Origin of the sequence: Pseudomonas agarici, from assembly GCF_900109755.1 — a bacterium.
In the GTDB taxonomy this organism is placed as follows: Bacteria; Pseudomonadota; Gammaproteobacteria; order Pseudomonadales; family Pseudomonadaceae; genus Aquipseudomonas; species Aquipseudomonas agarici.
Window position 1 is genome coordinate 55,718 of the sequence record NZ_FOAR01000003.1, and the last position, 40,876, is coordinate 96,593.

The 40,876-nt window shown below is 60.0% G+C and carries 34 protein-coding genes and 3 pseudogenes (1 of these 37 only partly in view); 15 read left to right on the forward strand and 22 right to left on the reverse strand.

The window, feature by feature from the left end; genetic code table 11:
* Positions 1–37, reverse strand: the beginning of a protein-coding gene (gene secA / locus BMX68_RS03550; protein ID WP_017131972.1) for a preprotein translocase subunit SecA. 2,699 nt of this gene lie to the left of the window's left edge; 37 of the gene's 2,736 nt are visible here — the first part of the coding sequence; its start codon is at positions 35–37; its stop codon lies beyond the left edge, outside the window.
* A gap of 307 nt (positions 38–344) precedes the next feature.
* On the opposite strand from secA, the gene BMX68_RS03555 reads away from it, so the two are divergent.
* Positions 345–800 carry a DUF721 domain-containing protein gene (locus tag BMX68_RS03555; RefSeq protein ID WP_017131971.1) on the forward strand — a complete coding sequence of 152 codons (456 nt, stop codon included), beginning with the start codon at positions 345–347 and terminating at the stop codon, positions 798–800.
* 4 nt (positions 801–804) lie between these two features.
* Here the strand turns inward: BMX68_RS03555 and BMX68_RS03560 are convergent, their stop codons facing one another.
* From BMX68_RS03560 to purU, 3 genes are read right to left on the reverse strand one after another with little or no spacing between them, the layout of a single operon-like run.
* Positions 805–2,292, reverse strand: a complete 1,488-nt coding sequence (locus BMX68_RS03560) for a helicase HerA-like domain-containing protein (protein ID WP_017131970.1) — start codon at positions 2,290–2,292, stop codon at positions 805–807.
* A 34-nt stretch (positions 2,293–2,326) separates the two neighbouring features.
* Positions 2,327–2,524, reverse strand: a complete 198-nt coding sequence (locus tag BMX68_RS03565) for a hypothetical protein (protein WP_017131969.1) — start codon at positions 2,522–2,524, stop codon at positions 2,327–2,329.
* Positions 2,525–2,554: 30 nt separating this feature from the next.
* A complete protein-coding gene (purU, locus tag BMX68_RS03570) occupies positions 2,555–3,403 on the reverse strand; it encodes a formyltetrahydrofolate deformylase (RefSeq protein WP_026013178.1) in 849 nt (282 codons plus the stop codon).
* A gap of 347 nt (positions 3,404–3,750) precedes the next feature.
* On the opposite strand from purU, the gene mvaT reads away from it, so the two are divergent.
* Positions 3,751–4,128: a histone-like nucleoid-structuring protein MvaT gene (gene mvaT / locus BMX68_RS03575; RefSeq protein WP_017131967.1), complete on the forward strand. Its 378-nt coding sequence runs from the start codon at positions 3,751–3,753 to the stop codon at positions 4,126–4,128.
* 89 nt (positions 4,129–4,217) lie between these two features.
* Here the strand turns inward: mvaT and sbcB are convergent, their stop codons facing one another.
* Positions 4,218–5,654, reverse strand: coding sequence for an exodeoxyribonuclease I (gene sbcB, locus BMX68_RS03580; protein ID WP_017131966.1), 1,437 nt, complete (start codon positions 5,652–5,654; stop codon positions 4,218–4,220).
* A 273-nt stretch (positions 5,655–5,927) separates the two neighbouring features.
* On the opposite strand from sbcB, the pseudogene BMX68_RS26225 reads away from it, so the two are divergent.
* Positions 5,928–6,094 (forward strand): annotated as a pseudogene (locus BMX68_RS26225) (DUF58 domain-containing protein); the annotation flags it as partial.
* Between the two features lie 36 nt (positions 6,095–6,130).
* Here BMX68_RS26225 and BMX68_RS03585 read toward each other — a convergent pair.
* Both BMX68_RS03585 and BMX68_RS03590 read right to left on the reverse strand, forming a co-directional pair.
* Positions 6,131–6,490: a PilZ domain-containing protein gene (locus BMX68_RS03585; RefSeq protein ID WP_017131965.1), complete on the reverse strand. Its 360-nt coding sequence runs from the start codon at positions 6,488–6,490 to the stop codon at positions 6,131–6,133.
* A gap of 227 nt (positions 6,491–6,717) precedes the next feature.
* The gene (locus BMX68_RS03590) at positions 6,718–7,092 is read right to left on the reverse strand and encodes a tetratricopeptide repeat protein (RefSeq protein WP_017131964.1); all 375 of its coding nucleotides are present in this window, start codon (positions 7,090–7,092) and stop codon (positions 6,718–6,720) included.
* Positions 7,093–7,261: 169 nt separating this feature from the next.
* On the opposite strand from BMX68_RS03590, the gene pyk reads away from it, so the two are divergent.
* The gene (pyk, locus tag BMX68_RS03595; protein ID WP_017131963.1) at positions 7,262–8,713 is read left to right on the forward strand and encodes a pyruvate kinase; all 1,452 of its coding nucleotides are present in this window, start codon (positions 7,262–7,264) and stop codon (positions 8,711–8,713) included.
* A 107-nt stretch (positions 8,714–8,820) separates the two neighbouring features.
* Here pyk and BMX68_RS03600 read toward each other — a convergent pair whose 3' ends face one another.
* Both BMX68_RS03600 and BMX68_RS03605 read right to left on the reverse strand, forming a co-directional pair.
* The gene (locus tag BMX68_RS03600; RefSeq protein WP_017131962.1) at positions 8,821–9,759 is read right to left on the reverse strand and encodes an iron-sulfur-binding ferredoxin reductase; all 939 of its coding nucleotides are present in this window, start codon (positions 9,757–9,759) and stop codon (positions 8,821–8,823) included.
* On the reverse strand, positions 9,752–10,858 hold the full coding sequence (locus BMX68_RS03605; protein ID WP_017131961.1) for a GGDEF domain-containing protein: 1,107 nt from the start codon (positions 10,856–10,858) through the stop codon (positions 9,752–9,754). Before BMX68_RS03605 ends, BMX68_RS03600 begins: the two co-directional genes overlap by 8 nt.
* A 356-nt stretch (positions 10,859–11,214) precedes the next feature.
* Between BMX68_RS03605 and BMX68_RS03610 the strand changes: the two genes are divergently transcribed.
* On the forward strand, positions 11,215–12,738 hold the full coding sequence (locus tag BMX68_RS03610) for a fumarate hydratase (protein ID WP_017131960.1): 1,524 nt from the start codon (positions 11,215–11,217) through the stop codon (positions 12,736–12,738).
* 67 nt (positions 12,739–12,805) lie between these two features.
* On the opposite strand, the gene BMX68_RS03615 is transcribed toward BMX68_RS03610, so the two are convergent.
* From BMX68_RS03615 to BMX68_RS03630, 4 genes are all read right to left on the reverse strand, one after another.
* Positions 12,806–14,146 carry an MFS transporter gene (locus BMX68_RS03615; protein ID WP_060782888.1) on the reverse strand — a complete coding sequence of 447 codons (1,341 nt, stop codon included), beginning with the start codon at positions 14,144–14,146 and terminating at the stop codon, positions 12,806–12,808.
* A 78-nt stretch (positions 14,147–14,224) separates the two neighbouring features.
* Positions 14,225–15,166, reverse strand: a complete 942-nt coding sequence (locus BMX68_RS03620) for a hydroxymethylglutaryl-CoA lyase (RefSeq protein ID WP_017131958.1) — start codon at positions 15,164–15,166, stop codon at positions 14,225–14,227.
* Entirely contained in the window at positions 15,163–16,356 is a 1,194-nt protein-coding gene (locus tag BMX68_RS03625) for a CaiB/BaiF CoA transferase family protein (protein ID WP_017131957.1), read from the reverse strand. The genes BMX68_RS03620 and BMX68_RS03625 overlap by 4 nt, the downstream gene beginning before the upstream one ends.
* A 103-nt stretch (positions 16,357–16,459) precedes the next feature.
* Complete coding sequence (locus BMX68_RS03630; protein ID WP_017131956.1) at positions 16,460–17,368, reverse strand: LysR family transcriptional regulator; 909 nt, start codon at positions 17,366–17,368, stop codon at positions 16,460–16,462.
* 176 nt (positions 17,369–17,544) lie between these two features.
* Between BMX68_RS03630 and BMX68_RS03635 the strand changes: the two genes are divergently transcribed.
* The 5 genes and pseudogenes from BMX68_RS03635 (at position 17,545) to BMX68_RS03655 (ending at position 24,073) form a co-directional block, all read left to right on the forward strand.
* Positions 17,545–18,549 (forward strand): DUF4917 family protein, encoded by a 1,005-nt coding sequence (locus BMX68_RS03635; protein WP_017131955.1) that lies wholly within the window; start codon positions 17,545–17,547, stop codon positions 18,547–18,549.
* A gap of 180 nt (positions 18,550–18,729) precedes the next feature.
* Positions 18,730–19,269 carry an RNA polymerase sigma factor gene (locus BMX68_RS03640; RefSeq protein ID WP_017131954.1) on the forward strand — a complete coding sequence of 180 codons (540 nt, stop codon included), beginning with the start codon at positions 18,730–18,732 and terminating at the stop codon, positions 19,267–19,269.
* A complete protein-coding gene (locus BMX68_RS03645) occupies positions 19,266–20,225 on the forward strand; it encodes a FecR family protein (RefSeq protein WP_017131953.1) in 960 nt (319 codons plus the stop codon). The genes BMX68_RS03640 and BMX68_RS03645 overlap by 4 nt, the downstream gene beginning before the upstream one ends.
* Positions 20,226–20,345: 120 nt before the next feature.
* Positions 20,346–22,922, forward strand: a pseudogene (locus BMX68_RS03650) (TonB-dependent receptor).
* A gap of 239 nt (positions 22,923–23,161) precedes the next feature.
* On the forward strand, positions 23,162–24,073 hold the full coding sequence (locus BMX68_RS03655; protein WP_017131950.1) for a DMT family transporter: 912 nt from the start codon (positions 23,162–23,164) through the stop codon (positions 24,071–24,073).
* Here BMX68_RS03655 and BMX68_RS03660 read toward each other — a convergent pair.
* Positions 24,061–25,278: a class I SAM-dependent methyltransferase gene (locus BMX68_RS03660; RefSeq protein WP_017131949.1), complete on the reverse strand. Its 1,218-nt coding sequence runs from the start codon at positions 25,276–25,278 to the stop codon at positions 24,061–24,063. The genes BMX68_RS03655 and BMX68_RS03660 overlap by 13 nt on opposite strands.
* A gap of 323 nt (positions 25,279–25,601) precedes the next feature.
* Between BMX68_RS03660 and BMX68_RS03665 the strand changes: the two genes are divergently transcribed.
* Together BMX68_RS03665 and BMX68_RS03670 are read left to right on the forward strand one after the other, a co-directional pair.
* A complete protein-coding gene (locus tag BMX68_RS03665) occupies positions 25,602–26,549 on the forward strand; it encodes a family 2B encapsulin nanocompartment shell protein (RefSeq protein WP_017131948.1) in 948 nt (315 codons plus the stop codon).
* Between the two features lie 39 nt (positions 26,550–26,588).
* The gene (locus BMX68_RS03670) at positions 26,589–28,823 is read left to right on the forward strand and encodes a terpene synthase family protein (RefSeq protein WP_017131947.1); all 2,235 of its coding nucleotides are present in this window, start codon (positions 26,589–26,591) and stop codon (positions 28,821–28,823) included.
* Here the strand turns inward: BMX68_RS03670 and BMX68_RS03675 are convergent.
* The 3 genes from BMX68_RS03675 to BMX68_RS03685 all read right to left on the reverse strand — a co-directional run bounded on the left by BMX68_RS03675 (position 28,798) and on the right by BMX68_RS03685 (position 30,834).
* The gene (locus tag BMX68_RS03675; RefSeq protein ID WP_017131946.1) at positions 28,798–29,415 is read right to left on the reverse strand and encodes a TPM domain-containing protein; all 618 of its coding nucleotides are present in this window, start codon (positions 29,413–29,415) and stop codon (positions 28,798–28,800) included. The two genes, BMX68_RS03670 and BMX68_RS03675, sit on opposite strands and share 26 nt — an antisense overlap.
* Before the next feature lie 29 nt (positions 29,416–29,444).
* Positions 29,445–30,155, reverse strand: coding sequence for a TPM domain-containing protein (locus tag BMX68_RS26585; RefSeq protein WP_017131945.1), 711 nt, complete (start codon positions 30,153–30,155; stop codon positions 29,445–29,447).
* Between the two features lie 70 nt (positions 30,156–30,225).
* Positions 30,226–30,834, reverse strand: a complete 609-nt coding sequence (locus BMX68_RS03685; protein ID WP_017131944.1) for a LemA family protein — start codon at positions 30,832–30,834, stop codon at positions 30,226–30,228.
* 245 nt (positions 30,835–31,079) lie between these two features.
* Here BMX68_RS03685 and bglX point away from each other — a divergent pair, with 245 nt between their 5' ends.
* The 3 genes from bglX to mifR all read left to right on the forward strand — a co-directional run bounded on the left by bglX (position 31,080) and on the right by mifR (position 36,614).
* Positions 31,080–33,368: a beta-glucosidase BglX gene (gene bglX, locus BMX68_RS03690; protein WP_017131943.1), complete on the forward strand. Its 2,289-nt coding sequence runs from the start codon at positions 31,080–31,082 to the stop codon at positions 33,366–33,368.
* Between the two features lie 151 nt (positions 33,369–33,519).
* Positions 33,520–35,286, forward strand: coding sequence for a sensor histidine kinase (locus BMX68_RS03695; protein WP_074861867.1), 1,767 nt, complete (start codon positions 33,520–33,522; stop codon positions 35,284–35,286).
* Positions 35,280–36,614, forward strand: a complete 1,335-nt coding sequence (gene mifR / locus BMX68_RS03700; RefSeq protein ID WP_060782876.1) for a sigma-54-dependent transcriptional regulator — start codon at positions 35,280–35,282, stop codon at positions 36,612–36,614. The genes BMX68_RS03695 and mifR overlap by 7 nt, the downstream gene beginning before the upstream one ends.
* A 295-nt stretch (positions 36,615–36,909) precedes the next feature.
* Here mifR and BMX68_RS03710 read toward each other — a convergent pair whose 3' ends face one another.
* The 5 genes and pseudogenes from BMX68_RS03710 to tli1a (BMX68_RS03725) all read right to left on the reverse strand — a co-directional run bounded on the left by BMX68_RS03710 (position 36,910) and on the right by tli1a (BMX68_RS03725) (position 40,870).
* A complete protein-coding gene (locus tag BMX68_RS03710) occupies positions 36,910–37,173 on the reverse strand; it encodes a PAAR domain-containing protein (protein ID WP_060782875.1) in 264 nt (87 codons plus the stop codon).
* Complete coding sequence (locus BMX68_RS03715) at positions 37,170–39,518, reverse strand: T6SS phospholipase effector Tle1-like catalytic domain-containing protein (protein ID WP_074861870.1); 2,349 nt, start codon at positions 39,516–39,518, stop codon at positions 37,170–37,172. Before BMX68_RS03715 ends, BMX68_RS03710 begins: the two co-directional genes overlap by 4 nt.
* Positions 39,506–40,027: a Tli1a family immunity protein gene (gene tli1a, locus BMX68_RS03720; protein WP_074861873.1), complete on the reverse strand. Its 522-nt coding sequence runs from the start codon at positions 40,025–40,027 to the stop codon at positions 39,506–39,508. Before tli1a (BMX68_RS03720) ends, BMX68_RS03715 begins: the two co-directional genes overlap by 13 nt.
* Before the next feature lie 2 nt (positions 40,028–40,029).
* On the reverse strand, positions 40,030–40,359 hold the full coding sequence (locus BMX68_RS25305; RefSeq protein ID WP_143063232.1) for a hypothetical protein: 330 nt from the start codon (positions 40,357–40,359) through the stop codon (positions 40,030–40,032).
* A pseudogene (tli1a, locus tag BMX68_RS03725) lies at positions 40,347–40,870 on the reverse strand (Tli1a family immunity protein). The gene BMX68_RS25305 and the pseudogene tli1a (BMX68_RS03725) overlap by 13 nt, the downstream one beginning before the upstream one ends.
* Positions 40,871–40,876 lie beyond the last annotated feature (6 nt).

Consider the following 40,876-nt stretch of genomic DNA (forward strand, 5'->3'; position numbering starts at 1 on the left):
TGCTTCCAAAAAGTTTCTTTAACAAAGGCGCAAACATATCGGCAGGTTCTTCCACACATAGGGATGGAGGGCGGCCCCGTGAGTCGCCCGAGCAGCCCTCATGGCCGCATGCGAACGAGCATTCTACCCGGAAACGATGGTGAGGAAAGTGGCGTTATTCCACGATGCTGGCACAGCGCTTTGACGGGGCCACTCTAAAATAAGGTCTTTTTCCCGAACTTCAAGCTATCAAGCCCGGAAACTGGTTGCAGACTGTAGGAGCAAAGCCGGTCTGCATCAATGGGCGCGGCTGGCCTGGTCGTTTCTGCTACCATGACGGCTCTGTTACTTCAGGTGTCTGAATCATGGCATTTCGCCCTCTTCCCGCCCGGGCACCCGCCGTCCTGCTTCGCGAGGCCAAACCGCTGAAAGCGATTTTCAGTCATGCCCAACGCCTGGCTCACCTGCAACGCCTGGTGGAAAGCCAACTGCAGCCAGCGGCACGCGAACACTGCCATGTGGCTTCCTGGCGCGAAGGCAGCCTGCTGCTGATCGTCACCGACGGGCACTGGGCGACCCGCCTGCGCTACCAGCAAAAACGCCTGCAACGACAATTGCAAGCGTTCGACGTGTTCATCGGCCTGACCCGCATCCTGTTCAAGGTACAACCACCGACCGTCCAGCAGGGCGCGGCGGGCCACACCATGGACCTGTCAATCAATGCCGCGCAAACCATCCAGGAAACGGCCGAGGGCATCAACGACCCCAACCTGCGCGCGGCCCTCGAACGCCTGGCCAGCCACGCCCGGCCCAAGGCCTGAACACTCAACGGCGCTTATTGCCGCCGAGCAACGAGCCCATCAAACCGCGTACCAACTGGCGTCCCAGCTGATTGGCGGCCTGGCGCATGGCGGACTTCAGCGCCTGCCCCGTCGCCGTGCCGAGGAACTCGCCGGCCTTGTCGGCCAAGCTCGGCTCCTGGCCCGCCACTTCGTCGGTAGGTGCCGGTGCTTCGCTAATCGGCGCCTTGCGCGCTATCAGGATTTCATAGGCCGACTCACGGTCGACAGGCTTGTCATAACGACCGAGCAGGGCCGACCCGGCAATCAGGGCCGCCCGCTCGGCTTCGCTCAACGGCCCGATACGCGATTGCGGCGGCGCGATCAGCACCCGCTGGACCCTTTGCGGCGTGCCCTTGTCCTGCAAGGTACCCACCAACGCCTCGCCGATCCCCAGTTCGGTCAATACCGCCAGGGCCTCGAACGCCGGATTGGGCCGAAAACCCTCGGCGACCGCCCGTAGCGATTTCTGTTCCCGAGCGGTAAAGGCCCGCAGCCCGTGCTGAATTCGCAACCCCAACTGCGCCAGGATCGCATCGGGAAGGTCACCTGGCGACTGCGTGACGAAGTACACCCCGACGCCTTTCGAGCGAATCAGCCGGACCACCTGCTCCAACCGATCCTGCAAGGCTTTCGGGGTACCGGCGAACAACAGGTGTGCTTCATCGAAGAACAGCGCCAACAGCGGCTTGTCGGCATCGCCACGCTCGGGCAATTGCTCGAACAGCTCAGCGAGTAGCCACAGCAGGAACGTTGCGTAGACCTTGGGCGCTTCGTGCACCAGGCGGCTGGCATCGAGCAGATGAATCTGTCCACGCCCGTCGCCCGTCGCCCGCAAGATATCCTCCAACTGCAAAGCCGGCTCGCCGAACAGCGCTTCGGCGCCCTGCTGCTCCAGGGTCGCCAGGCGCCGCAGCAGCGCCTGGCTGGAAGCCGCAGTCATCAGGGCGGCGTCCTCGCCCAACAACTGCGGATGGTCCTTGAGGTGATTGAGCAGCGCCTTGAGGTCCTTCAGGTCGAGCAACAACAGACCTTCGCGATCAGCCACCTTGAACGCGGCATATAAAGCCGACTGCTGGCTGTCCGTCAGTTCCAGCAACGCACCGATCAGTAGCGGCCCCATTTCGCTCAGGGTCGTGCGCAACGGATGGCCGGATTGTCCATGAATATCCCACAAGGTTACCGGATAGGCCCTGGCCTGGTAATTCAGCCAAGGCATGCCGGCGATCCGCTCGGCCACCTTGCCCTGGGGATCGCCCGGCGCGCCCAGGCCACACAGATCACCTTTGATATCCGCCGCGAACACCGCGACCCCGGCATCGCTGAAGGCTTCGGCCAGGCGTTGCAAGGTCACCGTCTTGCCGGTCCCGGTGGCCCCGGCGACCAAGCCGTGACGGTTGGCCAGGCGCATCGCCTGACCGATGGGTTGAGCCATCGGGTCGGCGCCGAAAACAAGTTGTGCAGGATCCGTCATGTCGTCACCCAAGGTGAGTCGCTGAGACAAGTCTCTAGCATTTTAGCGGACCGGGGGACACATCGATGAAAATCGTCTCGGACTCAGCTTGCAACTGCTGCCAGAGCTCGGCGGCACCGGGAAACGCGGTGCCGTGCTCACGACTCATGGCTTCGGGGTCATAGCGGCTCAGACAGCCTTCCCCCAGGGTCGGCGGTGCCCTGGAGGTGGCCTTGTCGAGTGGATCGCTCATCAATAAAGCTCCAGGACCGTCGACAGGCGGTCAGAACACCACTGTCTTGTTACCGTGCACCAGCACACGGTCTTCCAGGTGATAACGCAAGCCACGGGCCAGCACCATCTTCTCGACATCGCGACCGAAACGCACCATGTCCTCGATGCTATCACTGTGGCTCACACGCACCACATCCTGTTCGATGATCGGGCCGGCATCCAGTTCTTCGGTCACGTAATGACACGTCGCGCCGATCAGCTTCACCCCGCGCAGGGATGCTTGGTGGTAAGGCTTGGCGCCGACGAAGGAAGGCAGGAAGCTGTGGTGGATATTGATGACCTTGTGCGCGTACTCGCTGCACAGTGCCGGCGGCAAGATCTGCATGTAGCGCGCCAGCACCACCACATCGGCGTCATGATGCTTGACCAGGCGTGACACTTCGGCGAATGCCGGCGCCTTATCCTGCGGGTTCACCGGTACATAGTAATAGGGAATACCGTGCCACTCGACCATCCGGCGCAGGTCGTTGTGGTTGGAAATCACGCAGGCGATCTCGCAATCAAGTTCATCACTGTGCCAGCGGTGCAACAAGTCGGCCAGGCAATGGGATTCGCGGCTGGCCATCAAGACCACGCGCTTCTTCTGTTCGGTATCGGTGATGCGCCAAGTCATGGAGAACTCTTCGGCGATCGGTGCAAATGCCTCGCGAAAAGCCTCCAAACCAAACGGCAGACTGTCGGCACGGATCTCGTGACGCATAAAGAACCAGCCGCTGAGGTTGTCGGAGTGATGGCTCGCTTCGGTGATCCAACCGTTATAAAACGCCAGAAAGTTACTGACTTTGGCAACGATGCCAACGCGGTCGGGACAAGCGATCACCAGCCGGAAAGTGCGCATGAGGGGGGAACTCCAAAACTTCACAAAGGTCGCCATTCTAGCGACTACACGGCAAAACTGCAGTATTCCTTGCACTGTGCGCGGCAACAGGCAATTTGTGGGACCAACAGCATCACAACGCTCGCGGCGGCAACTGAAACAGCCAGCAGTTTGGATAGTTCAACGGACCGTTCGCGGGACTATTTTCGGGCGTCCCGAGCAGAATATCTAACAGGCGTCCATCGCGTCTCCGCAAAGTTCAAAAATTAAATGCAACAAACATTCGCTTAAATGTTTACTTGGGCAAACTGTCTGACTATTATTGCGCCACTGCAACCCTCATACACGACTCACATAAGGTAGTCCCCATGTCTCTGATCAACAAATACCGCGCCGTACAAGAAAACATCGAAGCACTGAAAGCAGAAATGGCAGCCATGGAAAAAGACGGCGCCCTGAAAAAAGAAATGGAATTCGAAAAAGAACTGCGCGCCCTGCTGGCTAAACATGCCAAGTCGCTGCGCGACTGCCAACTGATCCTGGACCCACAGGCCAAAGAAAAGGCCCCACGTGGCGGCGCGGTAAAAACCACCGGTGCCAAGCGCGCGCGCAAGGTCAAGCAGTACAAAAACCCACACAATGGTGAAGTCATCGAAACCAAAGGTGGCAACCACAAGACTCTGAAAGAGTGGAAAGCCAAGTGGGGCGGTGACGTGGTTGAAGGCTGGGCCACTCTGCTGGGCTAAGCAAAATACCCGTCGCCAAGCTTTTTGCGATGTAGAAAAAACGCCAGCTTGCTGGCGTTTTTTATTACTTCGATTTAATCCCTCGTCAGTCAATCCAACTGAATGTTAAAACGAGCGTACAAAGAGTGCGCATGGCGCTGCCACTCGCCGAGCACTTGCGCCTGCTCGGGCGTGGCATTGGCTAAACAGCTCGCAAGCGCGTCGCTAAACCCCGCCAGGGTATTAGGCGCGCCCCAGCTCGACTCACTCAGGCGTCGCCGACAGAATGTCTGCCAACGCTGTTGCTCTTCTTCGCTCAAGCTATCGGGAAAGTTACGTGCACGATAACGGAATAATAATTCCGGCAAGCGAGCATCATCGAAAGGCCAGTGCTCCCGCGCCAATTGCTCCGGCCCCGCGCCGCGCACTTGTTCACATAAGCGGCGGTCGCGATCGCCAAGAAAACCATCGTATAACTGCTGCTCCGGATCTTCGCTGGGGGTGAAGTCTTCTATCGCATAAACCGCCTGGACTTTATCCCGCCAAACTTGCTGTGTGTCATTAAGCCGCAGGCGACGGGTCTCATAGAGTGCCATGTCGAGTTGCAGACGCTGCTGATCTTCTGCCCGTAAAACCGCCATCGGCGCCACGACCGGACAGCGGTTGACGTAAATTAACTTGAGCGGCACCGGCAATTGTCCATCAATCATGTTCTCGCGACGGGTGTACAGATGCTGTCGCAGCGATTCTGTATCCAGGTCCAGCAGCGGCTGCGGGTCGTGATGTAAGTCACAGACGATCAGCGCATTGCGATTGCGCGGATGCCAGGCCAGTGGCAGGACTACGCCCAGATAGTTGCGAGCGGCGGAAAAACGCCCGGAGATATGCACCATAGGCTGCAACAGGCGAATCTGCTCCAGCACCCGCTGCTTGCTACGCAATTGAAAGAGCCAGTCATACAACTTCGGTTGCTTTTCACGAATCAGCCGCGCCAGAGCAATAGTCGCGCGAACATCGGACAAGGCTTCGTGGGCATGACCATGATCGATGCCATTGGCGGCGGTCAGTCGCTCCAGCCTTAACGTCACTCGCCCCTCTTCCTCCGGCCAGACAATACCCTGGGGTCGTAGTGCGTAGGCGGCACGTACCACGTCGATCAGGTCCCAACGACTATTGCCGCCCTGCCATTCCCGCGCATAGGGATCGAAGAAGTTCCGGTACAGGCTGTAGCGGGTCACTTCGTCATCAAAGCGCAGGGTGTTGTAGCCCGCCCCACAGGTTCCCGGTTGCGCCAGTTGGGCGTGCACGCGGGTCATGAAGTCGGCCTCTGCCAACCCCTGACCGGCAAGCTGCGAGGGTGTGATACCGGTAATCATACAGGCCGCCGGATGCGGCAGGATATCCTCGCCGGGCTGGCAGTAGAGATTGACCGGCGTGTCGATCTCATTGAGCTCGGCATCGGTACGGATGCCCGCCACCTGCAGCGCGCGGTCGCTGCGCGGATTAATCCCAGTGGTTTCGTAGTCGTACCAGAAGATAGAGGTCACGGCTGGTTCCTGAACAGAAGACCGAGCCAGTCTAGGCGCTTGACCGCCCTTGGGGCCAGTCGCCCGGTACAACTTATATTGACAATCGATTACAGAGTACGGTTGCTTAGGCCGGCGGCGTTGGCTAGAGGCGAAGCCCTGCGCTTGGCGGCAGTGGCCAGGGCCTGAAGTTCAACCTGTTGCGTGGATTTCGCGAAGGCGACAGCCTACGCCAGATCGACGGGAACACTACCGCCCGGCAGATTACCAAGCCGCCGCCAGCCAGGTCCTGGCCCGATACAGACGCTGCCCGAAACCCTCGCCGGCTGCCGCACGGTCGACTACCGAATGACCGGGCCAACCGCCATGGGCGCCTCAACGCCCAGGGCGCTCCCGTCCTCGATGGGCGCCCACGCGAACTCGGTGCCGAACCGGTCAGTCGCTACCTCAGTTGGAAAAAGCCGAGGCTCTCTGCAGCAGGCGGACTTCCCTACTATTTATGCCGAAGCTTCCAACGGGTAAAAGCTGAAGTAGTGTTGCAACGCACTCACCAGCTTGTGATACGCCTCGGGAGGCTCGGACAGGGCAAAGCCCGAGTCGTAATAACCCGGCGTCGCCTCTTCATGGGACCAGAGGCAGCGGCCATTCAGATCGATAAGCTGGACCGTGTCATCGGGACCGGGGAGTTTCAATTGCAGTTTGAAGTCCGCCTTCACCAATAACGGCAACTGGCTGATCAACATCAGCCCCTCGTCGGAAACATTACCCAAATAGCCAATGGGCTTGTCGGTGAAGCGATTGAACACTTGCAGAAAATACGGCAGCTGGTGCCGTTCGATACGACGGTCAGTAGGCATGTTGGTGATCGCTATACAAGGTCATTCAGCATGACCGCGCTAGTGCTTCGGAGCAGGACCGGCGGGTCCGCTCTCCCTTGGCCTCGGCGCGACGGCAGCGGATCGCCCTATCGCATTACATCTACCGAGCCATGGCTTTCAACTCAAATGAATTGATAAAACTTAAACCATACTCTCCGAACTGTAGCTGAAAGCTGGCAGAGAGCCAGCTCATATTGCAACCATCATCAAAAAGTCGCCGATGTCGGCTGGGCCGGGGTTGCACCATCGGCATGCCCAAGCTGACGCAGGGTCTCCAGGCGGGCCTGGGCACGGTAGGCATACTCGCTGGAGGGGAACTGACTAATGATGAAACGATAGGTCTGTGCCGCGTCGACGAACAGCTTCTGACGCTCCAGGCACTGACCGCGCAACATCGACACTTCCGGCTGAACATAGGAGCGGGAGCGACTCTCACGGTCGACCTGAGACAACTGTAGCATCACGTCTTCGCAATTACCGCGATCATAAGAACGGTAGGCATTGTTCAGGTGGCTGTTCATCGACCAGCGGGTGCAACCGACGACACTGGCGGCCAAGACTAAAACGAGCAAAATTCGCATGGGTATCTCCTGTTCTTGGCAGGGTATCGACCCGTCGACGAAAATCTTCAGAGTGTTCCTCAAGCGACCTATCCGAAAAATTCTTCGCTGAAAAGTAGTGCAAATGAACAATGACTACAGCACAGGACCATAGTAGCCTCTCGTTGCGCTTGAACTCAGGAGTCTCTGCATGTCCGTTCGTCGTACTAAAATCGTCGCCACACTGGGCCCGGCCAGCAATTCGCCGCAAGTTCTGGAACAGCTGATTCTAGCTGGCCTGGACGTCGCCCGCCTGAACTTCTCCCACGGTACCCCCGACGAGCACAAGGCTCGTGCCAGGCTGGTCCGCGACCTCGCCGCCAAACACGGGCGCTTCGTGGCGCTGCTGGGTGACCTGCAAGGCCCGAAGATCCGTATCGCCAAATTCGCCAACAAGCGCATCGAGTTGAAGATCGGTGATCCGTTCACCTTCTCCACCAGCCATCCGCTGACCGAAGGCAACCAGCAGGTCGTCGGTATCGACTACCCGGACCTGGTCAAGGACTGCGGCGTGGGCGACGAACTGCTGCTCGACGACGGTCGCGTGGTCATGCGGGTCGACACCGCTACCGCTACCGAATTGCGTTGCACCGTGACCATCGGCGGCCCGCTGTCGGACCATAAGGGGATCAACCGTCGCGGTGGCGGCCTGACCGCTCCGGCCCTGACCGAAAAGGACAAGGCCGACATCAAGCTCGCCGCTGAGATGGAAGTGGACTACCTTGCAGTCTCCTTCCCACGTGACGCCGCCGACATGGAATACGCCCGCAAACTGCGCGACGAAGCCGGCGGTACCGCCTGGCTGGTGGCGAAGATCGAGCGCGCCGAGGCCGTGGCCGACGACGAAACCCTCGACGGCCTGATCAAGGCCAGCGACGCCGTCATGGTTGCCCGTGGCGACCTCGGCGTGGAAATCGGCGACGCCGAGCTGGTGGGCATCCAGAAGAAAATCATTCTGCATGCGCGCCGCCACAATAAAGCCGTGATCGTTGCCACCCAGATGATGGAGTCGATGATCCAGAACCCGATGCCGACCCGTGCCGAAGTGTCCGACGTCGCCAACGCCGTACTGGATTACACCGACGCCGTCATGCTGTCGGCTGAAAGCGCCGCCGGTGCCTACCCGCTAGAAGCCGTGCAGGCCATGGCGCGCATCTGTGTCGGCGCGGAAAAGCATCCGACCAGCAAGACCTCCAGCCACCGTATCGGCAAGGTCTTCGAAAGCTGCGACCAGAGCATCGCCCTGGCAGCCATGTACACGGCCAATCACTTCCCGGGCGTCAAGGCGATCATCGCCCTGACCGAAAGCGGCTACACACCGTTGATCATGTCGCGGATCCGTTCGTCGGTGCCCATCTACGCGTTTTCCCCGCATCGTGAGACCCAGGCTCGCGCAGCGATGTTCCGCGGTGTCTATACCGTGCCGTTCGACCCAGCTTCGCTACCGCCCGAGAAAGTCAGCCAGGCTGCGGTGGACGAGTTGCTCAAGCGCGGCGTGGTCGAGCAAGGCGACTGGGTCATCCTGACCAAGGGCGACAGCTACCACACCATCGGTGGCACCAACGGGATGAAGATCCTGCATGTCGGCGACCCGATGGTCTGAGTGACCTGACGCTGTGCTCAAAGCCTCGCCGCAGTAGTGCCGCGAGGCTTTTTGCCTTATGTCACCCAGACACCAGGCATTGTGGATGCTCTGCTCTTGAGCGCCATTCAACCGCGTGACAGGAACACATCTGCAAGCAGTTGATTGCGCGGCAATCCGAGCAGGTACAGGCGCTTGGCAAAGACTTCGACACTGGCCGGGGCACCACAGAGTAGAGCCAAGGTTTGTCGTGAGGCAAGCCGTAGTTTGGCCAGAAACTCCGGCAGTTCAGCCCCTTCCAGATATTGGACCGTGACATTGCCATGGGCACCGGCCAGTTCGGCCAGCTCAGTGGCCAGGTAGTGTTCATGGCGACCATGAGCCAGGTGCACCAAACGAATCGGTCCTGCGTGCCCCTGGCGCAAGGCTTCGCGCAGCACGCCCCATAACGGCCCCAGCCCTGTGCCGGCCGCCAGCAGCCACAGTGGCCGGGCATGCCAGTCGGGATTGTAATGCAAGGCGCCGCCACGTAATTCCCCCAGGCGAATTATTTCGCCGATCCTGAAGCCTCGGGCCGCGTCGCTGAACTCGCCGGGCTGGCGGCAATCGAGGTGAAACTCCAGGTAGCGGTCCTCCTGGGGCAGGCTCGCCAATGAATAAGGGCGCGCAACACCCTGGGTTGTCCACAGCACCAAGTGCTGGCCGGCGCAATAACGCAGTGGCCGCTCCGGCAACAGCCGTAGACGCAATACCGTGGGGCTCAACCAGTCGAGTTCGCTGATATGGGCCAGCGCCCCATCGCGCAGCGGATCGAAGATTTCCAGGTACAAGTCTTCGCGCATCTGGCATTGGCAGGCCAGCCGCCAGCCGCGCTCACGCTGTTCAAGGGTCAGGGCATTCGGTTGATTGTCTTGCGGTTCGCCCTGCAGACAATGCACCAGGCAGGCATGGCAACTGCCCGCTCGACAACTGTAGGGCACCCTCACCCCAGCCTGGTTCAAGGCATCGAGCAGATTGCCGCCGCTGGCCACCGACCAGACTCGTTCACCGACCCGCAACTCAGGCATCGCTGTATTCCCAGGCGGCGCAACAGTGGTTACGCCCGTCGCGTTTGGCGCGGTACAGCGCCTGATCGGCACGCTGCAAGGCCTCATCCAGATCGTCGCCTGCGGCCATCAGTGTCATGCCCACCGACAGGCTCAAGTTGCTCACCGTCACCCCCACCAGTTCGACCTGGGTAAAGGCTAGACGCAGACGTTCGCAGCAGGCCGTCAGGCGCTCGGGATCGGCATTGGGCAAGAGCAGCACGAATTCTTCTCCTCCATAACGCGCCAATACATCACCTTCGCGCGCGCAGGCGCCGGCCACACCGGCGAACGCCTGCAATACCTGATCACCGGTCGCATGCCCATGGACATCATTGATGCGCTTGAAATGATCAAGATCGATCAGGGCCAGACCGTGCACCGTGTCCGGATCCATCAGTTCCAGCTCGCGGGAGGCCAGGCGCAGGAAGTGTCGACGATTATACAGGCCGGTCAGTTCGTCGGTGGCGACCAGGTCTTCCAGCTGGCGCATCATCCCCCGCAGGGTATCCTGATGGGCCTGCAAGGCAAACCGTCGTTGTCGCATGCGCTGGCGAGACGCTTGTACATAACTGGCATATAGGCACAGCCAAGCCAACACCACGAACAGCACACAGACCTGTAGCACCGCCAACCCAGGATCGGGCAGTCGGAACTGGTAACCTTCCTGGAGATTCAGGGCGGCAAAGCTGAAAAACACCAACGCCGCGCACCGCACAAATTTGCGCCGCGGCAGATGAAACAGGCCAAACAGCAGCACCAGTGGGTAAAACACCAGGAAAGTGCCGCGAGCATGCTCAAGGTTGGCCATCATGTAGGTTTGCCAGCCCAGCCCCAGCAATACCTGGAACTCGGTCAGACTCGGGTCGCGAAAGCGCAGGTTACGACCACTGAAAAACAGCCAGCCGAGCCCACACTGACTGGCGATCACCAGGCCGGTAATGACCAGTGCCGTGGTGACACTGGCCCGCTGCTGGTCGGTGAAAATCGCCGCCCAGACCAATGGCAGCACCAGCACATATGTACCGGCAGCCAGGGCAAAGCGTTTGCGTAACAGACTCTGTATGGCTTTATGGGTCAATCTATGACTCACCGTGCGCTGAGGGCTCAAAGGGTTTCCTTCCCGTACAGGCCACCCGTCACTCTAGTGATCTGGAGCAAAAATAACTATTCAATTTTTTACCACCCGTACAGCCCTTGCTGTACGAGTACCAAGGAGCAATGCTCGCCATCGGTCGGCCAAGGTTTGACCACTGACGGATGTACCCGACAACCGGGCGGGTTATACTGCCGCGCCTTTTTGGTGCCGGTCCTGCGTGCCCGGCCAGCCTTAAAAGATGTTTTCGACAGACCCTGGTGCCCCGCCTCAAGGCAGGGCACCTATTGATCGCAAACACCTTACTTGAATGTTCCCGTCTCTATAGAGGAGCGCGCCCCATGACCGTGATCAAGCAAGACGACCTGATACAGAGCGTCGCCGATGCACTTCAGTTTATTTCCTATTATCATCCCGTGGACTTCATCCAGGCTATGCACGAGGCCTATCTGCGGGAAGAGTCGCCGGCCGCCCGTGACTCCATGGCACAGATCCTGATTAACTCGCGCATGTGCGCCACCGGCCACCGGCCCATCTGCCAGGACACCGGGATCGTCACCGTATTCGTGCGCGTCGGCATGGACGTGCGCTGGGACGGCGCCACCATGGGCCTGGACGACATGATCAACGAAGGCGTGCGTCGCGCTTACAACCTGCCGGAAAACGTCCTGCGCGCCTCGATCCTGGCCGATCCGGCAGGTGCCCGCAAAAACACCAAGGACAACACTCCGGCGGTCATCCACTACTCCATCGTCCCGGGTAACACGGTGGAAGTGGATGTGGCGGCCAAGGGTGGCGGTTCCGAGAACAAGTCAAAGATGGCCATGCTCAACCCCTCCGACTCAATCGTCGACTGGGTCCTCAAGACCGTACCGACCATGGGCGCCGGCTGGTGTCCACCGGGCATGCTCGGCATCGGTATCGGCGGCACCGCCGAGAAAGCCGCGGTCATGGCCAAGGAAGTGTTGATGGAGTCTATCGACATCCACGAGCTGAAGAAGCGCGGTCCATCCAATCGCATCGAAGAAATGCGCCTGGAGCTATTCGAAAAGGTCAACCAACTGGGCATCGGTGCCCAGGGTCTTGGCGGCCTGACCACCGTGCTCGACGTGAAGATCATGGACTACCCGACCCACGCGGCTTCCCTGCCCGTGTGCATGATCCCCAACTGCGCCGCCACTCGCCACGCGCACTTCGTGCTCGACGGTTCCGGCCCGGCCTCGCTGGAGGCGCCATCGCTGGACGCCTATCCGGAAATTGTCTGGGAAGCCGGTCCATCAGCCCGGCGCGTCAACCTCGACACCCTGACCCCAGAAGACGTGCAGAGCTGGAAGCCGGGCGAAACCGTGCTGCTCAACGGTAAGATGCTCACCGGGCGCGATGCCGCGCACAAGCGTATGGTGGAAATGCTGAACAAGGGTGAAACCTTGCCGGTCGACCTCAAAGGCCGCTTCATCTATTACGTCGGCCCGGTGGATCCGGTGCGTGAAGAAGTCGTCGGCCCTGCGGGTCCGACCACCGCTACGCGCATGGATAAATTCACCCGGCAGATCCTCGACCAGACCGGCCTGTTGGGCATGATTGGCAAATCCGAGCGCGGCCCAACCGCCATCGAGGCGATCAAGGACCACAAGGCCGTGTACCTGATGGCCGTGGGTGGCGCTGCCTACCTGGTGGCCCAGGCCATCAAGAAATCCAAGGTCGTCGCCTTTGCCGAACTGGGCATGGAAGCGATCTACGAGTTCGAGGTCAAGGACATGCCAGTCACGGTCGCTGTCGATACCAAGGGCGAGTCGGTACACATCACCGGTCCAGCGATCTGGAGCAAGAAGATCAGCGACAGCCTGGCGGTAGAAGTGCAGTAAGCGCTCTCGTTGCAAAAAAAAGCGGCCCGGTTTATCCGGGCCGCTTTTTTTGGAGACGACTATTGGTTCATTCAGACTCAAGCTTGTCCAGGCTGCGCAGTTTCTGCGGCAGCCCCCACAACAGCAACGCGGCAGCGATCAGACTGGTGACACCGATGACGTAAAGCGCGGGCGTCGTGCTGCCACTGAGGTCCTTGATTCGCCCGACCATAACCGGGCTGATGATGCCACCAAACTGCCCCAGGGTATTGATTACCGCGATGCCACCTGCGGCTCCGGCACCCGCGCCGGCCAGCAGTTTCGGCGGTAGTGCCCAGAAGGCGGGGATCGACGCGATGATCCCGGCGCCTAGCAGACTCAGCGCCACGATCAGGAATACCGTGTGATCGGCAAAAATCCCCGCGCAGAAGAAACCGATTGCCCCCAGCACCACCAAGCCGCAGACAAACTTGCGGCGCTCGCCACTGGCATCGGACAAGCGGCCTACCACCACCATGCTAATGGCACCACAGATGTACGGGATCGCCGTGAGCAGCCCGATGATCACCGGGCTTTGAGTGCCCGCGCTACGAATCAACTGCGGCGCCCAGAAGTTCAGTCCATAAGAGGCAATCTGGATCAGGAAGTAAATCAGCCCCAGTGTCAGGAAACCGGGAATACGCAGTGCGGCCAATAGCGAACTGCCAGATTGGTGCGGCTCATGCCGGGCGATACGGCTCGACAACAAAGTCTTCTCCGTCGACGTCAACCAGTGGGCATCGTCGATACGGTCCTTGAGCAAACCCAGCACCAGCAGGCCAAGGCCAATGCAGGGCAGGCCGCCGAGCAGGAACAACCAGTGCCAGCCGCGCATCTGCAACACACCGTCAAGGTGTGCCAGCACCAGTCCGGAGAGCGGTGCGCCCACCAGCCCGGCGAACGCCGAGGCAAGAAACAGCATCGAGGTGATACGCCCGCGATAGTGCTGGGGAAACCACAAGGTCAGGTAATACAACACACCCGGTGCAAAACCGGCCTCCATCGCGCCAATGACAAACCGCAACGCATAGAACTGCCATTCGCTGTTGACAAAGACCATCGCCGCCGTCGCCGCGCCCCAGGACATCATGATCCGGGCGATCCAACGCCGCGCACCGACCTTGTACAGCATCATGTTGCTCGGCACCTCGAACAACACATACCCAACCACGAACAGCCCCGCACCCAATCCGTAGGCGGTGTCGCTGAGGCTCAGGTCGGTCTGTAACTGGAACTTGGCGAAACTGATATTGATCCGGTCGAAGAAGGCGAACAGGTAGCAGACCATGATCAGCGGCATGATTCGCCAGGCGACTTTGCTGATCAGGGCTTTTTCGGCATCGTGTATAACGGCGGGACTCTGGCCCGCCTCCAAGACATTGAGGCTCATGGTGTTTCTCCAGGCGGACTGTTCGTGAGTGTCCGATTGTTTTTGTTGTCTGGTAAAGGTTGTCTGAAACGGCTATCGCTACGAACCGACGCCGAACTTCAGTGCCGAATGCAAATCACAATTGCGTCCGGCCTTGGCTACCTGGCCGGGCAGCTCGTGCCCGAGCAACGCCGGCAGGCGACGAGAGATCGCCAACAGCGCCGGCAGATCGATACCGGTGTCGATGCCCATTTCGTCGCACAGATTGACCAGGTCCTCGGTGCAGATATTGCCCGAGGCCCCAGGCGCGAAAGGACAACCGCCCAGCCCGCCGACCGACGCGTCGAAACGCCGGGCACCGGCTTCATACGCCGCCAGCACGTTGCACAGGCCGAGGCCACGGGTGTTGTGAAAATGCAGGGTCAACGCCTGCGCCGGCAGGCGTTCGAGTACGCGCTTGACCAAGCGTTGCACCTGACGCGGATTGGCCATGCCGGTAGTGTCGGCCAGGGTGATACCCTGCATACCCATGTCCAGGTAGGTATCGACGATCTGCACCACGCGGTCTTCGTCAATTACACCTTCGAACGGGCAGCCGAAGGTCGTGGCGACGGTGGCGTTCAACAGCACCGCCTCGGTGCTGACCCGTTCGATGACCGTACCAAAGGCCGCCAGCGACGCCTCGCAACTCATGCGCATGTTGGCCTGGTTATGGGTCTGGCTGGCGGACATCACCAGGTTCAGTTCATCGGCACCAGCCGCCAGAGCCCGCTCGGCACCTTTCAGGTTCGGCACCAACGCCACGTAGATCACTCCCGCCTGGCGACGAATACCCTGAAAGACTTGTTCACCGTCACGCAGCGCCGGAACCGCCTTGGGCGAGACAAACGAACCGCCTTCGATCCGCGAGAAACCGGCGAGCGACAACTCGTCGATCAAGGCGATTTTGTCGGCGGTTTCCACCCAGCTCGGTTCGATCTGCAAACCATCGCGAGGAGACACTTCCTGGACGACCAGGCGTTCGGAAAAATCGCGAATCATTGCACCACCCCTTCGGATTTCAGGCGTTGGATATCGGCCTCGATCAGCCCCAGGCCTTGGAGAATGTCCTGGGTATGCTGGCCAAGAGCCGGACCTTGCCAGTTCACCCTGCCCGGAGTCTCGGACAGCTTGGGCACGATACCCGGCATCTTCACTTGGGCGCCGCCGGGCAATTGCGCATCGAGCAACATGTCGCGGGCCTGGTAATGGGGATCGGCGACAATATCGGCGACCGAGTAAATCCGCCCAGCCGGTACCTCGGCATCCTGCAAGGCAGCCAGTACATCGTCGATCGGCAGGCTGCTGGTCCAGTGGGTAATCGCCGCGTCCAGTACACCGCTTTGCGCCGCTCGGCCATCGTTGTGAGCGAACTGCGGCGCTTCGGCCAGATCCGGACGGCCAATCACGTTCATCAAGCGCCGGTAGATCGGGTCGCTGTTGCCGGCAATCACCACATAGGCACCCTCGGCAGTCAGGTAAGTATTGGACGGTGCGATACCGGGCAAGGCTCCGCCTGTGCGTTCACGGACATGGCCAAGCAGATCGTATTCCGGCACCAGGCTTTCCATGACGTTGAACACACTTTCGGCCAGGGAGACATCGACCACCTGCCCCTCGCCCTGTCCGCTCTTGACGCGCAGCAACGAAATCAACGCGCCGATGACGCCGTGCAACGAGGCCAGGGAATCGCCAAGGCTGACACCGACCCGTGCCGGCGGCGAACCAGGTGTGCCGGTGGTGTAGCGAATGCCGCCCATGGCCTCGCCGATAGCGCCGAATCCCGGACGGTCGCGATAAGGGCCGGTTTGACCGTAGCCGGAAATGCGCACCAACGTCAGCTTGGGATTGATGGCATGCAACACGTCCCAACCGAGACCGAGTTTTTCCAGGGCGCCGGGACGCAGGTTTTCGATCAATACATCGGCGTCGCTCGCCAGTTGCTTGATCAGCTCGATGCCTTGCGTCGACTTGAGATTCAACGCCAGGGATTTTTTGTTCCTCGATTGCAAGTACCACCAAAGCGAAGTGCCTTCGTGGAGCTTTCGCCACTTGCGAAGAGGATCGCCCTGGCCAATGGATTCGATCTTGATCACCTCAGCACCGAACTCGCCGAGTATACGAGCGGCAAAAGGCGCAGCAATCAACGTGCCGATCTCGATCACCTTGATTCCACTCAGGGGAGCAGTCATCACCGGTACCTCACACTCTTGGAATTTGTTCCCAAGGCTAGTGGAGCAACGGCTAATCGATCCAACCTTCACTCGGCAAGCTTCGTTCGCCAAACGCGAACGCTCAGCCCGGTGCGCTCAGGTGCTCGAACAGCAGACGACTCACTGGCGATAACGCCGCCTCTTCCCGGGCCACCAGGATCAGGCGGCGCGCAGACCATTCATCAATCAGTGGCACGGCGTGCAACCCCAAGGCTCGACCAAACAGTTCATAGGCCCTTAGCGGCAGGATGCCAATTCCCATGTTCGCCTGGACCATCCGACACATGGCATCGAAGCCCGGTACATGAATCCGCAGGCGCAACACCTTGCCCGCCGCTCGGGCCGCCACCTGGGTACGCATATTGATCGAACTGGCCGAGTGCAGGCCGACGTGATCACTGTCCAGGGTATCGGCGAAGGCCAGCTCCTGGCGCGCCGCCAGCGGATAATCGGGAAGCATCAGCACTACCAATCGATCGTGCCGATACAGCCTGCTGGGCAAGCCGCGCACATCGGTGTCGCTGGAACAGACCCCAAGGTCGGCCACACCGTCGAGCACGCCTCGCACCACGCCGTTGCTGGGCCGCTCCTCAAGATCAAGCTTCACTTGCGGATGGCGTGCGGAGAAGTCCCGCAGGTCTTCCGGCAGGAACTGGATAATCGCCGACAGATTGGCCAGCATCCGTACATAGCCGCGCACGCCCTGGGTATGTTCACCCAGCTCCAGGCCCATTTTCTCGACGTTGAACAACATCTGCCGAGCATGATGCAGCAGCGTTTCCCCGGCGGGCGTCAGTGCCATGCCCTTGGCCTGGCGCACGAACAGGCCAATACCCAGCGCCTCTTCCAATTCCATCAGGCGCTTACTCGCCGCCGACACGGCGATGGCCTCGCGGGCCGCCGCACGGGTCAGAGTGCCCTCCTCGTGCACAGCCACGAACAATTGCAGGGTGATCAGGTCCAGGCGGCGGATCAGGCTTTTTTGCAACATGGCGGGCTCGGCAGCGACTCAATCGAAGTGTCGAGGATATCGCCCTTTCAGTCTCTTGCTGAGCGTTGATTGATGATCTTGGCAGCGATCCTGATTGTGTTTGATCGGGCCTGACGCTGGCTCATGATAAAGTTACCGTCTGTCTACCTTCTGCTTCGAGACGACGAATAGCGATTATGGAACTCCAGGAATTTGCCACTGAACTTGAAGACTGGAACGCCGTGCGTGCCGATATTGCCTTTACCGGCCTGCTCGTCGGCAATGGCGCCAGCCGGGCGGTGTGGCCTGCATTCGCCTACGACTCGCTGTTCGACAAAGCGCAGAGCATTCGCAACCGCCCGCTGGGGCTGAGCGAGCTCGCCGTGTTCAAGGCCCTGGACACTTGCAATTTCGAACAGGTACTCAGTGCGCTGAAGCACACCATCAGGGTCAACGCTGCCCTGGCGCTCAACTCCTCGTCACCGCGCAATCGCTACTTTGCGATCAAGGAAGCGCTGATCCATGCCGTGCGCTCGGTGCATATTCCCTGGAAATTCGTCGAGCCCCGCAGCCTGGCACGAATCAACAGCGAACTGGCGTGTTACTCGACGCTCTACTCCACCAATTACGACCTGCTCAACTATTGGGCAATCATGCAGGCGCCGCAGCCGTTCACCGACCTGTTCTGCAACGACGAGGCGACCTTCGACCTAGGCCATACCGAAACCCAGGGCACGCGGATTCTCTACCTGCACGGCGGCCTGCATCTGGTGAAGAACGTCGACGGCGGTACCCGCAAGCTGCTGTCCTCGGAAAGCACCCTGCTCGGCAGCTTCGCCATCAACACCCTCGGCGATGTGCCGCTGTTCGTCAACGAAGGACGAGCCGAAGACAAGCTCAAGGCGATCCGCAATTCGGACTACCTGTCGTACTGCTACGGGCAGTTGAGCAAGCATCAGGGTGCCCTGTGCGTTTTTGGCCATGATCTCGGCGAGCAGGACCGGCATATCGTCCAGGCCTTGCACGACGCCCGTATCGACACCCTGGCGATTTCAATCCACCCGCGCAGCAAGGCGTTTATCCAGCACCAGAAACGACGCTTGGCCGAGCTGTTCGACGGTCGAGAAGTGACATTGCGCTTCTTCGATGCCAAGAGCCATCCACTGGGTGACCCGGAGCTGCGGGTCACGCCCGAAGAATAAAACGCCCCGCTCACTGGCGCGACTCGCGGGGTGAACGGCGCGCGCCGCCCTAAATGATCGTTGCCGCGTTGGCGCGGGAAAAATCTACTGGCAGGGATTTATTTCAAGAAAGACAAATAGCAATAATTATCGATATCATTCATGACTTCTCAGCCACTACCTGAAGTCATGAAGTATCCCATGTCCCGTCCCAAGCCCGATCCCTTGTCGGTTGAAACCTTTCGCGGGTTCTATGCGGACATTCTGCATTTCCTGCGTAAACGAACCGACAACGCCAACGACGCGGCGGACATGACCCAGGACGTCTTCACCCAATGGTTGGACTACGACCAGCAAGCCAGGGTCGAGCAACCACGGGCCTTTCTGTTCCAGATGGCACGCAACCTGTTGCGCGATCACTGGCGCAAGCAAAAGGTTCGGCAAGCAGTGCATAACCAACAGAGCGACCTGGAGCAGGAACCTGTGGCCGACGACCGCAACGAACCGCTGGCGGCCACTGAGCGCCTGAAGCGACTCGAACACCTCAAGCAGGTACTCACCGAACTCTCGCCTCGGCGCCGGGAAGCCCTTATGCTTGCTCGTTTCGAGGGCTTGAGCCAGGCCGAGGTCGCTGAACGCATGGGGATTTCCATCAGCATGGTGGAGAAACATATCGCCTCTGCCTTGCAGCACTGCAAGCAACGCCTGGATCAAGATCATGGCAAGGAGCAGCCAGAATGAAGCGCGTCACTGATATCGAGTTCGCTGAAAATAGCATCGACGCCCAGGCAGCCAGCTGGTTTGCACGCAATCGCAGCGAGCAGGACCAAGCCGCCGCCGAGGACTTCGAGGCATGGCGGGCAACCCCTGCCCACGCCCGTGCCTATGCCGAGCTCGAGACGTTGTGGGCCGATCTCGGCGAACTGCGCCGGTTGAACAGGCCAGTGCCACTGGCGCCGCGCCGAACCAGCCCTTGGCGCCAGGTTCCAGCCGTGGCAGCCGCGCTGATCTGTGCGCTATTGACCAGCAGCCTCGGTGCGCCGAACACGCCCTACCGGCATCAGGTCGCGGCCCATGCCGAAGGTACCCGTACCCTGAAGCTGCCAGATGGCAGCACCCTGTACGTGAATGCCAACACCCGTCTGCGCATCAACTTTCGTGCCTTGCAACGCGATATCTATCTGGACCAGGGCCAGCTCTACCTGGAAGTCGCCGCCGACAAGGAACGCCCGCTCTGGGTACATGCCGGCAACGCCCGCGTGCGAGTGGTCGGTACCGCGTTCGACGTGCGACGCGGTCAAAAGCAACTGGTGGTCAGCGTCGCCCACGGTCAAGTCGCCTTCGAGCCCGAAGGTGACCCGAATCACGCGACCTTGCTCGAAGCCCGCCAGCGCGGCACCTACGACTATGCCAAGGGCACCGTGCAACAGCAGGCGCTGAGCGCTGAAGAGGTAGCCGACTGGCGCGGCGGCCACCTGACCTTTCGTAACCGCGAACTGGCCAGCCTGATCGACGAGCTCAATCTTTACCGCAGCAAGCCTGTGCAACTGGCCGACGGCCCGCTGGCGCACTACAAGGTTTCCGGCAGCCTGGATGCCAAGGATCCCGATGCCCTGCTCAACGCTCTGCCCGCCCTGATCCCGGTGAAAACCGTGGGCCTGGACGGCGGCGAAGTACGGATCGAAAGCCGCAAATAAAACCACATATGCGAATATTTTGCATTCGCATATGTGGTTTTATTTCTGCGCCGCGTCTTCCTCCCCATTGCGTTCTGAACGAACGCCTTTTTGGTCTTTCTGGCCACATTGGGAGATTGAATGTTTCGCGCCGCTCATGAGCTATTTCACACCTGTTCCCGTCCAACGCTGATGGCCACCTGCCTGACCGTCAGCCTCAAGGCCATGGCAGCCGACTCAGTGATGCTGAATCTGCCGGCTCAGTCGCTGGCGACATCACTGAGCGAAGTCGCGCAGAAAACCCACATCCAGTTGCTGTTCGACGAGGAGCAGTTACGCAACACCCAGGCCCGTGCACTGGAGGGTCGGTTCACCGCGCAGCAAGCCGTTACCCTGCTGCTCGGCAACGGCGGGTTCAAATTGATTCGGGTCGGCAACACCTTCGTGGTCCGCAAGATCGAGATCGAGATCGAGCCCGAAGCCGCTCCCCGCAACAGTGCGATCCAGTTGGGCGCGGTGAGCATCCTCGGCGACGGTAAGGAGGTCAGCGCCAGCACCGTCGGTCGCTCGACCCTGACCCAGGACGATATCGAGCGCAACCAGCCTAGCAACATTCCCGCGCTGCTCGGCACCTTACCCGGCGTCAGCATGGGCGGCTCGATGAAGCCCGGTGGCCAAACTATCAATATCTGGGGTCTGGGCGATGCCGAAGATGTGCCATTGACCGTCGATGGCGCCACCAAAAGCAGCTTCGAACGCTATCAGCAAGGCACCATTTTCATCGAACCTGAGCTGATCAAAAGCATCGAAGTGGAAAAAGGCCCGCACTCGCCGCAGACCGGCAACGGAGGCTTCGGCGGCACGGTACACATGGAAACCAAGGATGCTCCCGACCTGCTGGAAAAGGGCCGCAACAGCGGCGCCATGGTCAAGTACGGCTACGCCAGCAACAACCATGAACAGACCTACAGCGCCACCGCCTACGGCCGGACCGATGACGGCCGGGCCGATGCCTTGGTGTTCCTGACTCAGCGTGACGGCGGCGACATGAAACTGGCCGCCACCCCACCCGATCCCGACAACCGCTATCCGATCAATCCCAAGCGCCTGCCCAACAGCGCCCAGGACCTGGACGCGATGCTGCTCAAGCTGAACCTGAACATCACTGACGAGCAGAGCCTCAAGCTCTCCTACTCGCGCTCCCACAGCGAGCGTTGGGCGCCGTTTTCGTCACAGAGCTATCCGACGCCCCCCAGCGCCTCGAACATCGCGCGATACGGTTACGAAGGTGCCCTCAAGCGCCTCCTCGCCGATCGCGATACCGTCGATACCACCTGGTCGGGTAAGTACCAATACAAGCCCTCGGACAACCCGTGGGTGGACCTGCAGGTGAAATATTCCGAGTCCAATACCGACCAGACCGACGAGCGCGACGCCACCGCGTACTACCAACTGTCCACCGGCGGACGCAAGATGGACACCGCCTACAAGGACCGCGAGCTGGAGATCAAGAACACCAGCCTGTTCGATACCGGCGTGCTGCAACACGCCCTGACCGCCGGCGTGCAGATCCGCAGGCATGCCCGCGAAACCGAGATGTGGATGCCTGGCACCGCCTACGAGACTCCGATGTACAACTATGGGCATTTCCAGCCAGCCTTCATGCCCCACGGCAAGGTCGACGCCAATGCCTTCTTTATCGAGGATGCCGTGACCCTGGGGGACTTCACGCTGACGCCGTCCCTGCGTTATGACCACGTGCGCAACCGAGGCGAGGCCAACGATGCACCTTACTACTCCAACCCCGACCCGGCCATCGGCCACGACTACAGCGACCGCACCTACGCCGGTTGGTCGCCACGCCTGGCAGCCTTTTGGCGAGTGACGCCGACCCAGGGCCTGTTCGCCAACTACAGCAAGACCTGGCGCGCCCCGGTCATCGATGAACAATACGAAGTCCAGGGACTGGGCAGCCGTACCGCCACCAGTGTCGACCTCGACCCCGAACGCATCACCGCGTTGCGTTTGGGCACCATCAGCCATTTCTCCAAACTGCTGTCGGGCAACGACGACCTGATGGTGCGCAGCACCTTCCTGCACAACCGGATCGAGGACGAGATCTTCAAAGCCACGGGTGTGGGCTGCGAGAACCAGGCGATCAATGGCGGCACCCTCGGCAACGCCTGTCCGTCGGGCGCGATGTCCAACTACCGCAACATCGGCGGCATGACCATCAAGGGCTTCGAGGTCGAAAGCTACTATGACTCCGATCATGTGTTCGGTCAGTTGTCCTACACCTATCTCACGGGCAAGCGCGACAACCCCTACACCAACCCGTGGGGATCATCGGTCTGGGCACGGGACATTCCACCGGCTAAATGGGTGGTGATGCTAGGCACCAAGATTCCGAGCCTGGATGCGCGAGTCGGCTGGCAGGGAATCTATGTGCGCAAGACCGATCGCCTGCCCAGCGACAAGTACAGCAGCGGCCCAGGTAGCAATTTCGGCGACACCTTCTACGACCAGTACGCGAACGACAGCTAGGTGGTACAAAGCCTGTTCGCCCAGTGGAAACCACGGCAACGCTACCTGAAGGGCACCGAGATCAACGTCATGGTGGATAACCTGATGAACCGCAACTACCGCCCAGAACTGAGCGGCGACCGCGCCTACAGCGAGGGGCGTAACCTCAAGGTCAGCCTGACGCGGTTCTTCTGAGCCATGCCCCTGAAACACCAGCAAATCCGTGGCGTTCGCCTGCACCACGAGCATGACGGCGATTGAATTGGATCGACGTTGACCTGGTGGTCGCGCCGACAAGCTGCTAGCTGTCAGCCAGCCCGGAGCGCCGGAACGAAAAACTGTACGGACCATTTATTGCCCAGCTGTAACAGCGCGTCGCCGCGTCTTTATGGCTAGATGAGGGTCCTGTATCCCTGATTTCCGGCCCAATACTTATGTCCTCCCGCGAAAACACCGGCATGCTGCTTGGCCTACTGGGTGTGGTGATCTTCAGCCTGACCCTGCCCTTCACCCGTATCGTGGTGCAGGAAATCAACCCGCTGCTCAATGGCCTCGGTCGCGCTCTGGTCGCGGCCGTTCCGGCAGCCGCCCTGCTGCTGTGGCGACAGGAAAAGTGGCCTAGCTGGAGCCAGTTCAAGGGCTTGTGGCGGGTGATCGCCGGAGTGATCCTGGGCTTTCCGGTGCTCTCGGCCTGGGCCATGCAGACCCTGCCGGCCTCCCATGGCGCCCTGGTCAATGGCCTGCAGCCCTTGTGCGTGGCGTTGTATGCGGCCTGGCTGTCCCACGAACGACCGTCACGGGCCTTCTGGGCCTGCGCCGCCGCGGGCAGTGCGCTGGTGCTGGGATATGCATTGATCAGCGGTGCCGGGAGTATCCAGGCCGGCGATCTGTTGATGCTTGGCGCGATTGTCGTCGGCGGCCTCGGTTATGCCGAGGGCGGGCGCCTGGCCCGGGAGATGGGTGGCTGGCAGGTGATCTGCTGGGCCTTGGTGTTGTCGACACCGGTGTTGATCGGCCCGGTACTGTACCTGGCCTGGCAACATCAGGGGGCTATTTCCGGCAAGACCTGGTGGGCCTTCGGCTACGTGGCGATGTTCTCGCAGTTCCTCGGCTTTTTTGCCTGGTACGCCGGACTCGCACTCGGTGGTATCGCCAGAGTCAGCCAGATCCAGCTACTGCAGATTTTCTTCACCATCGGCTTTTCGGCGCTGTTCTTCGGCGAACACGTCGAGCCGATCACCTGGCTGTTTGCTGGGGGCGTGATCAACACCGTGATTCTCGGGCGCAAGACCAGCGTCCGCCCGGCGCATCCGGGCAGCTTGCCGCCGGGGATTCAACTCAAGTAGCCATCGGCTCGCAGCAAGGTTTCCAGGCAGTGCTCCCGGATGGCGTAGAATGCCTTGAGCTCCTCGATTTTCGCCAGCAGCGGCGCCAGCTCCCGCGGTTCGGCCCGCTTGACCGCGAGGATCATCTTGTTCTTGTTGGTGTGCTCAAGGGAGATGAATTCGAAGACCTTGGTCTCGTAGCCGCAGGCCTCGAGGAACAGTGCCCGCAGGCTATCGGTGAGCATCTCCGCCTGCTGCCCCAGGTGCAGGCCGTATTGCAGCATCGGCTTGAGCAACGCCGGGCTTTGAATCTGCAGGCGAATCTGTTTGTGGCAGCAGGGTGAGCACATGATGATCGCCGCACCGGAACGGATGCCGGTATGGATCGCATAGTCGGTGGCAATATCACAGGCATGCAAGGCGATCATCACCTCCAGCTCGCTCGGTGCCACACTGCGCACATCGCCGCACTTAAATAGCAGGCCCGGATGATCCAGTCGTGCGGCAGCGGCATTACATAGCGACACCATCTCTTCGCGCAACTCGACACCGGTCACCTGCCCTTCGGCCTGCAAGGTGTCGCACAAGTAGTCATGGATGGCGAAGGTCAGGTAGCCTTTGCCCGAACCAAAATCCGCCACCCGTATCGGCTGGTCCAGCCTTATCGGTGAGCTGCCCAGGGCATGGGAAAAGACTTCGATGAACTTGTTGATCTGCTTCCATTTGCGCGACATGGTCGGGATCAACTCGTGCTGCCGGTTGGTCACGCCAAGGTCGGTGAGGAAGGGGCGGCTGAGCTCCAGATAGCGGTTCTTCTCACGGTTATGTTCGCCGCAAGGTATCTCCCGCGCTTGCTGGGCCTTGCCCTTGAACAAGCTGCTTTTGCCTTTCTTACTGTATTCGAGCTGCACTTCATCGGTCAGCGACAGCAGGTGGGCGTTCTTGAATGAAACCGCTAGCAGCCCGGCGACAACCGCCACACCGTCGGCCAGAGAAAGGTTCTTGGTGATATCGCGGGTCTTGTAGCGGTAGACAAAGGACAGGCACGGCTGGTCCTTGACCGTCAGTTGCTTGATGATCAACCGCTGCAGGTCCGCTTCGGCGCCCACGTATTTGGCCAGTACCAACTTGATAAACGCGTTCTGCGCCAGGCTGGTTTCGAGCAACTCGATAAACTGGGCGTGGTGGTTCGGCACGGACCGGCTGGGGCTTGCAGTAGCTGACATAAAAAAGCGCCTCGGGCGCGCGGAATCTGGACAGAAAGAATGCGCGATATGTTAGGCGGGATGCGACGCCGAGGCACGGGCTTATTTCGTCATTCATCGGGTTCCCCGGCCTTGATGCTCCGCAATGACTTGACGTTTCGCAGAACCGACTAGAATTAGGAGCTTCTGGTCATGGATGCCCGGCGCTTCATGACTTTCGCCCACCTAACCGATAGCGATCTCAGAAGCAGCAAGGGTTACGCAGGTTTCAGACGCGGCATTTCCCCTAGCAGAAAGTATGCTGACTGAGTGGTTTTTTTAAAAAAACTGATCAGGTGCCCGTCATGAGCAAAACAGTTCAAACCACTGCATCGTTGAGCAGCGCCGCCGCGCGCACTCTGTCGACCACTACCAAATCGATTCCGCAAAGCCAGGAGACCACCACCCGCTGGCTGTTGAACCGACTGCCCTGGGTCCAGGCGAGCGGGGGCGTCTATCGGGTCACCCGGCGTCGGATACTCGCCGACCACGAGGGCCCGACCAACCCATATGCCGAGGCACTGATCGACCTCGCCTCCGATCCAGCCGAAGGCAAGGCCCTGCCCCGGACCTTCGCCGACTACGACCCGCAACCACGGGAATACGCCCTCAGCTCGACCCAGACCATCCTGCAGATTCCGGTGCGGGTAGCCGACCTCTACAACGACCCGATGAACCAGACCGAACAACAACTGCGGCTGGTCATTGAGGCGCTCCGTGAGCGCCAGGAACGCGAACTGCTGCATAACCACGACTTCGGCCTGTTACACAATGTCGCCGAGTCTCAGCGCCTGACCACCCGCAGCGGACCGCCGACACCCGATGACCTGGATGAACTGCTGTGTCGACGTCGACAGACTCATTTCCTGTTGGCCTCGCCCCAGGCCATCGCCGCCTTCGGCCGCGAATGCAGTCGTCGTGGCTTGAGCCTGGACAGCCTCGAGCTCGAAGGGCACCGTGTCCCAGGCTGGCGCGGCGTACCGTTGCTGCCTTGCACCAAAATGTCGGACGGCGTGAAGACGACCACCTCGATCCTCGCGGTCCGCACCGGGGAAGACAACGGCGGTGTCATTGGTCTGCACCAGACCGGCTTGCCGGATGAATACCAGCCGAGCCTGTCGGTCCGTTTCATGGGTATCAACGACAGCGCACAGATCGCCTACCTGGTCACGGCGTACTACTCGGCGGCTGTGCTCCTGCCTGATGCGTTGGGTGTACTCGAAGGGGTCGAGGTCGGGCACTACGCCGACTGACTCAGGCCCTCTCGTCCTCTTCAGAGCAGGAATCCGCCGATGCAGCCCTTCGCACTGCCCGAGTTCTACATGCCCTACGGGGCCCGGTTCAACCCCCATGCCGCCAGCGCCCAACGGCATACGCGCGCCTGGGCCCGACAGATGGGCATGCTCGACAGCCCAGCCGTGGCCGACGGGCCGATCATCTGGGACCTGGCCGCCCTGGATGCCCATGACTACCCGGCGATGTGCGCCTATACCCATCCGGACTGCGACAGCCGCGAGTTGGAGCTGATCACCGACTGGTATGTCTGGGTGTTCTTCTTCGACGACTACTTCCTCGAAGCCTTCAAGCGCAACCGTGACAGCGTGGCCGCCCGCCGGCATCTCGACCGCCTGGCGCAATTCATGCCCGCCGAGGCCGACGGCACCCCGCCGTTGCCGGTCAATGGTGTCGAGCGCGGGCTCGCCGACCTCTGGCCGCGCACCCTGCCGGGCATGCCCGAGGACTGGATACGGCGTTTCCGCGAACATACCCACGACCTGCTGGAGGCTTCGATGTGGGAGCTGATGAATATCAGCGAAGGGCGGATCGCCAATCCCATCGAGTACCTGGAAATGCGCCGCAAGGTCGGCGGCGCGCCCTGGTCGGCCACCTTGGTGGAGCATGCCAACCGCACACCGGTGTCGCCACGGATCGCCGAAACCCGCACGATGCAAGTGCTGCGCGATACCTTCGCCGACGGCGTACACCTGCGCAACGATCTGTTCTCCTACCAGCGCGAAGTCCAGGAAGAAGGCGAACTGTCGAACTGCGTACTGGTGGCGGAGCGCTTCCTGGACATCGACACGCAAACGGCTGCGCAGATCACTAATGACTTGCTGACTTCGCGCCTGCGCCACTTCGAGAAGACCGCAGTGCTGGACCTGCCTCGACTGTTCGACGACCTCGGCCTGGGCCAGGCGGAGCGCGCGGATGCGCTGATCTATACCAAGGGTCTGGTCGATTGGCAGTCCGGTGGGCACGCCTGGCATATGCGCTCCAGCCGCTACATGAAGGCGCAGCGTTCGGGACTCAGCCCCGGCAAACCATCGGGCCTGGGCACCAGCGCGGCACGTCTGCCTGGGCATGCCAGGCGCGGAACTATGCCCAGGCGCAGCCTGGAGACGCTACGCAAGACCGTCAAGCCGTTTCAATTGCCGACGCTCTATATGCCATTCGAGATCCGCTGTAGCCCGCACCTGGAAAGCGCGCGCCGGAGTTCACGGGAATGGGCCAGGCAGGTCGGTATCATTTATACGCGTGCAGGGCTGGGCGTCTGGGACGAGCGCTGCTTCGACGCCGCCGACACTGTCCTGTGCGGCGCAATGATGTGTCCCGATGCCCCGTTTGCGGAAGTGGACATGGCCGGGCGCTGGCTCAACTGGGGCACCTACGCCGACGATTACTTTCCGGCGGTCTTCGGGCGCAATCGCGACCTGGCGGGCGCCACGGCCCAGGTCAAGCGTTTGTTCCGCTGCATGCCGCTTGCGGGTATGGAACCTTTGCAGGCCGGCAACCCGTTGGAGGCCGGCTTGCTCAGCCTCTGGTCGCTCAGCGCGCCGAGTATGTCGACCTACCTGACCGGAGAGCTGCGCCGCTACGTGGTGGAAATGCTCGAAAGCTGGTTATGGGAGCTGGATAATCAGTTCAACCTGCGCCTGCCCGACCCCATCGACTATATCGAGATGCGTCGACGCACCTTCGGCGGCGACCTGACCACCGGGCTGTCCTACTTGAGCCTGCTGGCCCAAGGACCCGACCTCGGCGAGGCGATCTTCCAGAGCAGCCCGCTACGCCAATTGATCCATTGCACCGTCGACAGCGTCACCCTGACCAATGACATCATCTCTTATCGCAAGGAAATCGAAGTCGAAGGCGAGCTGAACAATTTTGTGCTGATTCTCCAGCAGTTCCTCGACCTTGACCTGCAACCGGCGATGGATTGCGTGGGGCGGCTCAGAGATGCGCGCATCCGCCAGTTCGAACATATCGTCGCCGTGGAGCTGCCGGTGCTCTTCGAGGAGTTCGCATTGGATGCCGAGGGACGCCAGTTGATCCTCAGCTACGCGCAGCGCCTGCAGGACTATATCGCCGGTGTCGCACACTGGCACGAGGTGGTCATCCGCTACCGCGAGCCACGACCTTACAGCCTGCCGGTACCTCGCTGGATGAGTCCTTCGACCCTACTCCGACCCGGCTCCGCGCAACACACCACCCCCCAAGGAATCAACCCAGCACCACCAGGCGGTTAGGCAGCTCGTTGCGCACCTGGGTCACCGGTACATGGGTCTTGAGCAGTTCGCCGCAGGACTGGATGCAGTTGACAAAACCCACCAAGGTCTGGCCCTGCCTGACCTGCTCGGTGAAAGCCTTGACGATGGGCTCCCAGGTGCTATTGTCCAGCCGTCGGGAAATCCCCTCGTCCACCAGGATTTCCACATAACGCTCGGCCTCGCTGACAAAGATCAGCATGCCGGTACCGCCAACGGTATGGTGCAGGTTCTGTTCGAGAAACTGCCGTCGCGCCAGGCCCGATGCCCGCCAGTGCCGCACCGAGCGGGGGATCAACCGACTGGTGATCGACGGGACGCGAAACAGCAAGCACAGCAAGATAAAGCTGCTCCATTGCACCGCTAGCAGGGTATGACTGTTGAGCCAACCGAAGACAAAATTGACCATCCCCGGCACCAGCAACGCCAACAGGCTTGCCCATAGCAGCGGAATATAGGCGTAGTCGTCGGCGCGACTGGCCAGCACCGTCACCAGCTCCGCATCGGTCTGCCGCTCGACCCGCGCAATCGCCTCGGCAACCTGCCGCTGTTCGTATTCACTGAGTAAGGCCATGGTTGTGCATGCTCTCTGGTTATTAGGGATTACCAACCGCCCGATGCTCCACCGCCACCGAAACTGCCGCCACCACCGCTGAAACCACCACCGGGGCGTCCACCTCCCCCACCGCCGAGTCCTCCTGCACCGCCACTCCTGGGGCCATGCCCCATCAGTTGCATGATCACGCAGATCAGCACGACAAGAAGCATCAGCAAGCCGATCAACACCGGGTGTCGTGAACCGAACTCCTGCGCCGACTGGTTTTTCTCTTCGGGGGAACCGCCAAGGACATCAAGTATCGCGCCGACCCCGGCACTGATTCCGCTGGAAACATGGCCGCGCCTGAACTGCGGCACGATCAATTGGTTGATGATCAAAGCGGACTGGGCATCGGTCAGGCGATCCTCCAGGCCATAGCCTACTTCAATGCGCACTTTGCGCTCGTCCCGGGCCACGATCAGCAGTGCGCCGTTGTTGCGTTCCCGCTGACCGATCCGCCAATAACGCCCCAGCTGGTAGCCATAGTCTTCGATGGTGGTGCCTTGCAGGTTAGGCAACGTGACCACCACTACCTGCTCACCCGTGACCTGTTCATGGACCTGCAGTTGCCGGTCGAGAGTCTCGCGCACCGACGCCTCGATCATCTGGGCATTGTCCACCACCCGCCCGGTCAGTTCGGGAAACCGTAAATCGGCCCTGGCCGTCAGTGCCAGCGTGCAAAGCAACAGCCACAGGCCACCTCGGAAAATACGCATGCCTACCTCGTCCGTGACGATGCCGGGATAAGTCTTGCCACACACCCACGCGGCGCGGTGCGGCGAGTGATCAGAACTTCACCTGCGGCGCTTTATCGGCATCCTGGGCGCTCGCTTCGAAGCTTTGGCGTAGCGGCAAGTCGCTGTACATCAGGCCGTGCCAGAGACGACCGGGAAAGGTACGGATCTCAGTGTTGTACTTCTCCACGCTGAGGATAAAGTCACGTCGCGCCACGCTGATGCGGTTTTCCGTGCCTTCGAGTTGCGACTGCAGGGCGAGGAAGTTCTGGTTCGATTTCAGCTCAGGGTAACGCTCCGAGACCACCATCAGCCGGCTGAGAGCGCCGCTCAGTTGACCCTGGGCTTGCTGGTACTGCTTGAGCTTCTCGGGATTGTCCAACGTGCTGGCATCGACCTGGATCGACGTGGCCCTGGAACGCGCCTCGATCACCGCAGTCAGGGTTTCCTGTTCCTGTTTGGCATAGCCCTTGACCGTTTCCACCAGGTTCGGGATCAGGTCGGCCCGCCGCTGATACTGGTTCTGCACCTGGGCCCAGTTGGCCTTCACCTGTTCGTCGTAGGTGGGAATATTGTTGATGCCGCAACCGGCCAGCAACATGGCGAACAAGGCCAAGAGGGCAAATCTCCAGCTCGAACGCAAGCTCGGTTGTGCGTGCATGCTCAAAACGCTCCTTAAAACAATAAATAGAGAGAATTCCTAGGAATTTTCGCGCCCAGGATTCAGGCATAATCCGCCGCTGCCACTGAAATGTATGAAGCCAATCAGCTAAAAGCTGCCCGGCGCGAACAACCGTTCAAAAACGTGTGCGCAATGCATTGGCACGAAAACAGTCGCTCCTAATAACTAAATAACCCGAACGGTACCCGAACACCAAGCCGTATCGAGCCTTGAGATAATCATTCATGAAGAAATTGTGTTTGCTGGGCCTCGCTGTCGGCCTGGCCAGTCTCCAGGTTGTAGCTGACACAACGCCTCCCCCCATCGCACAAAAGGACGCCTTCATCGCCCACCTGATGAAGCAAATGACCCTTGAGGAAAAGATCGGCCAGTTGCGCTTGATCAGTATCGGTCCCGAGATGCCCCATGAAAAGATCAAGGAAGAAATTGCCGCTGGACGCATAGGCGCTACCTTCAACTCCGTGACACGTGCAGAGAATCGTCCCATGCAGGACGCCGCACAACGAAGCCGCTTGAAGATCCCCATATTCTTCGCCTTTGACGTGATTCACGGCCACCGGACAATTTTCCCTATCAGCCTGGCGCTCGCCTCCAGTTGGGATATGAACGCAATTGGCCTGAGTGCGCGCATCGCGGCAAAGGAAGCCAGCGCCGATGGCCTGGACATGACGTTCGCCCCAATGGTGGATGTCTCCCGCGATCCTCGCTGGGGACGCACTTCAGAGGGCTTTGGTGAAGACACCTATTTGGTATCACGCATTGCCAAAGTCATGGTCAATGGCCTGCAAGGCACAACCGTCAGCGCCCCGGACAGCATCATGGCCAGTGTCAAGCACTTTGCCCTCTATGGTGCTGTTGAAGGAGGCCGTGATTACAACATCGTCGATATGAGTCCGGTGCGCATGTATCAGGATTATTTGCCGCCTTATCGGGCTGCCGTGGATGCCGGTGCCGGGGGCATCATGGTCGCGCTCAACTCAATCAACGGCATACCCGCCACCGCCAATACCTGGTTGATGCAGGACTTACTGCGCAAGGACTGGGGCTTCAAGGGAGTTACCGTCAGCGATCATGGTGCGATCGTAGAGTTGGTCAAGCACGGCGTTGCCAGCGACAACCGCGAAGCCGCCAAGCTGGCCATCAAGGCCGGTATCGACATGAGCATGAACGACAGCGTGTATGGCAGCGAACTGCCAGGCCTGCTCAAGTCCGGGGACATTTCCCAACAGGACCTCGATAACGCTGTGCGTGAAGTATTGGCGACCAAGTACGATCTGGGTCTGTTCGCCGATCCTTATCGGCGCCTGGGAAAAGGACCGGACGACTCCGATTCTCGTGCCGAAAATCGCCTCCACCGCGCCGAGGCTCGCGATGTAGCGCGCAAAACCCTGGTGTTGCTGAAAAACCGGGGAGAAACGCTACCACTCAAAAAACAGGGCAACATTGCCATTGTCGGTCCTTTGGCCAAAAGCCAGATCGATATGATGGGTAGTTGGTCGGGCGCGGGTTTCCCCTCTCAGGCGGTCACCTTATACGAGGGTCTGCGCAACGCGCTGGGCGATCAAGCCACGCTGCCCTATGCCCGTGGCGCGAACCTGACCAATGACCCAAAAGTCGCGGGCTACCTGAACCACATTATTTTCGATCGACCGGAAGTCGAAATTGATCCGCGCCCGAGTGCGCAAATGATCGAGGAAGCGGTGAAAGTCGCACAGGCGGCAGATGTCGTCATCGCGGTGGTGGGGGAAGCCCGTGGCATGTCCCATGAGTCTTCCAGCCGGGTCAGCCTGGACCTTCCCGGGGATCAACGAGCGTTGATCAAAGCGTTGAAAGCGACCCAAAAGCCATTGGTTCTGGTCCTGATGAATGGGCGACCACTGTCCATCGCAGAAGAGCAAGAGCAAGCCGACGCCGTGCTGGAAACCTGGTACAGCGGGACCGAAGGTGGCAATGCCATCGCCGATGTGCTGTTTGGCGACTATAACCCTTCCGGCAAACTACCAGTCACCTTCCCTCGATCGGTAGGGCAAATTCCCTCTTACTACAATCACCTTCGCTTGGGCCGCCCATTTATGGCAGGCAAGCTGGCCAACTACACCTCGCAATACTTTGAGGAAAACAACGCCCCGCTGTACCCCTTCGGCTATGGTCTGAGCTACACCGACTTTAGCCTGAGCAACATGGCCTTGTCCTCGACCACGCTGAACAAGGGTGGCAAGCTCGATGCCAGCGTCATGCTCAAGAACATCGGCCAGCGTGACGGCGAGACGGTGGTACAGCTATATATCCAGGACGTCGCCGGTTCCATGATCCGGCCGGTCAAGGAGCTGAAGAACTTCCAGAAAGTGATGCTCAAGGCCGGCGAAGAGAAAGTCATTCGCTTCACCATCGAGGAGAACGACCTGAAGTTCTACAACACCGCGCTCAAGTACGCTGCGGAGCCGGGCAAGTTCAATGTGCAGATCGGCCTGGACTCCCAGGATGTGACGCAACAGAGCTTCGAGTTGTTGTAGGTTTGGTTCAGGCCCCCTTATGCCAGGGGGCTTGTCTTAGTGCCAATCCGTTAAGAATTTCGCTCGCCACAAGAGGCGCCGTTGCCCGTCAAGTCAACACGGCAACCGGCGTGTTATCGTTGCGACCCCTCCCTAACCCGTTGTTGCCCGCATGCCGTCGATCCCCCGTTCCCTGCGTCTGGCACTCCATACCCTGCTGATTCTTGCGGGTACCGCGCTGGCCGCCGGCTGGGCCGTGCACCGTGCCGGACAACAGGCCCTGGTGGACGATGCCACACGCGGGCATGCGCAACTGACGCTGTACGCCAATGCCCTGCACACCCTGATCGAACGCTACCGAGCCCTGCCTGCCGTACTGGCCCTGGACGCCAAGCTGCGCGAAGCCCTCGACGGTCCGATCAGCCCGCAGCGGCAAGACGCACTCAACCGCCAGTTGGAACGGATTAACGGCGCCGCAGGTTCCTCGACTCTGCAACTGCTCGATCGCAACGGCCTGTCGGTGGCCGCCAGCAACTGGCGCCTGCCCACCAGTTATGTCGGCCACTATTACGGCTTTCGCCCCTACTTCAATCAGACCCGTAGCGAAGGCAGCGGGCATTTCTACGCGGTCGGGGTGACCAGCGGGATTCCCGGCTATTTCCTCTCCAGCGCAGTGTTTAACGACAGCGGCGAATTTATCGGCGCCATGGTGGTGAAGCTGGAATTCCCCGAGATCGAGCGCGAGTGGAGCAAAGGCAACGACACCTTGCTGGTCAGCGATGCCCGCGACATCGTGTTTATCGCCAACCAGCCAGGCTGGCGTTATCGCCTGCTGCGACCGTTGTCGGACGGTGATCGCAGTGAAATCGGCCGTACCCGCCAATACGACAAGCAGGCCCTGAGCCCCATCGAACACCGGACCCTACGAGTCTTCGGCGACAACAGTTATCTGACCCGAGTCGATACCCCCAACGGCCCTGCCGAGCTGCTCTGGGAATCACTGCCACTGGACACCGAACACTGGACCCTGCACCTGTTGCGCCAACCGCAACTCGCTGTCGAGGAACGCCGTAACGCCGGCTTGGCCGGTGCCGGCCTATGGCTGGCCCTGGTGTTTCTCGGGCTGTTCCTCAACCAGCGCTGGCGCCTGGCTCGTTTGCGCCAACGCGGCCGCGAAGAGCTGGAGCGCCTGGTAGAAGAGCGCACCCGCGACCTGCGCACGGCCCAGGATGGCCTGGTGCAATCAGCTAAGCTGGCGGCGCTGGGGCAGATGTCCGCAGCCCTGGCCCATGAGATCAACCAACCATTGACCGCCCAGCGCATGCAATTGGCAACCTTGCGTCTGCTGCTGGATCACGGACGGATCGAGGCCGCCTATCAGGCCCTGGAACCCCTGGATCAACTGCTGGCCCGCATGGCAGCCTTGACCGGGCACCTGAAGACCTACGCCCGGCAAAGCCCCAGCGGCCTGCGCGAACCCTTGGACCTGGCGGGCGTGGTCGACCAGTCGCTGCAATTGCTCGATCCGCGCCTGCGCGAGGACAACGTCAGTACGCAGCTGCACCTGACCCGTCCGGCCTGGGTTCGCGGCGATGCGATTCGCCTGGAACAGGTGCTGATCAACCTGCTGCGCAACGCCCTCGACGCCATGCACGACAAACCCTTCAAGCGCCTGGCAATCCGTATCGAGGCCGACCAACTGTTATGGTTGCTGACCGTCAGCGACAGCGGCGGCGGGATTGCCGAGGAGCACCTGGCCAAGGTCTTCGACCCGTTCTTTACCACCAAGCCGGTAGGGGAAGGCCTGGGGCTGGGGCTCGCGGTATCTTATGCCATTGTCCATGAACTGGGCGGCCGCCTGAGCGTCGACAACCAAGCAGGCGGCGCCGTTTTCACCCTGGCCCTGCCGATCGCCCTGGAGGTACAAAACCCATGTTGAACGCGGTGATGGTGGTCGATGACGAAGCCAGCATTCGCAGTGCCGTGGAGCAATGGCTGAGCCTGTCGGGTTTTGCGGTCCAGGTCTTCAGCCGCGCCGAGGAGTGCCTGGCCCGGTTGCCGGCGGATTTCCCCGGCGTCATCATCAGCGACGTGCGCATGCCGGGCGTCGATGGCCTGGAACTGCTGGAGCGGGTGCGAATCCTCGATGCCGACCTGCCGGTGATCCTGTTGACCGGCCATGGCGATGTGAAGATGGCGGTCGAAGCCATGCGCGACGGTGCCTACGACTTCCTGGAAAAACCCTTTAGTCCCGAAGCGTTGCTTAGCAGCCTCGGACGGGCCCTGGAAAAGCGTCGGTTAGTCCTGGAAAACCGTCGCCTGCATGAACAGGCCGACAGCCGCTCGCGACTGGATGCCAGCCTGCTCGGGGTTTCTCGCAGCCTGCAAACCCTGCGGCGCCAAGTACTGGAGCTGGCGCCGTTGCCAGTCAATGTGCTGATCCGTGGCGAGACCGGCAGTGGCAAGGAACTGATTGCCCGCTGCTTGCATGATTTCGGCCCGCGCGCTGCCAAGCCTTTCGTAGCCCTCAACTGCGCGGCGATTCCCGAGCCGTTGTTCGAGACCGAGTTGTTCGGCCATGAAAGCGGGGCCTTTACCGGTGCTCAAGGCAGGCGTATCGGCAAGCTGGAATACGCCGACGGCGGTACGCTGTTTCTCGACGAGATCGAAAGCATGCCGCTGGCCCAGCAGGTGAAATTGCTACGGGTCCTGCAGGAGCAGAAGCTCGAACGCCTGGGCTCCAACCGGAGCATCCATGTCGACCTGCGCATCGTCGCCGCGACCAAGCCCGACCTGCTGGAGGAGGCCCGCGCCGGGCGCTTTCGCGAGGATCTGGCGTATCGATTGACGGTGGCCGAGTTGCGCCTGCCGCCGCTGCGCGAGCGGCGCGAGGACATTCCGTTGCTGTTCGAACACTTCGCCCGAGGCGCGGCCGAGCGCCTGGGACGCACAACGACGGCGCTGAGCGGGCCACAGTTGAGCCGGCTGCTGAGCCATGACTGGCCCGGCAACGTCCGGGAACTGGCCAATGCCGCCGAGCGCTCGGTGCTCGGCCTGGGTGAACCGGAACCGGAAGGCATCGACTCGGGCCAGTCCCTGGCCGCACAGCAAGAGGCCTTCGAAGCACAATGCCTGCGTTCGGCGCTGGCTCGCCACAAGGGCGATGTCAAGGCGGTGCTCGAAGAGCTGCAACTGCCACGCCGGACCTTCAATGAAAAGATGCAGCGCCACGGGCTGGCGCGGGAGATGTTTCTCAAGGGCGACTGACTGTCCCACCGACTCAACGACTTGCCGCGCCTGACGAAACGCCAGACGATCCCAGGCCAGCAAAATGACCGGGCAGAACCAGCAGAGCGCGAACCACACCGCCAGGCCCCACAGCAGCAATGGCTTGAGCGCCATGTTCGGCCAACCCATATAACTGCCGCCCAAGCTATACAACAGGCCACCGAGCAGCACCAACAGCGTGATGATCAGCAGATAGCCCAACCCCACGCGTATCAAAGATCCCTTGCCCACATCCTTAACTGTTGCCATGAGGCACCGCCACTCCAATTTCCAATCATGGCGCGACCATCATCGAAGTGGCCGCCAGGGTGCTGACCAACTGGCAACCACAGGCGCAACGATGGCCGTCCAGCGCCACCGGCTTGCCATCTATGGTTGATCCCGAGGCACCCTCGATAATGTGCGTCAGGCCATGTAGGTTGCAGCGCACCGGATCATCCACACAGGCCACCGGCTTACCGAAAGCTTCGTAGTGTCCCGCCAAAACCTCACCGCCAAAGGGCCGCAACGGATCACCGAGACGAACCAGGGGCATCATGGCAGCACCGCCTTGACCTGTTCGACCAAGGTGCCTTCCTTGCGTAACATGGCACTGGTCTGCTCGATGCGCTGTCTATAGTCGTCCAGCGCGATCTGGCGTTTCTGCTCGACCACCACCTGGCCGATATGGCCGGTGGGCTTAAGCAACTGCTCGGCGTCAGGCAGAAAGGGCACCACCTTGCCAGTGACCTTATCGATCACCTGATAGCCGATGGTCGCCGCGCCGATGCCCGCCGCCAGCCCGCCAATCCCTCCCAGCACTTTACCGCGCCTGATGCCATACGCCGTGGCCCCGGCAATCATCGCCACGCCCAATAGACGCCCGGCCACCACCACCGGCGACAGATCGCGGCTGTTTTCATTCCCGAAATAGATCATGCGGTAAAAGAAATAACCGGCCCACAACTCCCTCGACCTCAGTTTGTCGTGCATAAACCAGGCCCGCGAGTCGTGTATATGGTCGTCGAACAACGCCACCAGCAAGGCCATTTCGGCATCGGTACTGGGTGTCCCGTGGGCGTCGCGGAACAGTTGCTCACTGCGCCGCTTGCCCTCTGCTCTGAGGGTTTCGTGGTCTTTGCGCTCATCGTTCGCATTGAGCAGATAGGCCGTGTCGCGCAACACCACATCGAGTACCCCACCCTGCCAACTGGTCTGCTCGCGCTTTTGCCCGGTGTAATCGGATTTGAATTCAGCGGCGGCCTGGCTCAGTTGGGTCTGATCGATTTGTGCTTCATACACCGGCGGTCCGGGATGCTGAGGATTGGTCAGGCGCGCAGCCAGGACGGCGGCTCGTAAGTCCTCGTCATTCTTTTTCTCCTGACTGCTCCTCTCGGCGGTGAATTCAGTGGCCTCGATAAAGAACGGCTGGCGCTGGTAGCTGTCGTTATCGGTTTTGGCATCATTGGCATAGCGACCAATGCGCCAGCCGGTGATCCAGCCCAATTGATCGGCCATACCGTCTTCCACCGTGGTGCCCAGAAGCAGCGGGGTGTACTCACAAGCGGGATGATTGACGGGCTGGTCGGCGGTGATTACCGGTAGGGTTTTGCTTCGCCAGGCGTTGAAGCGTTCGACTACAAGCACATCGATATCGAAATCAGTGTTAGTTGCCTCAGACATGACACGCCATGACTTCTGAGAAAGCAGCGTCCGCGGTAACACTTCCTCGGGGACCTGCAACGGAGCGCCAGCAGCAAAGGCGGCGGCATACAGATCGTGCAGGACGATCTGCGACACCAGTTCATGGGTGCCGCCACGGGCCTTGCCTTGGTCATTTTTTGGGTAGCCACCGCCAACATCGGAGTGAACACCGGGGTACAGCACTTCATAGCTGTTGTCCGGGTATCGACCGTCCTCGTTACGGATCGATTCCAAGGGGAAGCAGGAGCGTTGTTCAAAGGCGGCGACAAAGTGCGAGCAGCGCTTGATAAATTTCGGGAAGCGCCGCGCATCCGGCAGCAACTGGGTGTCGTCGGCCCAATCCATATGCCCGGAGAAAAAAGGCGCCACATGGGCAATGCCCACCGAGGCCACGGTATCCAGTATCCCGAGAAACTCGACGCTGATCGGCAAGCCAATCAGCGTTTGAGCGGGTAGCTCCGCCCCGACAGGGGTGTCGAACAATTGGCTCAACCACGTGACAAAGGTGCGAGCTTCGGCTGCTCCTCGGGAGAAACCATACACAAACAGCTTGACCCCCAGTACGCGAGGCTGGGCCCATTCCGTTCGAACCTGCAAGGGTGCTAACAGCCCGTTCATCGTCCGCCGCCGATTACCCTGGCCCATGGCACTCATCAGCGGTGCCCTCCAGGTGCTCATGGCTTCGACTTTCGCCTTGGCAACGCTGTCATCAATTTCGGTTTCATTGTTCAGAGCATAAGATAACGCGCTGGCTACCTGCACCAACGCCCAGTTGATCCGATCCTCACCTCCGGTAGCAAATTGCAGCCCGCCATCGCTGTAATCCAGCTCGCCAATTTCAGGAAATGGCGTGCCGACACCGGGCATATAATATGAAAAATACCCATCGTCTTGCGCGCCCTTACCACGTAACGAAGCATGAAACAGCTTGGCGATATTAGTGGGGTGACCGTCCTTGGTATCTTGCTTTTCGTTATTATTGGTGCCATCGAAGAACAAGCTAATATGCAGGCTATGGCAGCACTCAGAATACCGTCTTTGCCCTCTGGAGTTAGTCCCTCGGCGAAAAAGGTCTTCCTCGTAGGTTTGCTTGTCGTAGTTATCGGTTACCATTGATATATTGGTAGGTAAACGACCACTCTCCGGAAAATGCGGTGCCCCCCACGCTTTAGCTTTTGAATTACTGTTCACTTCCGACATACGGCTGGCTCCTTCATTTGTGAGGGTTCTTTAATCGGGTAGTGCTCTGAATTAAATGCCCAGCACGAACTCGTAACCTTGACTTGGTTACAAACCAAAAAGTGCACCTTCAAACCACATCGCTTCGTTCCTGGCCACTCTGGTATCTCCACGGTGGTACTGTGATGCTGGTAGTTAGCTTTATGTTTAGCTTGTGCGACTCGATACCCATCGGTCCCTAATCGGGGCCATTTTGAATAAGCATATGGCTCTGGGTCGACCTCCCACTCGATATGGGCTTTCAAGCCAGGGCGCCACTTGGCAGGCATGATGATGCAGCACGAACTCCCTCCCCCTCCGTCGGCCCGATAACCATTGACCGACATCCAGTTAATAGCATGCACGGTATGATTGACGGCTTGCAGATTCCCCCCGGCCATTTCGTTATCGGCTGAAGAACATCCGAACAATGCTAATCCCAATAAGGTAAGCAAGCCTTGCCGTATGATTTTTCTTATTATCATTTGCATCACTAGCCATTTCCTTGCTGATTGCTCTGATCGCGCAAACCATTCGAAGCATGAAACATGCCTGGCGACATTAATAGGTCAACTGTTCTTGGCATCATGCTTCTCGTTATCATTGGCATCGTAGAAAACAAGCTGATATGCAGGCTATGGCAGCATTCAAAATATCGCTTTTGACCTCTGGAGTCGGTCACTCGACAAAAAAGGTCTTCCTCGTAAGTTTGCTTTCGGTGGTTGGCGGCTACCATTGATGTATTGGTAGGTAAGCGGCCACTCTCCGGAAAATGCGGTGCCCCCCATGCTTTAGTTTTTGAATTATTGCTCACTTTGGACATACGGCTGGCTCCTTCATATCAAGAGGTTCTTTAATTGGATTATTCGGTGAACCATAACCCCAGCAGGAAGAGTTGTGACTTTGATCTGATTACACACAAAAAAATGAACTTTCAAACCACAAGATTCAGTACCTGGCCACTCTGGAATCTCCACGGTGGTGCTGTGGTGTTGATAGTTAGCTTTATGTTTAGCTTGTGCGGCTCGATAGCCATCGGTCCCTAATCGGGGCCATTTTGAATAAGCATATGGCTCTGGGTCGACCTCCCACTCGATATGGGCTTTCAAGCCAGGGCGCCATTTGGTAGGCATGATGATGCAACAGACACTGCCGCCACCACCGTGAGCCCGATAACCGTTGAACGACATCCAGTTAATAGCATGCACGGTATGATTGACGGCTTGCAGGTTTCCCCCGGCCATTTCATTATCCGCAGAAGAACATCCCAATAACATTAACCCTAATAGGCACCACAATCCTTGTATCCGCGCCTTTCTCATTATTATTTTCATGATCTT

Excerpts from the sequence above, each read along its gene's own strand:
- BMX68_RS03555 (WP_017131971.1), top strand. The coding sequence starts at position 345 with ATGGCATTTCGCCCTCTTCCCGCCCGGGCACCCGCCGTCCTGCTTCGC.
- BMX68_RS03665 (WP_017131948.1), top strand. The coding sequence starts at position 25,602 with ATGAGCAAAACAGTTCAAACCACTGCATCGTTGAGCAGCGCCGCCGCG.
- BMX68_RS03610 (WP_017131960.1), top strand. The coding sequence starts at position 11,215 with ATGACCGTGATCAAGCAAGACGACCTGATACAGAGCGTCGCCGATGCA.
- bglX (WP_017131943.1), top strand. The coding sequence starts at position 31,080 with ATGAAGAAATTGTGTTTGCTGGGCCTCGCTGTCGGCCTGGCCAGTCTC.
- mifR (WP_060782876.1), top strand. The coding sequence starts at position 35,280 with ATGTTGAACGCGGTGATGGTGGTCGATGACGAAGCCAGCATTCGCAGT.
- purU (WP_026013178.1), bottom strand. The coding sequence starts at position 3,403 with ATGCGCACTTTCCGGCTGGTGATCGCTTGTCCCGACCGCGTTGGCATC.
- BMX68_RS26585 (WP_017131945.1), bottom strand. The coding sequence starts at position 30,155 with ATGCGTATTTTCCGAGGTGGCCTGTGGCTGTTGCTTTGCACGCTGGCA.
- BMX68_RS03625 (WP_017131957.1), bottom strand. The coding sequence starts at position 16,356 with ATGACTGCTCCCCTGAGTGGAATCAAGGTGATCGAGATCGGCACGTTG.
- BMX68_RS03615 (WP_060782888.1), bottom strand. The coding sequence starts at position 14,146 with ATGAGCCTCAATGTCTTGGAGGCGGGCCAGAGTCCCGCCGTTATACAC.
- BMX68_RS03635 (WP_017131955.1), top strand. The coding sequence starts at position 17,545 with ATGGAACTCCAGGAATTTGCCACTGAACTTGAAGACTGGAACGCCGTG.
- BMX68_RS03640 (WP_017131954.1), top strand. The coding sequence starts at position 18,730 with ATGTCCCGTCCCAAGCCCGATCCCTTGTCGGTTGAAACCTTTCGCGGG.
- BMX68_RS25305 (WP_143063232.1), bottom strand. The coding sequence starts at position 40,359 with ATGTCCAAAGTGAGCAATAATTCAAAAACTAAAGCATGGGGGGCACCG.
- BMX68_RS03715 (WP_074861870.1), bottom strand. The coding sequence starts at position 39,518 with ATGTCGGAAGTGAACAGTAATTCAAAAGCTAAAGCGTGGGGGGCACCG.
- BMX68_RS03565 (WP_017131969.1), bottom strand. The coding sequence starts at position 2,524 with ATGAGCGATCCACTCGACAAGGCCACCTCCAGGGCACCGCCGACCCTG.
- BMX68_RS03675 (WP_017131946.1), bottom strand. The coding sequence starts at position 29,415 with ATGGCCTTACTCAGTGAATACGAACAGCGGCAGGTTGCCGAGGCGATT.
- mvaT (WP_017131967.1), top strand. The coding sequence starts at position 3,751 with ATGTCTCTGATCAACAAATACCGCGCCGTACAAGAAAACATCGAAGCA.
- BMX68_RS03685 (WP_017131944.1), bottom strand. The coding sequence starts at position 30,834 with ATGCACGCACAACCGAGCTTGCGTTCGAGCTGGAGATTTGCCCTCTTG.
- BMX68_RS03660 (WP_017131949.1), bottom strand. The coding sequence starts at position 25,278 with ATGTCAGCTACTGCAAGCCCCAGCCGGTCCGTGCCGAACCACCACGCC.
- BMX68_RS03590 (WP_017131964.1), bottom strand. The coding sequence starts at position 7,092 with ATGCGAATTTTGCTCGTTTTAGTCTTGGCCGCCAGTGTCGTCGGTTGC.
- BMX68_RS03695 (WP_074861867.1), top strand. The coding sequence starts at position 33,520 with ATGCCGTCGATCCCCCGTTCCCTGCGTCTGGCACTCCATACCCTGCTG.
- tli1a (WP_074861873.1), bottom strand. The coding sequence starts at position 40,027 with ATGCAAATGATAATAAGAAAAATCATACGGCAAGGCTTGCTTACCTTA.
- BMX68_RS03600 (WP_017131962.1), bottom strand. The coding sequence starts at position 9,759 with ATGCCTGAGTTGCGGGTCGGTGAACGAGTCTGGTCGGTGGCCAGCGGC.
- BMX68_RS03630 (WP_017131956.1), bottom strand. The coding sequence starts at position 17,368 with ATGTTGCAAAAAAGCCTGATCCGCCGCCTGGACCTGATCACCCTGCAA.
- BMX68_RS03670 (WP_017131947.1), top strand. The coding sequence starts at position 26,589 with ATGCAGCCCTTCGCACTGCCCGAGTTCTACATGCCCTACGGGGCCCGG.
- BMX68_RS03710 (WP_060782875.1), bottom strand. The coding sequence starts at position 37,173 with ATGATGCCCCTGGTTCGTCTCGGTGATCCGTTGCGGCCCTTTGGCGGT.
- BMX68_RS03585 (WP_017131965.1), bottom strand. The coding sequence starts at position 6,490 with ATGCCTACTGACCGTCGTATCGAACGGCACCAGCTGCCGTATTTTCTG.
- BMX68_RS03655 (WP_017131950.1), top strand. The coding sequence starts at position 23,162 with ATGTCCTCCCGCGAAAACACCGGCATGCTGCTTGGCCTACTGGGTGTG.
- pyk (WP_017131963.1), top strand. The coding sequence starts at position 7,262 with ATGTCCGTTCGTCGTACTAAAATCGTCGCCACACTGGGCCCGGCCAGC.
- BMX68_RS03560 (WP_017131970.1), bottom strand. The coding sequence starts at position 2,292 with ATGACGGATCCTGCACAACTTGTTTTCGGCGCCGACCCGATGGCTCAA.
- BMX68_RS03620 (WP_017131958.1), bottom strand. The coding sequence starts at position 15,166 with ATGATTCGCGATTTTTCCGAACGCCTGGTCGTCCAGGAAGTGTCTCCT.
- BMX68_RS03645 (WP_017131953.1), top strand. The coding sequence starts at position 19,266 with ATGAAGCGCGTCACTGATATCGAGTTCGCTGAAAATAGCATCGACGCC.